The organism is Streptomyces sp. NPDC043870 (assembly GCF_056435785.1).
In genome coordinates this window covers 271,775-316,790 of record NZ_JBWKDT010000003.1, presented here as the reverse complement: position 1 = coordinate 316,790, position 45,016 = coordinate 271,775, and the positions used below count along the sequence as shown (strand labels likewise).

The following is a 45,016-nucleotide window of genomic DNA, read 5'->3' as shown; positions in this document are numbered from 1 at the left end:
GGGTCCGGAGCCGGGCCCGGCGTCGTCCCGCGCTGTGCCGGGGGCCGGGACAGGGCCGTACCCACCCGACGCGTCCGGCGTTCGAGGACCGGGTCCGGAGCCGGGCCCGGCGTCGTCCCGCGCTGTGCCGGGGGCCGGGACAGGGCCGTACCCACCCGACGCGTCCGGCGTTCGAGGACCGGGTCCGAGCCGGGCCCGGCGCCGTCCCGGGTGTCAGGCGCCGCGCTTGGACCTCGCCTTGAAGGCCGCCTTGCGCGCGTCCTTCGCCATCTTCTTGTCGCGGTGGAGCCGGCCCATCGCCTCCAGAACGTCCGCCGTGGCCGGGTGGTCGACCCGCCACGCCGCGTCGAAGAATCCGCTGTGGCGCCCGACGAGGCCCTCGACCAGGTCCTGGAGCTCCTCCACATCTCCGTCCGCGTCCAGCTGCGCCGCGATCGTGTCGATGGCGAGCCAGAAGATCATGGACTCGGGCGGCGCCGGCACATCCGCGCTGCCCCGCTCGGCGAGCCAGACACGGGCGAGCCCGCCCAGCTCCGGGTCGTCGAGGACCTCACGGACGGCCGGTTCGGCGTCCGCGCCGACCAGCGCCAGGGCCTGCTGGCAGTGCAGCCGTCGCAGGGGCGCGCCGGCGTCCTCCCCGCGCGCGGCGGTGAGGAGGTCGCGGGCCGCCCCGACAGGGGTGCGCAGGGCGAGCCACCGCACCGTCTCCGCCCGCGCCGACATCTCGGGGTAGTACGCGACCCCGTCGAGCAGCGCGACCGCGTCCTTGTCCGCGAGGTCTCCTACGGCCGGCGCCAACACGCCCGCCTCCAGCATCCGGGCCCTGACCCCGTACAGCCCGAGCGGAGTGAGCTTCACCATCCCGTAGCGGGTGACGTCGTCCTCCTCCCCGGCGGACACGGACGGGGCGGACTCCGCGCCTTCCTCGACCATCAGGGCCTCGTCGACCGGCCGGTACTCGACGAGACCGATCGGCTCCAGCAGCCGGAACTGGTCGTCCAGCCGCATCATCGCGTCGGACACCTGCTCAAGGATGTCGTCGGTGGGCTCCCTCATGTCGTCGGGCACGATCATCGACGCGGCCAGGGCGGGCAACGGCACCGCCCCTTCCCCCGCCCCGCCCTCCGCGACGGTGAGCAGGTAGAGGTTGCCGAGGACGCCCTCGAGGAACTCGCTCTCCGCCTCGGGGTCCCAGTCCAGCGCCTCGAAGTCGATATCGCCGTCCTCGCCGATGACGTCGGTCAGATCGTCCAGCAACGGCGCGATCGCGTCGGCGAACACGGCGTCGAAGGCGTCCTGCCAGAGCGTGAGCACGTCCTGCGGGCTGCCCCCCGTGATCAGGGTGAGGTTGCCGCCCGTGGCGACCGTGCCGTGCTCGGCCCGCTCGTCCTCCGGGTCGACGACCTCGACGAGTCCCGTGTCCACGGCAATCCGCCATGCCTCGCTGGCGTCCGCGGCCCCGTCCTCGTCCGCCGTGAGCCCCAATGCCGCGGCGGCCGCGGGCAGTTGCTCCTCGATGAGTTCTCCACCCGCCCCGACCCTGGTCTCAGGTCCGGCCCAGCGCGCGATCCGTACCGCCCTCGCCAGCAGCGGCGCGCCGAGCGCGTCCCGCGCAAGCTCCGCGTCCGAGTGCAGCCTCACCGGCGGCATGGTGGGGCGTGCGGCGGGGCGGTCTCCTGGCATCTGGCGGCTCTCCTCGACTGTGCGCGTACTGGTCTGTGTGGCTCGGTTCGCCTTCGGGGCGCTCCGGCCCCGTCGACGGTCGATCGTGCTCGGTCCCTCGCTCCTCGAGCCCTCCGGCCGCGCGGCGGTAGCCGCACATCGATCGCGGCCTCCCTTCCGGCAGCGGCGCGCTCCTTCGGCTCCTCGCGCTCGGGGCGGCCCCCAGCGTAGACGCATTTCACCCGATGCCATCCGGTTCATGTACTCGTCAACCGCCGTACACCCGGCGCCTCTTGACAAGTGGCGTGCTCTGCCAAGAGATTGACGCGCGTAGATCTTATAAGCCACCCCCAACCCTCACTCGGAGTTTCCGTCATGCCTTCCATACCGAGACCTGCCGCCGTCGCGGCCGTCGTGGCCACCGCTCTGGCCGCCGGCCTGCTCGCCGGCTCCTCCTCGGCCGCGGCCGACGCCGACACCACGGCCGGCGTGCGCGTTCACGACATCCAGGGCACCACCCGTACCTCCCCCCTCGTGGGGCAGCAGGTCAAGGACGTCGAGGGCATCGTCATCGGCGTGCGTACGTACGGCTCCTCCCGCGGTTTCTGGATCCAGGACCCGCAGGCGGACAACGACCCGGCCACCAGCGAGGGCCTCTTCGTCTTCACCGGCGCCGCGCCGACCGTCGCCGTCGGCGACGCCGTGAAGGTCTCCGGCACGGTCGGCGAGTACGTCCCCGGCGGCCTGAACTCCGGCAACCAGTCACTCACCCAGATCTCCAAGCCCACCGTCACGGTGGTCTCGTCCGGCAACGCGCTGCCCGCGCCGGTCACCATCTCCGCCCGGTCGGTGCCCTCGGCGTACGCGCCCGAGGGCGACCCGGCCGCCGCGAACAGCATCAACGCTCTGCCGCTGAAGCCCGGTTCGTACGCGCTGGACTACTACGAGTCGCTGGAAGGCACCAACGTTCAGATCGGCACCTCGCGTGTCGTCGGCGCCACCGACCCGTACCACGAGCTGTGGGTCACGGTGAAGCCGAGGGAGAACGCGACCCGGCGCGGCGGTACGCTCTACGGCTCGTACGCCTCCCAGAACACGGGCCGGCTGCAGATCCAGTCGCTGATCCCGCTCGCCCAGCAGCCCTTCCCGAAGGCGAACGTCGGCGATGTGCTGACCGGCACGACCGAAGGCCCGCTGGACTTCAACCAGTTCGGCGGCTACACGATCACGGCACGCACCCTCGGCACGGTCACCGACGGCGAGCTGGAGCGCGAGAGCACCCGTGCGCAGCGCCGCGGCGAGCTGGCCGTCGCCACGTACAACGTGGAGAACCTGGACCCGTCCGACCCGCAGGAGAAGTTCGACGCGCTGGCGAAGGCCGTCGTCGACAACCTCGCCTCGCCCGACATCGTCGCCCTGGAGGAGATCCAGGACAACACCGGCGCCAAGAACGACGGTACGGTCGCCGCCGACCAGACGATCAAGAAGTTCACGGACGCGATCGCCGCCGCCGGCGGCCCGGCGTACGAGTTCCGGACGGTCGACCCGGAGAACAACAGGGACGGCGGCGAGCCCGGCGGCAACATCCGCCAGGTGTTCCTCTTCAACCCGGAGAGGGTCTCCTTCACCGACCGTGCGGGCGGCGACGCGACGACCGCGACCGGTGTCGTACGGGAGAAGGGCCACGCCGCCCTGACCCTGTCCCCCGGCCGGATCGACCCGGCGAACGCCGCCTGGGAGAGCAGCCGCAAGCCGCTCGCGGGCGAGTTCGTCTTCCGTGGCCGTACGGTCTTCGTCATCGCCAACCACTTCGGTTCGAAGGGCGGCGACGAGGGCCTGACCTCGCACCACCAGCCGCCGGTCCGCTCCTCCGAGGCCAAGCGCCTCCAGCAGGCGCAGGCCGTGAACGCCTTCGTCAAGGACATTCTGAAGGCGCAGCGGAGCGCCGATGTCGTCGTCCTCGGCGACATCAACGACTTCGAGTTCTCGGCGACGACGAAGGCTCTGACGGACGGCGGCGCACTGTACCCGGCGGTCAAGTCCCTGCCGCGCAGTGAGCGTTACTCGTACGTCTTCCAGGGCAACAGCCAGGTGCTGGACCAGATCCTGACCAGTCCGTCGATCGGCGACTTCAGCTACGACAGCGTGCACATCAACGCGGAGTTCGCGGACCAGGACAGCGACCACGACCCGCAGGTGCTGCGTTTCCGCCCGTAGTCCCGTCCCGTCCCGTTCCGGACCGCTACACGCCCGTGCTCAGGCTGAGCGCGGGCGTGTAGCGCGTCACCCTGCTGCCCACGAGGCCCGGGTAGCGCTGGACGCGCGTCCACAGCTCCGTGCTCGAACCGACGCCGTCGCCGGGGGCTTCGAGCGCCTCCCGGTGGGCCTGCTCGCTCTCCCACTCGGCGTAGTTGAGGACACGGGTGCCGTCCGTGCTGAGGTGGAAGTGGGCGGAGATGCCGCCGGGGTGCGTGTGCGGGTCGCTGTCGAGTGCGGCGAACACCGCGTCGACCCAGTGCCGTTGCCGCGCAGGGTCGGGCCCGTCGAAGTCGGCCTCGACGATGACGACGCAGCCCGGCGCCGAGGTGTCGCCGGCTGCGCGCCCGCCGCTGCGGTAGGGCACGTACGAGCGGAGTCCGAGCCGCTCGATGCCGGGTACGGCGGCGTCGATCTCGTCGTTCCGCTCGTCCCGGAAGGTGCGGCGGAAGTCCTGGTAGGCGTCCTCGCCGGTCCACTGCGAGTAGTGGAGCAGCGTGGTGCCGCCATGGGACGTGAACACGCTGTACGAGAGCAGGCCCACGTCGGGCCAGTCGCGGCGTTGCCAGGCGCGTGCGATCGCCTCGACGGCGGCCTGCTGCCGTTCGGGCGTACCGACGTGCCAGCTGCTGACCTTGACGATGCCGACGCCGGGCCGGGCCGGGTCGGGGCGGACGGACAGTTGCACGGTCATCGGGATCCTCCTGTGAGCGATCATTCGGTCCTTCGATGACCATGCTCGAACTTCAACCTTGGTTGAAGTCAACCGTCTGCCGTCGCCCGTTCAGCCGGACGCACCGACCTCGTTGTCGGGGGCGCCGTCGCCGACGGGCGGGAGGTCACCCCGCTCGACCGGCGGCGCATCGGGCGCCTCCTCGGGGAGGATCCGGTCCAGCTCACGGTCGTCCGCGCGATGGGCGGACCCGGCCGCGGCGCGCAGGGTCGCACGGTCCACGGAGCGGTCGGCGGCGACCCGGACGACATGACCGTCCTCGGCGCGGGCGTACTCGTGGCGGCCGCCGGCCGTGCGGTACCAGGTCGCGTCGCCGTCCGCCTCACAGGTGACCGGAGCATCGCCTGCTGAATCGACGTGCGTGGAGCGGCAGTCGGCCTCGGTGAGGCTGCCGCGGTCGACGACCAGACGGACCTGGCCGCCACCCGGGGCCTGAACGTAGGTGCTCTGGAAACCGTCGTCACCGGACGGGCCGAGGGACTGCTTCGCCAGCTCGAAGCCGGGTATGTCGGTGACGTAGATCAGCTCCATGGCGGACTCCAGACTCCGGGCCCGGGCCTCCAGCGCGGCGCGGTCGGGGGCGGGCCCGTCGCCGGGCCGGTCGGAGGCCCGCTCCGTACCGCAGGCGGCGAGGACGAGAAGCAGCGGGAGCACGGCGAGACGCACAGTACGGATCATGCGCCCCATCCTGCCTCAACGACGAACACCCGTACGGTCGTTCGCGATGCGCGAGAGGTGGCCACTCCTCGCCACTCTTCAGTGCTGCTTCCCCTTCATCCCAAGGAGAACTAAGTGGACCTTCACGGTCGAGGCGGCAGACACTTCGGACATGACGACACCACCCTCACACCCACGCCCGCAGCCCTTCGGCCGCGCGCTCTGCGCGATGATCACGCCCTTCACCGCCGCGGGAGAACTGGACCTGGACGGCGCACGGAAGCTCGCCGCGCACCTGGTGGCCGAGGGCTGCGACGGTCTCGTGCTGAACGGCACCACCGGCGAGTCCCCCACCACCACCGACGCCGAGAAGACCGCGCTCGTACGGGCCGTGCGCGAGGCCGTCGGTGACCGGGTGAGCATCGTCGCGGGCGTCGGCAGCGCGAGCACCCGGCACACGGTGGAGCTCGCCCGGTCCACCGAGGCGGCGGGCGCCGACGGCCTGCTCGTCGTCACGCCGTACTACAGCCGCCCGCCACAGGATGCCGTCGAGGCGCATTTCCGGCAGGTCGCCGACGCGACCGGAGTCCCCCTGATGCTGTACGACATCCCCGGCCGTACCGGCACCCGCATCGAGCCGGAGACGATGCTGCGCCTCGCCGGCCATCCCCGGATCGTGGCCGTGAAGGACTGCGCGAACGACCTGCTCGGCAGTGCCAAGGTGATCGCCCGGACCTCGCTGGCCTACTACGCGGGCTCCGAGGAGCTGAATCTGCCGCTGTACGCGCTGGGCGGCGCGGGCTTCGTGAGCACGGTCGCGAATGCCGCCCCGGGCCCGCTGCGAGCGGTGCTCGACGCCTACGACGCGAGCAGGACGGCGGAGGCCGCCGGGCTCAACCAGCGCACGCTCCCGCTCGTCGAGCTGATGATGGCGTCGGGGCTGCCGGGCACCGTGACCGCGAAGGCGCTGCTCGACCGGCTCGGCCTGCCGGCCGGGCCGGTCCGGGAACCGCTGCAGCCCGCCGGCCGTGGGACGGCCGACGGGCTGCTGGCCGCGTACGAGGAGCTGGCTCGGTCCTTCCCCGCTCAGCCGGGCAGGTGAGACATGTCGAGGACCTTGGCATGCTCCAGGACGTCCTCGAGCGGATCATCGATCTGACCGGTCGAGATCAGTGCCACGGAAGGCGCGTTGTGCGAGTCGGTGTGCGTCTCGTCGGCGTACGCGACGCCCGACGGCTGCGCCACCACCAGCAGCAGCGTCGACGTTCCGAGTGCGACCCGCCTGATCTTCATGTCGGTTCCTCGCCTTGACTGTTCGTGTGGCTCTGTGTTCACCCGTTTATCCGTCCAGCGGGATCAAAGGTTGCGCAGAGTCATGCGAACGCGTCAGTTGTGGCTGTGAAGCACCTCGTTGAGACCGCCCCAGACCGCGTTGTTCGGGCGGGCCTCGACGGTGCCGGTCACCGAGTTGCGGCGGAAGAGGATGTTCGACGCGCCGGAGAGCTCACGGGCCTTGACGATCTGGCCGTCGGGCATCGTGATGCGCGTACCGGCGGTGATGTAGAGACCCGCCTCGACGACGCATTCGTCGCCGAGCCCGATCCCGACGCCCGCCTCGGCGCCGATCAGGCAGCGCTCGCCGATGGAGATGATGACGTTGCCGCCGCCGGAGAGGGTGCCCATGGTGGAGGCGCCGCCGCCGATGTCGGAACCGTCGCCGACGACGACACCCGCGGAGATCCGGCCCTCGACCATGGAGGTCCCGAGGGTGCCGGCGTTGAAGTTGACGAAGCCCTCGTGCATGACCGTGGTGCCTTCGGCCAGGTGCGCGCCGAGCCGTACGCGGTCGGCGTCGGCGATCCGGACACCCTTGGGGGCGACGTAGTCCGTCATCCGCGGGAACTTGTCGATGGACGTCACCTGGAGGTGCAGACCCTCGGCGCGGGCGTTGAGCCGCACCTTCTCGACGTCGTCCACGGCGACCGGACCGAGCGAGGTCCAGGCGACGTTGGAGAGCAGCCCGAAGAGCCCTTCCAGGTTCTGTCCGTGCGGGCGGACGAGGCGGTGGGAGAGCAGGTGGAGCCGCAGGTAGGCGTCGTGCGCGTCGAGCGGCTTGTCGTCGAGGGAGGCGATGACCGTACGGACGGCGACGATCTCGACCCCACGGCGGGCGTCCACGCCGACGGCCTTGGCGGCCCCCTCGCCGAGGGCGTTCACCGCCTGGTCGGGCGTGAGCCGCTCGGTGCCGGCCGGACCGGGCTCGGCGGTGAGCTCGGGGGCGGGGAACCAGGTGTCGAGAACGCTGCCGTCGCCGGCGATGGTGGCAAGGCCGGCGGCGACGGCGCCGGTGGCGCGAGGTGCAGTGGTGCTGTCGGGCGAGTCAGTCATATGGAGAACCTAACCGGCCGGGGCGGGCCGGGGCGAACCGGTCTCAGGTGCCGGTCGCCGCGCCGACGGCCCGTCCCCGGTGCGGGCCGTCGGCGCGCCTGTCAGATCAGGGCCGCAGACTGTGATTGTCGACGACGGCGGTCCTGACCAGGGCGCTGACGCGGACCAGAGTGTCCCGCGTGGTGATCTTGCCGTCGAGCTTGCCGCCGGCGAGGTACAGGGTGCGCTGACCCCGGTACTCGTACGTCTCGGGATCGAGCAGCAGTTCCTCCTGCAGGTTGTAGCTCTGGGCGAGGTTGGAGTCCGCCCAGTGGACGGCCGTGACTGGCCGGCCCAGGGCATCCGTGACGGGCTGCTCACGGATCTCCACATGGGGAATGGTGCCGAGCGCCCGGAACAGCGAGGCGCGAACCTTCGGCGGGATGTGGTCGACGTCCGAGAAGACGAGCATGATCCGCTGGTAGTTGGCCCTGTCGGCCCCTCCTTGCAGTCGGTCCTCGACGGGGATCACATTCCGCAGGGCGTGGAACAGCTTCTGCGGATCGTCGGGGAGTCGGGCGACCTTGGCCCGCAGACTCTTCGGAGTCCCCCAGTTCGCCTTCCCCATCACGGGATCGATCTTCCTGTCGGACAGCGTCCGGCGCTGCTTGCCACTGCCGTACTGCGTCCAGGTCTCGGTTTCGTGCGTCCAGTCCCCGAGTGGCCGTCCGTCCCTCGATTTCTCGGTGGTCGGGTTGAGATCGTTGACGAAGTTGAGCGTTGCCTGCCGCTCCACGGTCTTGCGGTAGATCCACTGGCCGTCCCGCGGCTCGGCAGCCATGCCCTGCTCTCCCCGGGGCCGAAGCGAATCCGCCTCCTGCCCGAGTTGGGTCGTCAGCACCGCCGCCGCCGTCACCGCCACCGCCGCGCCCACCGCCGCGAGCCTCCAGCCGGGACGCCTCCGCCGTGGGCCGGCGATCTCGTCCAGCAGGCGCTGTCGCGCCGGGGTGAGCCGGGCGTGGTCGGGCACGGGGGCATCGGCGCGGAGGTCCCGTACCGCCGTCATCTCATCCATGGCCGGTCACCTCGTGAAGATCGTGTACGAGCGTGGGGTCCGCGCCGCCGAGCGCCTCCCGTACCTTGCGGCGGGCCCGGCTGAGCCGGGAGCGGACCGTGCCCACCGGGATGGACAGCGCGTCGGCGACTTCCTGGTAGCTGAGGTCGGCCCAGGCGACCAGCAGCAGGACGTGCCGGTCACCGGAGGACAGCGCGGCGAGCGCGGCGGCCAGCGGGCCCGTCGTGGCCTGGGCCGACACCCTGGCGTCCGCGCGGTCGGACCAGGACTCGGCGACCGGGTCGTGGCCGGTCCGGGCCAGCGCCGTCAGGGCCCGGACCTCGGTGCGGCGCTGTTTGCCGATGAGGTTCGCGGCGATGCCGTAGAGCCAGGGCCGGGCGCTCGGCCGCGTGAGGTCGTAGCGCGCACGCGTGCGGAACGCGGCGAGGAAGGTGTCGGCGGTGATGTCGTCGGCCGCGCCGTCGCCGAGCCGCCGTGCGGCGTAGCGGTGGATGTCGGCGGCGTGCCGGTGATAGAGCTCGGCGAAGAGCTCGGGCCGTTCCAGGGACCGGGCGATCACCGAAGCGTCCTCGCCGGGTCCGTCGGGTGGGCCGTTCACGCGGTCTCCGTATCTGCTGTCGGTCGGGTACACCCCCTGTTACCCGCAGCCCGCGATCCGGTTCACGGCACGCGCGGCCCCCTCCCCTGCGCGAGGACGCGGGAGAGCATCTCGCGTGCGTACTCCTCGTCGTACGGCGTGTCCGTCAGCAGCACCTGGAGGCAGATCCCGTCCGTCAGGGCCACCAGCGCCCGTGCCGTCACCGGATCCGTGCGGCGGGCGAGGACTTCGGTGACACCGTCGGTCCACTCGGCCGCGACGGGGCGCAGCGCGGGGCGGCGCAGGGCGGCGAGGTAGAGCTCGTACTCCAGCTCCACGCCGGTCCGTTCGCCGCCGAGCCACTCCCCCACGAGCCGGGCGAGCTCCCCGGCGAGATCCCGCCCGGGATCGGCCAGGGCACCGGTTTCCCGCAGGATCGCGCCGAATCCCTCGTTCGCCTGCCGCAGTGCGGCGACCAACAGCTCGTCCAGCGAGGCGAAGTGATACGTCGTCGAGCCGAGCGGCACATCGGCCTCGGCCGCGACCGTACGGTGGCTCAGGCCCTCGATACCGGCGCGCGCGACGACGCGGATCGCGGCATCGATGATGCGCTGACGCCGCTCGGGGTCGTACCGGCGTCCCATCAGTGCGCACCCCCGAGATTGAGCACGACGACTCCCGCGACGACCAGCGCGATACCGGCGAGCTTCACCGGGCTCGTGGACTCGTTCAGGAAGACCATGCCGATCGCGGCGACGGCCGCGGTCCCGATCCCGGCCCATATCGCGTACGCGGTGCCGACCGACATGGTCTTGAGCGTCTGGGCCAGCAGCGTGAAGGCGAGCAGATAGCCGACGACGGTGAACAGCGAGGGCCAGAGCCGGGTGAAGCCTTCGCTGTACTTCATCGCCGTGGTGCCGGCGACTTCGGCCGCGATGGCGGCGGCCAGCAGTCCGTATCCCATGTGTACGAGCGTACACAACGATGGGTACGCACGTACATAGCGCTGGCATGCCCAGGCCAGCTACCGTGTCGGGGATCAGGTGGGGACGAGACGCGTGGGGGCAAGGCACATGTCGGACAACATGGGGTGGGGAAGTCAGCCGGGCCAGAGCCCGTACGACGGCGCGGCGGGCGCCCCGTACGGAGGAGCGCCCGGCGGACCGGGGCCGTACGGCGGCGGGCCCGGCGGCCCCTACGGCGGGGCTCCGGGATGGGGCGGCTGGGCGCCGCCCCCGCCGCCGAAGCCCGGAGTGGTCCCGCTACGGCCGCTCGGCCTCGGCGACATCCTGGGCGGCGTCTTCGCGACGATCGGTGGCTACTGGAAGCAGCTCGTCGGCATCGCGGTGACCGTGTACGCCGGCGCGGCGCTGATCGTCGGGCTCGCGCTCGCCCTCGCGTACAGCGCGGTCAGCGACCAGCTGAACCACTTCATCAACCTTCCTGAAGGGCAGGAGCCGACCTGGGAGGAAGGCCGTCCGCTGCTCATCGCCTTCCTGTGCGTCTGGGCGCTCGGCGTGCTGGTGCTGATCCTGGCGACGGCGATGGCGCAGGCGACCGTCCCGGCGATTCTCCAGGAAGCCGTGCTGGGCCGCCCGACCACCTTCGGCGCGGTCTGGCGCCGTGCCTGGGCGCGGGTTCCGGCGGTGCTCGGGACGGTGTTCCTCACCGGCCTGATCATGCTGGTCCCCCTCGGTCTGTTCATGGCGGCCTTCGTCGGCCTGATGATCGGGCTCCTCGTCGCGGGCACCGGGCCGCTCATCGTCCCGTTCCTCGCCTTCCTCGGCGCCCTGGCCGTCTCCCCGCTGGCCGTCTGGCTCTGGGTGAAGTTCACCTTCGCTCCGGCCGTCGCGGTCTTCGAGGGGCAGGGCCCGGTCCAGGCGATGCGCCGCTCCTGGGCACTGGTCACCGGCGGCTGGTGGCGGATCTTCGGCATCTCGCTGCTGGCTTATCTGATGGCCCTGGTCGCGGGCCTGGTGATCCAGCAGCTGGTCGAGATGGTGGCTACGGTGCCCGGCATCGTCAGCATGGGCGCCGGCAACGATCCGACCGTGTCCAGCGTCCTCGTCGGGATCGCCGGTTACCTCGCGTTCGCCCTGGTGGCCCAGTTGGTCAGCCAGATCATCTCGTCGACGTTCCCGCAGCTGGCGAACGGCCTGCTCTACGTCGACCAGCGCATCCGCAAGGAGAACCTGGCCCCGGCCCTCGCCGAGGCCGCGGGTATGCCGGGCCCGCAGCCGCCGGCCCCGCCCGTCAGTCCGTGAGCGACCGGGCCCGCCGCCGGGCCCCGAGCACGAGAAACGCGCGAGAAACGGCCATGCCCGCCGGTGTGCCTGGCGGGCATGGCCGTTTCGCGCGTTGCGACGCGGGACTCAGACGTTGAAGCCGAGCGCCCTCAGCTGCTCGCGTCCGTCGTCCGTGATCTTGTCCGGACCCCACGGCGGCATCCAGACCCAGTTGATCTTCAGCTCGCTGACGATCCCGTCGGTCGCCGCCTTCGCCTGGTCCTCGATCACATCGGTCAGCGGGCAGGCCGCGGACGTCAGCGTCATGTCCAGGGTCGCGATGTTCGAGTCGTCGATATGGATGCCGTAGATCAGGCCGAGGTTGACCACGTCGATGCCCAGCTCGGGGTCGACGACGTCGTACAGGGCCTCACGGACCTCCTCCTCGGAGGCCTTCGTGCTCGTCGGCGTCGCGGCCTCGGACGAGAAGGTCTCCTCGTCCGGCCAGTCCTTCTCCGCCGTGGTCTCCGGGTTCTCAGTCATGCGGTCTTCCCTTCGGACAGCGCCTGGGCCGTCGCGTCCTTCCATGCCATCCAGCTCAGGAGAGCGCACTTCACGCGCGCCGGGTACTTCGAGACACCGGCGAACGCCACCGCGTCCTCCAGCACCTCCTCCATCGCGTCGTCCGGCTCGATCTGTCCCCTGGACTGCATCAGCTCGAGGAACGTCGCCTGGATCTTCTGCGCCTCGGCGAGCTCCTTGCCGACGAGCAGCTCGTTCAGCACTGAGGCGGAGGCCTGGCTGATGGAGCAGCCCTGGCCCTCGTACGAGACGTCCTCGATGAGCGTGCCGTCGTACTTCACGCGCAGAGTGATCTCGTCGCCGCAGGTGGGGTTGACGTGGTGCACCTCGGCGTCACCGTCCCGCAAGCCCCGCCCGTGCGGGTGCTTGTAGTGGTCCAGGATGACGTCCTGGTACATCGAATCAAGCTTCACAGAGCGTCCCTCAGTCCTCATCCGAAGAAGTTGCGGACGTGCTCCAGGCCCTCGACCAGAGCGTCCACTTCGGCCGGCGTGGAGTACAGATAGAACGACGCCCGCGTGGTCGCAGGAATTCCGTACCGCAGGCAGACCGGCCGTGCGCAGTGGTGCCCGACCCGGACGGCGATGCCCTGCTCGTCGAGGACCTGGCCCACGTCGTGCGGGTGGATGTCGCCGAGGACGAAGGAGATCGCCGCGCCGCGGTCCTCGGCCGTGACCGGGCCGATGATCCGCAGGTCCGGGACTTCCTGAAGGCGCCGTACCGCGTACTCGGTGATCGCGTGCTCATGCTGCGCGATCTTGTCCATGCCGATCGAGGTGAGGTAGTCCACCGCCGCGCCGAGGCCGACGGCCTGGGCGATCGGGGGCGTACCGGCCTCGAACTTGTGCGGCGCCGGAGCGTACGTCGACGAGTGCATCGAGACGGTTTCGATCATCTCGCCGCCGCCCAGGAACGGCGGGAGGTCCTCCAGCAGCTCCTGACGGCCCCAGAGCACGCCGATACCCGTCGGACCGCACATCTTGTGGCCGGTGAAGGCCACGAAGTCGGCGCCGAGGGCCTGCACGTCCAGCGGCATGTGCGGAGCGGCCTGCGAGGCGTCGATGAGGACGAGCGCGCCGACGTCCTGCGCCCTGCGGACGATCTTGTCGACCGGGTTGACCGTGCCCAGGATGTTGGAGACCAGCGTGAAGGAGACGATCTTCGTCTTCTCGGTGATGATCTCGTCGATGTTGGAAAGGTCGAGACGGCCGTCGTCGGTGAGGCCGAACCACTTCAGCTTCGCGCCGGTGCGCTGCGACAGCAGCTGCCACGGAACGATGTTGGAGTGGTGCTCCATCTCCGTGATGACGATCTCGGTCTCGCGGTCCACGCGGTAGGGCTCGTCGGCCCAGCCCAGCATGTTCGCCACGAGGTTCAGCGACTCCGACGCGTTCTTGGTGAAGATCACCTCGTCGCGGCTCGGTGCGTTGATGAAGGCGGCGACCTTGTCGCGGGCGCCTTCGTACTCCGCCGTGGCCTCCTCGGCGAGGACGTGCACGCCACGGTGGACGTTGGCGTTGTACCGCTCGTAGTAGGCGTTGAGCACGTCGAGCACCTGGCGCGGCTTCTGCGAAGTCGCCGCGTTGTCCAGGTACACGAGCTTCTTACCGTCGTGGACCAGGCGGTCCAGGATCGGGAAGTCCTTGCGGATCGCCTCGGTGTCGAGGAGGCCCGGCAGCTGTGTCACGCGGATACGCCACCCTTCGTGTATGCCTCGTAGCCCTCGGCCTCGAGCTTGTCGGCGAGCTCGGCGCCGCCGGACTCGGCAATGCGGCCGTTCGCGAACACGTGAACGAAGTCGGGCTTGATGTAGCGCAGGATGCGCGTGTAGTGCGTGATCAGCAGGGTGCCGACCTCGCCGGTCTCGCGGACGCGGTTGACGCCCTCGGAGACGGTGCGCAGGGCGTCGACGTCGAGGCCGGAGTCGGTCTCGTCGAGGATCGCGATCTTCGGCTTGAGGAGCTCCAGCTGAAGGATCTCGTGGCGCTTCTTCTCACCGCCGGAGAAGCCCTCGTTGACGTTGCGCTCGGCGAAGGCGGGGTCCATCTGGAGGTGCTCCATCGCCTCCTTGACCTCCTTCACCCAGGTGCGCAGCTTGGGGGCCTCGCCGCGGATGGCGGTGGCGGAGGTGCGCAGGAAGTTGGAGACCGAGACACCCGGGACCTCGACCGGGTACTGCATGGCGAGGAAGACGCCGGCGCGGGCGCGCTCGTCGACGGACATCTCCAGGACGTCCTCGCCGTCCAGGGTCACGGTGCCACTGGTGATCGTGTACTTGGGGTGGCCCGCGAGGGAGTAGGCGAGGGTCGACTTGCCGGAGCCGTTGGGGCCCATGATGGCGTGGGTCTCGCCCTGCTTCACGGTCAGGTCGACGCCCTTGAGGATCTCGCGGGGGCCGTTCTCGGCCTCGACGGAGACGTGCAGGTCGCGGATTTCAAGCGTTGCCATGGGTGACTCAGGACTCCTGGGTGACGGAGACGAGCACATCGTCCCCTTCGATCTTTACGGGGTACACGGGGACGGGGCGCGTCGCGGGAAGGCCGGACGGCTTACCGGTGCGGAGGTCGAAGCTGGAGCCGTGCAGCCAGCACTCGATCTGACAGTCCTCCACCTCGCCCTCGGAGAGGGAGACGTTCGCGTGCGAGCAGATGTCGTAGATCGCGAACACCTCGCCCTCGGTCCGGACGACGGAGACCGGCGTGCCGTCGAGTTCCACCCGCTTCGGGGTGTCCTCCTCCAGCTCGCTCAGCCCACAGGCTCGGACGAAGGCCATCAGACTGCTGCCTCCAGCTCGGCCTCGATCTTGGCGATGAGGCGCTCCTCGACGTCGGGCAGACCGATCTGCTGGACCAGTCCGGCGAAGAAGCCACGGACGACGAGGCGGCGCGCCTCGGCCTCCGGGATACCACGGGCCATCAGGTAGAACAGCTGCTCGTCGTCGAAGCGGCCGGTGGCGGAGGCGTGGCCGGCACCGGCGATCTCGCCGGTCTCGATCTCCAGGTTCGGCACGGAGTCGACCCGCGCGCCGTCGGTCAGAACCAGGTTGCGGTTCATCTCGTACGTGTCGGTGCCCTCGGCGCTGGCCTCGATGAGGACGTCGCCGATCCAGACGGCGTGCGCCTCCTGGCCCTGCAGCGCGCCCTTGTAGGCAACGTTGGACTTGCAGTGCGGGCTGTTGTGGGTGACCAGGAGACGGTGCTCCTGGTGCTGGCCGGCGTCGGTGAAGTACAGACCGAGCAGCTCGGCCTCGCCGCCGGTGCCCGCGTACGAGACGCGCGGGTGGAGGCGTACCAGGTCGCCGCCGAAGGTGACCACGATGGACTTGAACGAGGCGTCCCGCCCGATCAGCGCGTTGTGCTGGGCGACGTGGACCGCCTTGTCGTCCCAGTCCTGGACGGAGACGACGGTCAGCTTGGCGCCGTCACCGAGGACGTAGTCGACGTTGGCGGCGAGGGCCGCTTCACCGGTGTGGTCGATGACGACGACGGCCTCGGCGAAGGCTCCGAGCTCGATGTGCTGGTGGCCGAAGGCGGTTCCGCCCTCGCCGTGCACGGCGATCCGGATCGGCTCGGTGAGCACGGCCTCCTTGGGGACCGTGACGACCGAGGCCTTCTCGAAGGAGGAGTACGCCTGGGCGGCGATCCGGTCCACGGGGGTGCCGGCCTTGCCGAGCCGCGCGTCGTCGCGTCCGACCGTCTCCACCGTGACGCCCTCGGGGGCGCTGACCTCGACGGTCACGCCGCCGGCGGTGGCGACCGCGGTGCCGTCGTGCAGCCCGGCGAGGCGGTCCAGTGGAGTGAACCGCCACTCCTCCTCCCGCCCGTGCGGGACGGGGAAGTCCGCCACGTCGTAGGACGGGGGCGCGCTCATGCGCGTGGCGACGGTGGACTCGGCGGCCACCGCGATCGAGCCGGCGGTGGTGGAGCCCGCCGGGATGTTCTGAGCGTCAGCCATGGCTGTCGTAGTGCTCGCTTTCTCGGATAAGACGGTGCTGATGGGAGGGGACGGTGGCGCTAGCCGACCGCGCCTTCCATCTGGAGCTCGATCAGCCGGTTGAGCTCGAGGGCGTACTCCATGGGCAGCTCCTTCGCGATCGGCTCGACGAAGCCGCGCACGATCATCGCCATCGCCTCGAACTCGGAGAGACCGCGGCTCATCAGGTAGAAGAGCTGGTCCTCGGAGACCTTGGAGACGGTGGCCTCGTGGCCCATGGACACGTCGTCCTCGCGGACGTCCACGTAGGGGTAGGTGTCGGAGCGGGAGACGGTGTCGACGAGCAGGGCGTCACAGAGCACGTTCGACTTCGATCCGGCCGCGCCCTCGCCGATCTCGACGAGACCGCGGTAGGAGGTACGGCCGCCGCCGCGCGCCACCGACTTGGAGACGATGTTGGACGAGGTGTTCGGCGCCATGTGGACCATCTTGGAGCCGGCGTCCTGGTGCTGCCCCTCGCCCGCGAAGGCGATGGAGAGGGTCTCGCCCTTGGCGTGCTCGCCCATCAGGTAGACGGCCGGGTACTTCATCGTGACCTTGGAGCCGATGTTGCCGTCGATCCACTCCATGGTCGCGCCCTCGTACGCCACGGCGCGCTTGGTGACCAGGTTGTAGACGTTGTTCGACCAGTTCTGGATGGTCGTGTAGCGGCAGCGGGCGCCCTTCTTGACGATGATCTCGACCACGGCGCTGTGCAGGGAGTCCGAGGAGTAGATCGGGGCGGTGCAGCCCTCGACGTAGTGGACGTACGCGTCCTCGTCGACGATGATCAGCGTCCGCTCGAACTGGCCCATGTTCTCGGTGTTGATCCGGAAGTAGGCCTGGAGCGGGATCTCGACGTGCACGCCCTTCGGGACGTAGATGAAGGATCCGCCGGACCACACCGCGGTGTTCAGCGAGGCGAACTTGTTGTCGCCCACCGGGATGACGGTGCCGAAGTACTCCTTGAAGAGCTCCGGGTGCTCCTTCAGAGCGGTGTCGGTGTCCAGGAAGATGACGCCCTGCTCCTCCAGGTCCTCACGGATCTGGTGGTAGACGACCTCGGACTCGTACTGGGCCGCGACACCGGCGACGAGGCGCTGCTTCTCCGCCTCGGGGATGCCGAGCTTGTCGTACGTGTTCTTGATGTCCTCCGGGAGGTCCTCCCAGGACTCCGCCTGCTTCTCCGTGGACCGCACGAAGTACTTGATGTTGTCGAAGTCGATGCCGGAGAGGTCGGAGCCCCAGGTCGGCATGGGCTTCTTGTCGAAGAGGCGCAGGCCCTTGAGACGCAGCTTCAGCATCCACTCCGGCTCGTTCTTCTTCGCCGAAATGTCACGGACGACGTCCTCGGAGAGACCGCGCTTGGCGGCCGCGCCTGCGGCGTCGGAGTCGGCCCAGCCGTATTCGTACTTGCCCAGGCCTTCGAGCTCAGGGTGGGCAGTCTCCGTGGGGAGAGTCATGCGGGGTTCCTCCCGGCCGTGCTTGCAGATGCTTGCGAACTGGTCTGTTCGGTCTTGTCGGTCTTGCTGGTCTCGCCGGCCCCGTCGTCGGGCCTGTGGCCGGCCTTCGGGATGAAGGTCGTGCACACTCCGTCGCCGTGGGCGATGGTGGCCAGACGCTGCACATGGGTGCCGAGCAGGCGGGAGAAGACCTCGGTCTCCGCCTCGCACAGCTGCGGATACCGCTCGGCGGCGTGGGCGACGGGGCAGTGGTGCTGGCACAGCTGCTCGCCCACCGGTGCGTTACGCGCCGTAGCAGCGTACCCGTCGGCAGTCAACGCCTTGGCGAGAGCCTCCGTGCGCTCCTCCGGGTCCGCGGCCTCCATGGCCGCGCGGTACGCCTCGGCCTGGCTCTCCATCCGGTCCCGGGCGAACGCGGCGACGGCGGCTTCTCCGGCAGCACCGCCGCCGGCGGCCCGCTCGATCCAGTGCAGCGCGTCGACGGCGAGCTTGTCGTACGACTGCTCGAAAGCGTCCCGGCCGCAGTCGGTGAGAGCGAACACCTTGGCGGGTCGGCCGCGGGTCCGCGCTCCGTAGACCCGCTTCTCGCGGGCGGCGACGACATCGTCGGAGACGAGTGCGTCGAGGTGGCGGCGAACAGCGGCCTGGGTGAGCCCGAGGCGCCCTGCGAGGTCGGCGACGGTGGACGGCCCGTGGTCCAGGATGGACCGCGCGACCCGGTTGCGCGTGGACCGCTCACCGGTCGCGAGTTCCTCCTGAGGAGCCTCACCGACGTTTTTCACAACGCCATTGTTGCGTAATTCCCGAGAGACTGACAAGCCGCGTCCCGACCGGTGGACGGTGCTGTGCGTCACTTAGGAAAACCTAACCTGACCTGCGAGAATGATCATTCGTCGGATCAGTTCCGGAGTTGTCGGGGCCGGTGCCGCGCGAAGCCTCCCGCGCTGGTGAGAGGCCTTTGTGCTGCCGGGACACCCCCACCGCGGACTCTCGCCTGGCCGGGTGGGCACGCACTAGAGCAGACCCTGCGGCACCTCGCCCTGGGGGGTGAGCTTGTCGACCACCTGCGGAAGAACTTCGGCGAGCTTGTCGGCGGCCTGCTCGGGGGAGACGCCCGCCTGCTGGGCCACTCGGTCGAGGACCTGGTACGGCACGGCCTGGGCGATCTCGGCCCCGCTGACGGGCTGGTTCGCACCCTGATCGATCCAGGACCGCACCTTCGCGGCCAGACCGCCCTCGTTGAGTTCGTTCACCAGCCCCTGCAGCTGGTTGCCGCCGCCCTGACCGCTGTCACCGACCTCGCTGAAGAGCGAGGCGAGCAGCTTGCCCGCCCCGGCCGATTCGTCGCCGAGCAGTCCGCCGAGCAGACGTTCCAGGTCGTTGGCCGCCATGCCTGTCGCCTTTCCGGAGAGCGTTTCCTGCTAGGCCTACCCCTGGCGCACCGGTCCGGGCCGTCGGGGGGCACCGGTTCACCCGCACGTGACTCAGGTCCCGCCGCCCGGTGTACGGGTCACCGTGCGTCCTCGGGACGTCACCGCACGCGCGAGGGCCACCGCGTCGTGGACGGCCGCCCCGCCGAGGTCGTTGTTGAAATACGCGAACACGTCCGCCCGGTCGGGCCATGCGTCGGCGATGCGCCCGGCCCAGCTCGCGAGCGCCTGGCGCCCGTACCGCGGGGACGGCTCGGCCAGGCCTTCGTGGAACCGTACGTAGCCCCAGTCGGCCGTCCGCCACAGCGGTGTCACCGGCCGGGAGCCCCTGTCCGCCCAGCACAGCGCTGCGGCGCGGTTCTCCAGGACGTCCCGCACCTCGTCGGTCCACCACGAGTCGTGCCGGGGTTCGACGGCCACGCGCACCCGGCGGGGGAAGCACGCGAGCGCGGCGTCCAGCACCCCCGGGTCGACGCGGAGGGTGGGCGGCAACTGGAGCAGCACCGGTCCCAGCCGCTCCCCCAGCCCTTCGGCGTGCTCCATGAGCCGGTTCACCGGCTCCTCGGGGTCGCGCAGCCGTTTGATGTGGGTGAGGTAACGGCTGGCCTTCACCGCCATGACGAATCCCCGGGGGGTGCGCTCGTGCCAGTCGGCGAAGGTCCTGCGCTCGGGCAGCCGGTAGAAGGCGTTGTTGTTCTCGACGGTCGCGAAGTGCCGCGCGTACTCCTCCAGCCAGAGCCGCTGGGGCCGCTCCTCGGGGTAGAGAACGCCGCGCCAGTCCTTGTACTGCCAACCGGAGGTGCCGATGAGCACAGGCATGGGGTGATCATTCCCCGCGGCCGCCCGCCTTCTCCGGAAAGGGCGACCCGGACCCCCGGCCGGAGCAGCCCCGGCGGCTCCTTAGACTTCCCCCTATGCAGAACGAGTCCGTCGTCCAGGTGCGCAGCCTGGTCAAGCGGTACGGAGCCAAGACCGCCGTGGACGGGCTCGACCTCGACGTCCGCGCCGGCACGGTGACGGCCGTCCTCGGCCCCAACGGGGCCGGCAAGACCACCACGGTCGAGACGTGCGAGGGCTATCGCCGCCCCGACTCCGGCAGCGTCCGCGTCCTGGGCCTCGACCCGGTCGCCGACGCCGCGCGGCTGCGGCCCCGGATCGGCGTGATGCTGCAGTCCGGCGGGGTCTACTCCGGTGCCCGCGCCGACGAGATGCTCCGCCACATGGCGAAGCTGCACGCCCACCCCCTCGACGTGGACACCCTGATCGAGCGCCTCGGTCTCGGCTCCTGCGGGCGTACGACGTACCGGCGGCTCTCCGGCGGACAGCAGCAGCGGCTCGCGCTCGCCATGGCCGTGGTCGGCAGGCCCGAGCTGGTCTTCCTGGACGAGCCGACCGCGGGGCTCGACCCGCAGGCCCGCCGCTCCACCTGGGACCTCGTGCGCGAGCTGCGCACGGACGGTGTCACCGTCGTGCTCACCACCCACTTCATGGACGAGGCGGAGGAGCTCTCCGACGAGATCGCGATCATCGACGCGGGCCGGGTCGTCGCCCAGGGCAGTCCCGAGCAGCTCTGCCGCGGCGGTGCCGAGAACACTCTGCGCTTCACGGGCCGCCCCGGACTCGACCTCGGCTCCCTGCTGAAGGCGCTGCCGGACGGCACGGCCGCGGCGGAGCTGACGCCGGGCGCGTACCGGATCAGCGGCACGGTCGGTCCGCAGCTGCTCGCCACCGTCACCTCCTGGTGCGCACAGCACGGCGTGATGCCGGACGGCATCTCGGTGGAGCGGCACACGCTGGAGGACGTCTTCTTGGAGCTGACGGGGAAGGAGCTGCGGTCGTGACCGCTGAAGCCACCACCGACGTGACGTCGGGAACGTACGCGCCCAGGCCGGGGGCCGCCCCCGTCGGGCGGATGATCGCTGCACAGGCGGCGCTCGAGACGAAGATGCTGCTCCGCAACGGTGAGCAGCTGCTGCTGACCGTGATCATCCCCTCGCTGCTTCTCGTCCTCTTCTCGACGGTCGACGTCGTGACTGTGCCTGTTTCACCTACGGGGGGCGCGGGCGGTGCCGTGGACTTCGTGGCGCCCGGCATCCTCGCGCTGGCCGTGATGTCCACCGCGTTCACCGGGCAGGCGATCGCCACCGGCTTCGAGCGCCGGTACGGCGTGCTGAAGCGGCTCGCCGCCTCGCCGCTCCCCCGCTGGGCGCTGATGACGGCCAAGACGCTCTCCGTCCTGGTCACCGAGGTGCTGCAGATCGTCCTGCTCACGCTGATCGCCTTCGCGCTGGGCTGGTCGCCGCAGGGCGACCCCGTCTCCGTGCTCCTGCTGCTGGTCGCGGGGACGGCCGCCTTCTCCGGGCTCGGGCTGCTGATGGCCGGCACGCTGAAGGCGGAGGCGACGCTCGCCGCCGCGAATCTGGTGTTCCTGCTGCTGCTGGTGGGCGGCGGGGTGATCGTCCCGTTGGACAAGTTCCCGGACGCGGCGCAGTCGGTCCTCGGTCTGCTGCCGATCTCGGCGCTCTCGGACGGGCTGCGGGACGTGCTGCAGCACGGGGCGGGGATGCCCTGGGGGAGTCTCGGGATCCTCGCGGTGTGGGCGGCCGCCGGGCTGGGTGCGGCCGCGAAGTTCTTCCGCTGGGAGTGACCCGCGGGCTGCGGTGAACCGGCGGCCTGCCCGCACACCGCGACGTACGGGCGAGCGCACCGACGTACGGTCGAGCGCACCGTGCACGGTCCGCGAGCGGTCCACCGCGCGCCGTGCACCGTCCGCGTGCGACCGTACGTGTCCGGGGTGAGATGCGGCACGTCGCCGCCTTCGCGTCCCGGCCGAGCGACGTGATCTTCCGCCGCCGTGCCGCCACCGGCCCCGGGGCGGCGCGGTGGCTGTGAGGCCGCCCCGAACAGGGAGAACGCCGCACGGTCCGCCGTCCGGCAGGCAGGGGCTCCGCCGTACGTAGCACATGGTGGTCTGTCCGGACATGCCCACCCACGTGAATCCGTGCACAAGCGGGCACCCTACGATGGTCGCCGTGCAGACGCCCCTCGCCTACATCGCCCAGCGCTGGACCCCGTCCCCCCGGACCGTCCGGCGCGCCGCGCTCGTCGCCGTCGTGATGAGCGTGGTCATCATCGTCACCGGCGGCGCGGTCCGGCTGACCGGCTCCGGTCTCGGCTGCGACACCTGGCCCAAGTGCACGGACGACAGCCTCTTCGCGACGCCCGAGCAGGGTCTCCACGGTGCGATCGAGTTCGGCAACCGCATGCTGACGTACGTCCTGTGCGCGGCGGTCGGCTGGGCGATCATCGCGGCGCGCTCCACCAAGCCGTGGCGGCGCGGGCTCACCCGGCTCGGCTGGGCGCAGTTCTGGATCGTGATGAGCAACGCCGTCCTCGGCGGGATCACCGTGTGGGCGGGCCTCAACCCCTGGACGGTGGCCGGTCACTTCCTCGCCGCCAACGCACTGCTGACGGTGGCCACGATCACCTGGATCCGCGCCGGCGAGGGCGACAGCGAGGTGCGGCCGCGGGTTCCCCGCCCGGTGCGGAAGCTCTCGTGGGTGCTGCTGGCGGCCTCCGCGCTGCTGATCGCCGTGGGTACGGCCGTGACGGGCTCCGGCAAGCACGCGGGCGACAGCAGCGATGTGCCGCGGATGCCGTTCGACTGGGTGGACACCGCGCACCTGCACGCCGCACTGGCCTGGCTGGTGTGCGCGCTCGCCGTGGCGATGTGGCTGGTGCTGCGTGTGGTGGACGCTCCCGACGACACCCGGGCCCGTGCGCGTGACCTGCTGATCGTGGTGCTCGCGCAGGGCGGGATCGGCTACGTGCAGTTCTTCACCGACGTGCCCGAGGTGCTGGTCGGGGCCCATATGCTCGGCTCGTCGCTGATGTGGATCGCGGTGCTGAAGCTGGCCCTGTGCCTGCGGGAGCGGCCGCTCGCCGCACCGGGCAGCCCCAGGCAGTCCGGCCAGGAGCTCTCGACGGTCTCGGCGGCCTGATCCACCGGACAGGCCCGGGCCCGGGCCCCGTCCGGGCCTGGGCGGGACCGCTCTCGCCTCCCCCGTCGAGTCCCTGCACGCCTCACCCGGCGAGTCCGTAGACCCGGCGCGCGTTGCCCGCCGCGATCATCTCGGCGACCCGCTGGGCGTCCGTACGGCACCAGGCGCCGTCGGCCACCCAGCCGCTGAGCACCCTCCCCAGCGCCTCCCGGAAGATCCGGGCGCCGACCACGTGCAGCTCGGGCAGTCCGCGCGCGCCGCTGGAGAAGAGCAGCTTCCCGAACGGTGCGAGCTCGAGGATCTCCGCGAGGACGGACGCGGCCCCGGCCCCGGTGTGGGCGAGGGCGGGTCCGACATCGGCGTACACATGAGGGAACACGCTCGCCAGATGCGCGGCGTGCCGGTGGTACGGGTAGCCGTGCAGCAGGACGAGATCGGTGCCGAGGCCCGCGGTGGCCGCCGCGAAGCCGTCGAGCAGCAGCGGATCGTCGGCCCCGACATGCAGTTGCAGCGGCCGCCCCGATGCCACGGCGATCCAGAGCAGATGGCGCACGAGTACGGGGTCGGTGAGCCGGCCGCCGACCTGGCGTGCTGCCAGCCAGCGCCCCGTCGCGCCCCGCACCTCGCCCGGCCCCGGTGGCTCGGGGGCGAGGGCGAGCCCGCGCCGTACACCGGCGACGGACGTGAAGGCGACGGCCGATCCGGCGGCGCCGTGCACGGCCTCGGCGAGGTTGGCGAGAAAGCCGTCGACGGTGCCCGAGGTGTCGGCGACCTGCTCGGCGAGCAGCTCCAGCCGGATGATCTCATGGGCGTCGGCCGCGCCCGCGGCGGCGATCTCGGGGACTCCGGTGAGGTCTCCGGGCAGCCCGGTCTCCACCAGATAGGCGGAGATTCCGGTGGCCCGCAGCAGCCGCCTCCCGGATTCCAGGACGCCCAGCTCCCTGCGGCGGGCGAGATAGCGCGCGGGCGGGCAGTGCGGCTCGAGACCGAGCAGCGGTGGGCACCAGCGGCGTACGGCGAATCCGGTCTGGGTGTCGAAGAAGGTGGTCCCGGGCGCGGGCGGCCCGGCGGTCCTGCCCAGGTGGGCCTCGAAGGTGCCGAGGCCCAGCTCCGTGCGGAGGACGCCGTGGCAGTACTGATCCACCAAGGACGGCGTATCGATCATCCGGGGGCTCCCAGCGATGGACGTGCTTCCACACGTCCTAACGGGTGGGCCCCGCGTGAGGTGTTGCCCGATCGGGCGGGCCGGTCGCCTCAGCCGTTCGAGGGACCGCCGACCTGGATGCCCGCCATGCGGGTCCACTCGTACGGGCCGGTGCGGACCTTCAGTGCGAACTCGCCGTCGAACGACTCGTGCAGCGTGATCCCGGACTTCTCGGCGGCGCTGACCGCGATGGCGTGGGTGGGCGCGACGAGGTCGCCCCAGCCGCCGTCCTCACCGACGAGCACGATGCGGGTGCCCATCTGACCGATGTAGGCGAGCTGGCCCTCGGCGCCGCCGTGCGCCTTGGCGAAGGCGCCGATCTGCTTGGCGAGCTTCGCCGCCTTGCGCTCGGCGCGGGCGTCGTGCTGGTGCTTGGTCTCGTCGACCTGCTGGGTGTCTGCCATGAACAGGATGCTACTCGCGGGTAGATCGACTGGCGACAGCCGGGCCGCGTGGCCTGGGCCACGCGGTGCCGGACCGCCGGCCCGACAGGATCCGCCGGGACAGTCCCCGGGGCCTGATCCACCGGACCGGACGGGCTTCAGCGCAGGAACGGGTCCACGGCCACCGCCACGAAGAGCAGTGAGACGTACGTGATGGACCAGTGGAAGAGCCGCATCTCCTTGAGCTTGCCGCCCGTCACGCCCGCCTTCGCACGGCTCTGGAGCGCGTGCGCCTCCCAGAGCCACCAGCCGCCCGTCACCAGCGCCACCGCCGTGTAGAACCAGCCGGTGTAACCGAGCGGGGTCAGCAGCAGCGAGACGACGACCATCACCCAGCTGTAGATGACGATCTGACGGGCGACGACCCGGTTCGAGGCGATCACCGGGAGCATGGGCACGCCGACGCGCGCGTAGTCCTCCTTCACCTTCATCGACAGCGGCCAGTAGTGCGGCGGCGTCCAGAAGAAGATGACGAGGAAGAGGATGACGGCGGCCCAGGACATCGAGTTGGTGACGGCGGACCAGCCGATGAGCACCGGCATGCAGCCGGCGATCCCGCCCCACACGATGTTCTGCGCGGTGCGCCGCTTCAGCAGCATCGTGTAGACGATGACGTAGAAGAGGAGCGCGCCGAGCGCGAGGGCGGCGGAGAGCCAGTTGACGAGCAGTCCGAACCAGAGCGTCGAGACCACGGCCAGGGTGAGGCCGAAGACCAGGCCCTCACGCGGCGAGACCATGCCGGTGACCAGCGGACGCTGCGAGGTGCGGTCCATCAGGGCGTCGATGTCGCGGTCGATGTACATGTTGAGCGCGTTGGCGCCGCCCGCGGACAGGTAACCGCCGATGCACGTGGCGACGACCAGCCAGAGGTCCGGCACGCCCTGTGCCGCCAGGAACATCACGGGTACCGTGGTGATCAGCAGCAGCTCGATGATCCGCGGCTTCGTCAGCGCCACGAATGCCTTGACGCGGGCCCCGAACGGACGATGGCCCCCCGGGCTGGGAGTCAAGACGACCCCTGAGGGTCGGGACTCGACGGCCGTCACGCACACCCCTGACAGAGAATTCCCAGCAAGCCCCTGGGGTGCCTCCCATGCCCGACGGGCTACGGGGGAGTGAATCCCGGTGAAGACTTGCGCGTACCACGCCACTCTAGACGTTGCCCCCACGCCGATCTTCGCGGGGGTGGGGTCGTGTTGAGCAGTGCCGGAGCGCCGTGCGTAATCACCGTCGGGATCGCCGACAAGAGGCGAAGTCGAGCCGGTGCCCGCAGGCTGGTGGATGTGTCCGACTGAAGAGACGTGCACTCGAAAGGATGCGCGTTGCTGCGAGGGTAGGCTCGACAGCGCCCGGTACACCCCTCGTCACCGGGACCATGAACATGTGGAGAGGAGCCCTGACCCAGGGTGAGCACCAAGCCGACCACCACAGACCTCGAGTGGACCGCATTGGACCAGCGGGCCGTGGACACCGTCCGCGTCCTTGCCGCTGACGCCGTACAGAAGGTCGGCAACGGCCATCCCGGAACGGCCATGAGCCTGGCCCCCGCGGCGTACGTCCTCTTCCAGAAGCTGATGCGGCACGACCCCTCCGACGCGGACTGGACCGGCCGTGACCGGTTCGTGCTCTCGGCGGGTCACTCCAGCCTGACCCTCTACATCCAGCTCTACCTCGCCGGGTACGGCCTGGGTCTGGACGACCTCAAGGCCTTCCGTACCTGGGGCTCCAAGACCCCGGGCCACCCGGAGTACGGTCACACGGTCGGCGTCGAGACGACGACCGGACCGCTCGGCCAGGGTGTGGCCAACGCCGTGGGCATGGCCATGGCCGCCCGCTACGAGCGCGGTCTGTTCGACCCTGAGGCCGCGCCCGGCACCTCCCCGTTCGACCACACCATCTGGGCGATCGCCGGTGACGGCTGCCTCCAGGAGGGCATCTCCCACGAGGCGTCCGCGCTGGCCGGCCACCAGAAGCTCGGCAACCTGGTGCTGCTGTGGGACGACAACCACATCTCGATCGAGGGCGACACCGAGACCGCCGTCTCCGAGGACACGCTCAAGCGGTACGAGGCCTACGGCTGGCACGTCCAGCGCGTGCAGCAGCTGCCGAACGGCGACCTGGACCCGGCCGGTCTGTACGAGGCGCTCAAGGCCGCCCAGGCGGAGACCGAGCGTCCCTCCTTCATCGCCGCCCGCTCGATCATCGCCTGGCCCGCCCCGAACGCGCAGAACACCGAGGCCTCGCACGGCTCGGCGCTCGGCGACGAGGAGGTCGCGGCCACCAAGCGCGTCCTGGGCTTCGACCCGGAGAAGACCTTCGAGGTCACCGACGAGGTCCTCGCGCACACCCGCCAGGCCCTCGACCGCGGCCGTGAGGCCCGGAGCGAGTGGGACAAGAGCTTCGCCGCGTGGCGTGCCGCCGACCCGGAGCGCGCCGCCGAGTTCGACCGGATCCGCTCGACCGAGCTGCCGACCGGCTGGGAGGAGAAGCTCCCGGTGTTCGAGGCGGGCAAGGGTGTCGCCACCCGCGCCGCCTCCGGCAAGGTGCTCCAGGCGCTGGGCGCGATCATCCCCGAGCTGTGGGGCGGCTCCGCCGACCTCGCCGGTTCGAACAACACGACGATCGACAAGGCGTCGTCGTTCCTGCCGAAGGGCAACCCGCTGCCGGAGGCCGACCCGTACGGCCGGACGATCCACTTCGGTATCCGCGAGCACGCGATGGCCGCGGTGATGAACGGCATCGCGCTGCACGGCAACACCCGTATCTACGGCGGCACGTTCCTCGTGTTCTCCGACTACATGCGCAACGCGGTGCGACTGTCCGCGCTGATGCACCTGCCGGTGACGTACGTGTGGACGCACGACTCGATCGGTCTCGGCGAGGACGGCCCGACCCACCAGCCGGTGGAGCACCTGGCCTCGCTGCGCGCGATCCCGGGCCTGAACATCGTGCGCCCGGCCGACGCCAACGAGACCGCGATCGCGTGGGCGGAGATCCTCAAGCGCTACACGAAGAAGTTCGGTGTGGGCGCCCCGCACGGTCTGGCGCTGACCCGCCAGGGCGTGCCGACGTACGAGCCCAACGAGGACGCGGCCAAGGGCGGTTACGTCCTGTTCGAGGCCGATGGACCCGAGGGGCAGAACGCTGCGCCCCAGGTCGTGCTGATCGGCACCGGTTCCGAGGTGCACGTGGCCGTGGAGGCGCGCGAGCAGCTGCAGGCCGCGGGCATCCCGACGCGCGTCGTCTCGATGCCGTCCGTCGAGTGGTTCGAGGAGCAGGACCAGGCGTACAAGGACAGCGTCCTGCCGCCGTCGGTCAAGGCGCGTGTCGCGGTCGAGGCCGGTGTCGGTCTGACCTGGTACCGCTACGTCGGCGACGCCGGCCGGATCGTGTCGCTGGAGCACTTCGGCGCGTCCGCCGACGGCAAGGTGCTCTTCCGCGAGTTCGGCTTCACCGCAGAGGCCGTGGCCGCCGCCGCCCGGGAATCGATCGAAGCCGCCGCGCGCTGACGCCGGTATACGACTAGTAGGAGATGCAACTCTCATGACAGACGCACTCAAGCGCCTCTCCGACGAAGGCGTGGCGATCTGGCTCGACGACCTGTCGCGCAAGCGGATCACGTCCGGCAACCTCGCCGAGCTGATCGACCAGCAGCACGTCGTGGGCGTCACCACCAACCCGTCGATCTTCCAGAAGGCCATCTCGTCCGGCGACGGTTACGAGCAGCAGCTCGCCGATCTCGCCGCCCGCAAGGTGACCGTCGAAGAAGCCCTCCGCATGATCACGACGGCGGATGTGCGGGACGCCGCGGACGTGCTGCGTCCGGTCTTCGACACGACCGGCGGCCAGGACGGCCGGGTCTCGATCGAGGTCGATCCCCGTCTCGCGCACAACACGGCGGCGACGATCGCCGAGGCCAAGCAGCTGGCGTGGCTGGTGGACCGGCCGAACACGTTCATCAAGATCCCGGCGACCAAGGCGGGCCTGCCGGCGATCACCGAGGTCATCGGCCTCGGTATCAGCGTCAATGTCACGCTGATCTTCTCGCTGGAGCGCTACCGCGAGGTCATGGACGCCTACCTGGCCGGCCTGGAGAAGGCGAAGGCCGCCGGCCTGGACCTGTCGAAGATCCGTTCGGTGGCGTCGTTCTTCGTGTCGCGGGTCGACACCGAGATCGACAAGCGGCTGGACGCACTGGGTACGGACGAGGCGAAGGAGCTGCGTGGCAAGGCGGCGCTCGCCAACGCCCGCCTCGCCTACCAGGCGTTCGAGGAGGTCTTCGCTTCGGACCGCTGGGCCGCGCTGGACAAGGCACAGGCCAACAAGCAGCGTCCGCTGTGGGCCTCGACCGGCGTCAAGGACCCGGCGTACAAGGACACGCTGTACGTGGACGAGCTGGTCGCCCCGGGCACGGTGAACACCATGCCGGAGGCCACGCTCGATGCCACCGCCGACCACGGCCAGATCACGGGTGACACGGTGCGCGGTACGTACGAGCAGGCGCGCGCCGAGCTCGACGCGGTCGAGAAGCTCGGGATCTCCTACGACGACGTGGTGCAGCTGCTGGAAGACGAGGGCGTCGAGAAGTTCGAGGCGTCCTGGAACGACCTGCTCAAGTCGACGGAGGCGGAGCTCGAGCGCCTCGCTCCTTCGGAAGGCTGAAACACCTTGACTCCCGCACACGGAGCAAACCCGCTTCGTGACGCCGCGGACCGACGGCTCCCGCGTATCGCGGGGCCGTCGGGCCTGGTGATCTTTGGCGTCACCGGCGATTTGTCCCGCAAGAAGCTGATGCCTGCCGTCTATGACCTCGCCAACCGCGGGCTGCTGCCGCCGGGCTTCTCGCTCGTCGGCTTCGCCCGCCGCGAGTGGCAGGACGAGGACTTCGCACACGAAGTCCATGAGGCCGTCAAGCAGCACGCCCGCACCCCCTTCCGCGAGGAGGTGTGGCAGCAGCTCATCCAGGGGATGCGCTTCGTCCAGGGCGACTTCGACGACGACGACGCGTTCGAGACCCTGAAGAAGACCATGGAGGAGCTCGACCGGGCGCAGGGCACCGGCGGCAACTTCGCCTTCTATCTGTCCGTACCGCCGAAGTTCTTCCCCGTCGTCGTGCAGCAGCTGAAGAAGCACGGACTGGCGGAGCAGCGGAACGGCTCCTGGCGGCGCGCGGTCATCGAGAAGCCGTTCGGTCACGACCTGGCCTCCGCCGAGGAACTCAACCGGATCGTTCACGAGGTCTTCGCGTCCGACCAGGTCTTCCGGATCGACCACTATCTGGGCAAGGAGACCGTCCAGAACATTCTGGCGCTGCGCTTCGCCAACACCCTCTTCGAACCGATCTGGAACCGGTCGTACGTCGACCATGTCCAGATCACCATGGCCGAGGACATCGGCATCGGTGGCCGGGCCGGCTACTACGACGGCATCGGCGCCGCCCGTGACGTCATCCAGAACCACCTGCTCCAGCTGCTCGCCCTGACCGCGATGGAGGAGCCCGCCTCCTTCGACGCGGACGCGCTCGCAGCGGAGAAGACCAAGGTGCTGGGCGCGGTCAAGCTGCCCAAGGACCTGGCGTCGAGCACGGTTCGCGGGCAGTACGCCGAAGGCTGGCAGGGCGGCGAGAGGGCCGTCGGCTACCTCCAGGAAGACGGCATCGACCCCAAGTCGAAGACCGACACGTACGCGGCCATCAAGGTGGAGATCGACAACCGCCGCTGGGCGGGGGTGCCGTTCTATCTGCGTACCGGCAAGCGGCTGGGCCGCCGCGTCACCGAGATCGCGGTCGTGTTCCAGCGCGCCCCGCACTCGCCCTTCGACCACACGGCCACCGAGGAGCTGGGGCAGAACGCCCTGGTGATCCGGGTCCAGCCGGACGAGGGTGTCACGCTGCGGTTCGGCTCGAAGGTGCCGGGCACCTCGATGGAGGTCCGGGACGTCTCGATGGACTTCGCGTACGGCGAGTCCTTCACGGAGTCCAGCCCGGAGGCGTACGAGCGACTGCTCCTGGATGTACTGCTCGGTGACGCGAACCTCTTCCCGAGGGTCGAGGAGGTCGAGCTGTCCTGGAAGATCCTCGATCCGATCGAGCAGTTCTGGGACAGGCACGGCAAGCCCGCGCAGTACCCGGCCGGGACCTGGGGTCCGGTCGAGGCGGACGAAATGCTCGCACGAGACGGACGGAGCTGGCGTCGGCCATGAAGATCGACCTTACGGACACCACCTCCAGCAAGATCAACAAGGCGCTGGTGCAGGGCCGGCGGGCCGTCGGCACGCCGGCCGTCGGCATGGTCCTCACGCTCGTCATCGTCACGGACGAGGAGGGCGCGTACGACGCGCTGAAGGCGTCGAACGAGGCCTCCCGCGAGCACCCTTCGCGCAAGCTCGTCGTCATCAAGCGGGTCTCACGCTCGCCGCGCGACCGGGCGAAGGCTCGGATCGACGCCGAGGTGCGGGTCGGTGCGGACGCCGGTACCGGCGAGACGGTCGTACTCCGGCTGTACGGCGAGGTCATCGACCACGCCCAGTCCGTGGTCCTGCCGCTGCTGCTGCCGGACGCTCCGGTCGTGGTGTGGTGGCCGGTGGCCGCGCCGGTCGACCCGGCGTCCGACCCGCTGGGCGCGCTGGCGCAGCGCCGGGTGACCGACACGTACGCCTGCGAGCAGCCGATCCACGAACTGACGGCCCGCGCCGATGCCTACACCCCGGGTGACACGGATCTGTCCTGGACCAGGATCACGCCGTGGCGCTCGATGCTGGCAGCGGCCCTGGACCAGGTGACGTGCGAGGTCACGGCGGCCGAGGTGGAGGGCGAGGAGTTCAACCCGAGCTGCGAACTGCTCGGGATGTGGCTCGCGGACCGGCTGAAGGTGCCGGTCAAGCGCTTGGTGTCGCCGGGGCCGGGACTCACGGCCGTACGGCTGGCGACGACCTGCGGCCCGATCGTGCTGGACCGGGCGGACGGGTCGCTGGCGACGCTGTCCATCCAGGGCCAGCCGGACCGCGCGGTGGCGCTGAAGCGGCGTGACACGGCGGAGCTGATCGCGGAGGAGCTGCGCCGACTGGACCCGGACGACACGTACGCGTCGGCGCTGCGGTTCGGGGTCGACCGGCTGAACGACGAGTCGGCGGAGATGGCGGCGGACGTCGCCGGTGCGGCCGAGCCGACCGAGCCGGCCGAACCGGCCGAACCGGCCGAACCGAAGAAGACCGCTGCGAAGACCTCGGCCAAGGCTCCGGCGAAGAAGGCGACCGCGAAGTGAGTGCCCCTCAACTCGTCGTCCACCGTGACAAGGAGCTGATGGCCCAGGCCGCGGCGGCCCGGCTGATCACGAAGATCGTGGACGCCCAGGCCGCGCGCGGTTCCGCGTCGGTGGTCCTCACCGGCGGGCGCAACGGCAACGGTCTGCTGGCCGCGCTCGCCGCCGCGCCCGCGCGGGACGCGATCGACTGGCCGCGGCTCGATCTGTGGTGGGGTGACGAGCGGTTCCTGCCCGAGGGCGACCCGGAGCGCAATGTCACTCAGGCCCGGGCGGCTCTGCTGGACTCGGTGCCGCTGAACCCGTCCCGGGTGCACGCGATGCCCGCGTCCGACGGGCCGCACGGCAAGGACGCGGACGCGGCCGCGGCTGCGTACGCGGAGGAACTGGCCGCCGCGGCCGGTCCCGAGGACCATGGCGACGTGCCCACGTTCGACGTGCTGATGCTGGGCGTGGGGCCGGACACGCATGTCGCGTCCCTGTTCCCGGAGCTTCCGGGGGTCCGGGAGACCGAGCGCACGGTGGTCGGCGTGCACGGCGCGCCGAAGCCGCCGCCGACGCGCATCTCCCTCACACTCCCCGCGATCCGCGCGGCGCGTGAGGTGTGGCTGCTGGCGGCGGGCGAGGACAAGGCGAACGCGGCGGCGATCGCCCTGTCGGGCGCCGGGGAGATCCAGGCCCCGGCCGCGGGCGCGTACGGCAGGTCGCGGACGCTGTGGCTGCTCGACTCGGCGGCGGCGTCGCAGCTTCCGCGGAGCCTCTATCCGCCCGCGTCGCCCTGACGAGCCGTCGGCTCCGTCGTACGAAGGCCCGGTTCGCCTCCTCGGCGAACCGGGCCTTCGGTGTCGAAGGATCGTCAGCGGATCAGAGGATGACCTGGTCCGGGCGGGCCTCCAGGCGTGCGATGGCCTTGCGGGCGGCGCCGGCGAAGGCGTCGAAGACGGCATTGGTGTGGGTCGGCCGTCCGAGCCGGGTGAAGTAGCCGCTGTCGAACATGCTCTGGCGCAGCTCGGTGGTCATCTCCAGCTGGGCGCCCTTGCCGAGCAGGGTCTTGTTGCAGATGTTGGCCGGGTCCTCGCCCGCGAGAGCGGGAACCGTCGAGCCGTCGATGGTCTGGAACCCGGCGGCCTGGAACTCCTCGTGCAGATACGTCTTGAAGTGGGTGTTGAGGCCGCCGACGACGACCGCCTCGGGCACTCCCGCGGACGCACCGGCCTGCGCCGCCGTACAGCCGTGCAGGCTCAGAACATTGAGGCTGCCCGCGGCCATGGACAGGGCGGACCGGTCGTCGTTGTTCGTCGAGGTGACGTGCAGCTCGCTGTTGTTGGACGCGCGCACACCCTCGAACATCCAGTAGTCGTGGACCGGACCGCCCGCCGGCTGCACGGCGAGCGTGGCCGGGTGGTAGCCCGCTATCGCCAGGCACAGCTCGGACGTACCCCCCTCGATGCCGCCGCCGTGGAGGGCCATGATCGTGGTGCGGTTGAACGGGTATCTCAGGCTGTCGCTGTTGTCGAACAGCTCATGGCGCTTGTAGCGCCTGGCGAAGTCCGTGCCCTCCTTGCCGGCGAGCTTCGTGTAGAGGTCGGTGTTCGACGCGTAGAGGTCGGCGGCGTACGCGGGGGCGGCGGCAAAGGTGTTGAGCACGGAGGCGCTGAGTGCGGCGCCGGCGAGGCCGGCCAGTACGGTGCGGCGGTTGGCATACGTCATGCATGTCATGATCGCGGTGAGACGAGGCACCGACTCCCGTTCCGGAAGTGGGCTGCCTCACACCGTGCGTTCCGGTCGCTCCAGGAACGGCTCCAGCAGGCCCGGGACCGCGCGGGAGGCGAAGTCGAGGACCTCGTGCTCGTCGGCGTCGTACGCCGAGTACGCCCCGTCGCCCGCCGCCGTGGTCGCGGTCAGGGTGAGAAGTCCGGCACGGCGCTGGAACCAGGACTGTTTGAGCGTCCAGCCGATGACTGCGCCGCGTTGCAGCGCGACCGTCCCGCGCCGGACGGTCCCGGAGCGGGCGAGCAGGTAGTCGCCGTCGACGGCGTGGCCCAGGCTGCGGTACGCGTCCAGTGCGAGGAGCACCGCGAGCGGCAGGAACACCACCGCGCATGCGGCCGCGACGTACCACAGCACGTCCGTGAGCAGCAGGCCCAGGAGCGTGAGCACGAGGAGCGGGACGAGTGCGGCGGCGAGCGCCCAGCGCAGCCGGCGGGCGCGTGCCGCGCGCGGATGGGCGGTGAGCGCGACGCTCGTCGGCGGGCCGGACTCGCGCAGCACCAGCGCCGTCACATCGTCGGCGACGGAGCGGGGCGCGGGCGGCAGAAGCGTCTTGTGGCCGGTGTGCTGGTCGTCCTGCTCCTGGACGAGTCCCGTCGCGACCGCGTCCACCCGTGCCGCGCCGAACATCCGTACACCGAGGGGCTCGACGAGTTCCACTCCGCGCAGCCGTCGCTCCTCGACGGAGAGTGAGCGGGCGGTGAACAGTCCGCGGCGGACCCGCAGGGTGCCGCCCGGCTCCCGCTCCAGCCGGTAGTTGAACCACATCTCGACCCAGAGGCCGAGCGCGCCGACGACTCCTGCGACCAGGGCCCCGAGGGCCAGCGCGACGACGATCCAGACGACCGGGGTGCCCCGGAACTGCTCGCCGATCCAGTCGATGACCTCGCTCTGCAGGCCGAACCATTCGCTGACCTGCATCACCGCACCGGCGGCCGCTCCGCCGAGCAACGGGGCGACGAACGACACCGGTGCGTACCGGATCCAGCGGGGATCTAGGGTGGCCAGCTCGCCCTCCCGGTGGGTGCCGGGGGTGGCGACAGCGGCGCGGGCCAGCAGCTCACGGCGCAGCCGTTCGCCCTCCGGCCTGGTGACGGGGTCGAGTTCCAGCGTGGACTCCCCACCGCCGGTGTGCTCGCCGGTGCCGATCCGTACTTTGACGAGACCGAGCAGTCGCTGCAGCGGATTGGCCGTCAGATCGACGCTGCGGATGCGTTCGCGGGCCAGCGAGCGGCGCTTTGTCAGCAGCAGACCGGTGTGGAGTTCGGCGCGCTCGGGCCCGATGCGGTACCGCGTGCGCCGCCACCGTACGTAGTCCGCGGCCGAGCCTCCCGCGACGAGGACGGCGGCGCCTGCCAGCACCCAGCCGAGGGCCTGCCACCACGGCATGCCGCCCGCGAGGCCGAACAGGACCGGCAGCCCGGCGCCGCCCGCGACTCCGGTCAGGACCACGGCCGTGACGAGGACGGTACGCCGGTCGAGCCGCAGCCAGCCGTCGCTCATGTGGCATCCCCGGGCGTGGCCTGGGTGATCCGGGTCAGCTGCTCGGCCAGCTCCGCCGCCAGCTCGTGGTCCAGCCCCTCGATCCTGATCGCGCCCTTGGCGGAGGCGGTGGTGACGGTGACCGTGGCGAGCCGGAAGGCCTGCTCCAAGGGGCCTCGCACGGTGTCAACGGTCTGGATCCGGGACATGGGGGCGATCCGCCACTCCTGCCAGAGGGCGCCGGTCCGGACGTACACCGCGTCGTCCGTGACCTCCCAGCGGTGCACCCGGTACCACCAGGAGGGGAAGAAGACCGTGCCTGCCAGCCCGAGGACCGCCACGACGCCGGCTGCCGCCGACAGCCAGGTCCTGGCGGGCGCGATGAACGCCCCCAGCAGACCGAGTACCGTCACCGGTACGACGGTCGTCAGCAGGCACTGCACCCGCCACCAGCCGACGGCCCGTTCGTTCAGGGTGTTGTTCGGCGGCCGCAGCCGCACGGTCTCCTCCCCCGTCATCGGATCAGCGGCCGCGCAATGAGCGGTACGTGGCCACCAGCGCGGCGGTCGAGCTGTCGAGGTCCTCGCCGCCGCGTCCCTCGGTGAGGACGGGCTCGATCCGCTTGGCCAGGACCTTGCCGAGCTCGACGCCCCACTGGTCGAAGGAGTCGATGTTCCAGACGGCTCCCTGGACGAACACCTTGTGTTCGTAGAGTGCGATGAGCTGGCCGAGGACGGACGGGGTCAGCTCGTTCGCCAGGATCGTGGTCGTCGGGTGGTTGCCGGCGAACGTCTTGTGCGGCACCAGTTCCTCCGCGACGCCCTCCGCCCGCACCTCGTCGGGGGTCTTGCCGAAGGCCAGCGCCTGCGTCTGGGCGAAGAAGTTGGCCATCAGCAGGTCGTGCTGGGCGACCAGTCCCGGCAGCAGGTCCGGGACGGGCTGCGCGAAGCCGATGAAGTCGGCCGGGATGAGCTTCGTCCCCTGGTGGATCAACTGGTAGTACGCGTGCTGCCCGTTGGTGCCGGGCGTGCCCCAGACGACGGGTCCGGTCTGCCAGTCGACACGGTTGCCGTCACGGTCGACGGACTTGCCGTTGGACTCCATGTCCAGCTGCTGCAGGTACGCGGTGAACTTGCTCAGGTAGTGCGAGTACGGCAGCACCGCGTGCGACTGGGCGTCGAAGAACCCTCCGTACCAGACGCCCAGCAGGCCGAGCAGCAGTGGCGCGTTCTCCTCCGGCGGTGCGGTGCGGAAGTGCTCGTCGACGAGGTGGAATCCGTCGAGCATCTCGCGGAAGCGGTCCGGGCCGATGGCGATCATCAGCGAGAGCCCGATGGCCGAGTCGTACGAGTAGCGCCCGCCTACCCAGTCCCAGAACTCGAACATGTTCGCCGTGTCGATGCCGAACTCGTCGACCTTCTCGGCGTTCGTCGACAGGGCCACGAAGTGCTTGGCGACGGCGTCCTGGCCGGCCTTCAGCTCGGTGAGCAGCCAGTCGCGGGCGGACGTCGCGTTGGTGATGGTCTCGATCGTGGTGAACGTCTTGGACGCGATGATGAACAGCGTCTCGGCGGCGTCGAGGTCGCGCACCGCCTCGTGCAGATCGGCCCCGTCCACGTTCGAGACGAAACGGAACGTCAGATCCCGTGCGGTGTAGGAGCGCAGCACCTCGTATGCCATCGCCGGGCCGAGGTCGGAGCCGCCGATGCCGATGTTGACGACGTTCTTGATGGGCTTTCCGGTGTGGCCGGTCCAGCTGCCCGAGCGGATCCGCTCGGAGAACGCGCTCATCTTGTCGAGCACGGCGTGCACCCCGGGCACCACGTCCTCGCCGTCGACCTCGATGACGGCGTCACGGGGCGCGCGCAGCGCCGTGTGCAGCACGGCCCGCTGCTCGGTGATGTTGATCTTCTCGCCGCGGAACATGGCGTCCCGCAGCCCCGCGACATCGGTGGCCGCGGCCAGCTCGCGCAGCAGCGCCAGCGTCTCGTCGGTCACCAGGTGCTTGGAGTAGTCGAGGTGGAGGTCGCCGACCTGGAGGGTGTACCGGCTGCCCCGGCCGGCGTCGGCGGCGAACAGTTCCCGCAGATGTGTGTCGGCCAGCTGCTCACGATGCTTGCCGAGGGCGGCCCACTCGGGCGTCCGGTTGAGCCGGGTACGGCTTTCTGCGTTCATTCTGGACATCAGCCCACTTCTTCTCGTACCTGCCTGCGTGCCCCGCTGCAGCACCAACCTAATTGATCTGAGGGGCCGGGGACGCGACGGCGAGGCTGAACAGGCCGGCGGCCGGCGGCGCAGGGGGGGTTCAGTCCCCGCGCCGCCGCCGACGCACCACCGAGCAGCGCCCCGAGCGGCGCTCCGGCCGTCGCGAGCTGGGCGCGTCCTGGCCGCGCTGCGCCAACGCATCGGGCCCGGCCCACGCGGGAATCGGCCGATTCCTGCGTGGGCCGGGCCCGATGTCGGCTGCTGAGCGTCAGCCGCTCAGATCTCGCCCCGGAGCTTGGCGAGCGCCTCGGCGAGGATCGCCTCCCCGTCCGCGTCGCTGCGCCGCTCGCGTACGTACGCCAGATGCGTCTTGTACGGCTCGGTGCGCGGCGGGTCCGGCGGATTCTCCCGGTCCTGACCGGCCGGGAACCCGCACCGCGGGCAGTCCCAGTGCTCCGGAACCTGTGCGTCACTGGCGAAGCTCGGCTGCGTCTCGTGCCCGTTCGAGCACCAGAAGGAGATGCGGAGACGCGGTGCGGACTCGCCCCGCTCGGCCTCCCCCATCGGCCCCGCTCCGACCCGGCTTCCCCGGATCGCGTTGCCACTTGCCACGGTCGTAACTCCCTGCGTGATGGTGCTCGAAGATGCCCCAGTCTACGTAAGGCCCAACGCGCGTCCAGTGATTGGAGTTACACCCCCGCCCCTGGGACGCCTTCGGTGGGTCAGCTTCCCAGCTTCATCAGCAGACCAAGTACGACAATGCACGCGAACCACAGCAGACCGATCACGACGGTGATGCGGTCGAGGTTGCGCTCGGCGACCGAGGAGCCGCCGACGGACGACTGCATGCCGCCACCGAACATGTCGGAGAGGCCGCCGCCCTTCCCCTTGTGCATCAGCACCAGCAGCATCAGCAGCAGGCTGAAGACGATCAGGGCGATCGAGAACCCCATAATCACGGCTGGACCAACTTCCTCGGACGGGATGAGACTGAACAACTGATCAAACTGAACAACTGCTCAAGGAGACGGGGGCCGGGCCCGAAAGCCTCGGCCCCCGCAAGGGTACGACGGATCGTCCCTACGGCCTACTCACTGGTCGCGGAACCGGACGATCTTGACGAACTCGTCCGAGTCCAGCGCGGCCCCGCCGACCAGCGCGCCGTCCACATCGGGCTGCGCCATGATCGCCGCGACGTTCCCGGCCTTCACCGAGCCGCCGTACTGGATCCGCACCTTGTCGGCCAGTTCCTGCGAGTACAGCTCGGCAAGCCTGCCGCGGATCGCCCCGCAGACCTCCTGGGCGTCCTCGGGGGTGGCGACCTCACCCGTACCGATGGCCCAGACCGGCTCGTACGCGATCACGATCGACTCGGCCTGGTCGGCCGGGATGTCCTTCAGACCGCCGTCGATCTGGTTCAGCGTGTACTGGACCTGCTGGCCGGCCTTGCGGACGTCCAGGCCCTCACCGACGCAGAGGATCGGGGTCAGGCCGTGCTTGTAGGCGGCCTTCACCTTGGTGTTGCACAGCTCGTCGGACTCGCCGTGGTACTGGCGTCGCTCGGAGTGACCGATCGCGACGTAGGTGCACTTCAGCTTGGCGAGCATGGGGCCCGAGATCTCACCGGTGTACGCACCGGAGTCGTGCGCCGAGATGTCCTGGGCGCCGTACTTGATCTTGAGCTTGTCCCCGTCCACGAGGGTCTGCACCGAGCGCAGGTCGGTGAACGGGGGCAGGACGGCGACCTCGACGGCGTCGTAGTCCTTGTCCGCCAGGGCGAACGCGAGCTTCTGGACGTGGGCGATGGCCTCGAGGTGGTTGAGGTTCATCTTCCAGTTGCCCGCCATGAGCGGGGTACGCGTGCTCATGCCCCTCCTTCATTGTTCGCTTCTCCGCCCGCGCGGCGCAGAAGTGCGGGAATCGTACTTGTCTGCGGCCCGGCGGCCGCCCGTGCGTCGCTCACGAAGGTCAGTCCTCCAGTGCGGCGAGGCCGGGAAGCGTCTTGCCCTCGAGGTACTCGAGGCTCGCGCCGCCGCCGGTCGAAATGTGGCCGAATGCGTTCTCGTCGAAACCGAGCGTGCGGACGGCGGCGGCCGAGTCGCCACCGCCGACGACGGTGAAGGCCGAGCTGTCGACGAGCGCCTGGGCGATCGCGCGGGTGCCGCCCGCGTAGTCGGGGTGCTCGAAGACGCCCAGCGGGCCGTTCCAGAAGACGGTCTCGGCGTCGGCGATCTTGGACGCGTACAGCTCGCGGGTCTTCGGGCCGATGTCCAGGCCCTCCTTGTCGGAGGGGATCTTGTCGGCGTCGACCACGGTGAACTCGGCCGGGGCCTTCGTCTTCAGGTCGGGGAACTGGGCCGAGGCCAGGATGTCGACCGGCAGCACGAGCTCGACGCCGTGCTTCTCGGCGCGCTCCATGTACTCGGTCACCGTCGGGATCTGGTCCTCCTGGAGGAGGGAGATGCCGACCTCGTAGCCCTTGGCCTTGAGGAAGGTGTACGCCATGCCGCCGCCGATCAGGAGGCGGTCGGCCTTGCCGAGCAGCTCGTCGATGACGGCGAGCTTGTCGGAGACCTTGGCGCCGCCGAGGACGACGACGTACGGCCGCTTGACGTCCTCGGTGAGCTTCTTCAGTACGCCGACCTCGGTGGCGATGAGGTAGCCGGCGGCGTGCGGCAGCCGGGCCGGGAGGTCGTACACCGAGGCGTGCTTGCGGTGGACGGCTCCGAAGCCGTCGCCGACGTACACATCGGCGAGGGCGGCGAGCTGGTCGGCGAAGGCGCCGCGCTCGGCGTCGTCCTTGGACGTCTCACCGGCGTTGAAACGGAGGTTCTCGATCACGGCGACCCGGCCGTCGGCGAGACCGTCGACGGTGGCGCGGGCCGACTCACCGACCGTGTCGGTCGCGAACGCGACATCGGCACCGAGCAGTTCGCCGAGGCGCGCCGCGGCCGGCGCGAGCGAGAACGCCGGGTCCGGGGCGCCCTTCGGGCGGCCCAGGTGCGAGGCGACGACGACCCGGGCACCCGCGTCGGCGAGGGCCTTCACGGTGGGCAGCACGGCCCGGATACGGCCGTCGTCGGTGATGCTGTTGCCGTAGAGCGGCACGTTGAGGTCGGCGCGGACGAAGACCCGCTTGCCGGTGACGCCTTCGGCGAGAAGTTCGTCGATCGTCTTCATGGGTGATGGCTCCTAGGGGAGATCGAGGACAAGCGACAGGGCTCGTACAGCGCTTCCTTGCGCTGCCCGAGCCCTGTGGCTCACATCGAGGTGCTACTGCCGGCCGCTGATCAGAGCTGGTTGCCGACGAAGACGGTCAGGTCCACCAGACGGTTGGAGTAGCCCCACTCGTTGTCGTACCAGCCGACGACCTTGACCTGCTTGCCCTGGACCATGGTCAGGGAGGAGTCGAAGGTGCAGGAGGCCGGCCAGTTCACGATGTCCGAGGAGACGATCGGGTCCTCCGTGTACTCCAGGATGCCCTGGAGCTGGCCCTCGGCGGCCTTCTGGAAGGCGGTGTTGATCTCGTCCTTGGTGACCTCGCGGTCGAGCTCCAGGACCAGGTCGGTGACGGAGCCGGTCGGGACCGGGACGCGCATGGCAATGCCGTCCAGCTTGCCCTTGAGCTGCGGGAGGACCAGCGCGGTGGCCTTGGCGGCACCGGTCGAGGTCGGGATGATGTTCTCCGCGGCGGCGCGGGCGCGGCGCAGGTCGGAGTGCGGGAAGTCCAGGATGCGCTGGTCGTTGGTGTACGCGTGGACCGTGGTCATCATGCCCTTGACGATCCCGAAGTTCTCGTCCAGGACCTTGGCCATCGGCGCCACACAGTTGGTGGTGCAGGAGGCGTTGGAGATGACGTGGTGTTTGGCCGGCTCGTACTTGTCCTGGTTGACACCCATCACGATGGTGATGTCCTCTTCCTTGGCCGGAGCCGAGATGAGGACCTTCTTGGCGCCGCCGGCGATGTGCTTCTCGGCGTCGGCCTTCTTCGTGAAGATGCCGGTCGACTCGATGACGATGTCGACGCCCAGCTCGCCCCACGGGATGTCGGCGGGGTTGCGCTCGGAGAGCACCTTGATGGTGTGGCCGTCGACCGTGATGGTGTCGGCGGTGTGGCTGACGTCCGCCTTGAGGCGGCCCAGGATGGTGTCGTACTTCAGCAGGTGAGCAGTGGTCGCGGTGTCACCCAGGTCGTTGACAGCCACGATCTCGATGTCAGCACCCTGCTCCAGCAGCGCGCGGAAGTAGTTACGACCGATGCGGCCAAAGCCGTTGATGCCTACGCGGATCGTCACGAAACCGATCTCCTCGTTGGTACGCCGGGTTTCGACGCCGGCGAGCTGTATGGGATGTCCCCGACCGCTTACGACCCTACCTCCCCGGGGCAGCCGGAGTGACATCGAGCACGCCCGCACATTCCGGTGCGCGCCGATGGCCCGTACCTACCGACAAGTACGGGCCATCGGGGCTCGATGCGACTACACAGGGTCAACGCCGCAGCGCACTGAGCGCCTTTCCGATGATCTGCTTGCGCTCGGCCGCGCTCGCCACATGCTCCAGGCCGAAGCCGAGGAGCACGGTGTCATGGGTGGCGACGGCCGCGTAGGAGTGGAAGAGCGCCGGTGAGCGAGCCCAGTCCGAGCCGTTGCCCGGGCTGCCTGCCGGCGGTCCGGTCACGGTCCACGGGCCGAGGGCGGTCTCGAAGCCTTCCGCGCCCTGCGGGGTACCGCCGATGACGAGGCTCGTGCCGTCGGCGAAGACACCGAGGCCGCCGGTGCCCGGGTCGGAGATGTAGGAGATGGACAGCTCGACCTGCTTGCCCGCGTAGGCACTCAGGTCGACGGAGACCGGCTGCCAGCCGTTGGAGCTGCCGGTGAACCGGTTCCAGCCGCCGGTCGTGCCGGTCGGCGCGCAGCTGTCGGCTCCGACGGTGAGGTAGTGGGCCAGGAAGGGATGGCCGCCGACGTAGAAGCCCGCGTCGCACTCCGCGGGCGTCTCGGTGGTCGTGCCGCCGTTGGCGTCGGGCAGGGTCGTCCAGTCGTCCTGGCCGACGGTGTGGGCTTCGACGACCACGTTGTCGTAGTCCTGCTCGGTGTCGTAGCTGAGCTGGAAACGGAGGCTGGGCGCGGCCGACGCCGCCGTGCCGGTCAGGTCGACCGTCCGGCTGAGCCGCATCCAGGAGTCGTCGGAGTGCCGGGCCGCGGCGAAGGAGCTGCCCTCGTACGGCTCGAACGGGGTGCGTACCCCGGGGTAGTCGCCCGCGGCCGAGCTGCGGAACTGCGGGAACTGATCGGGCTTCAGGGTGTCGGAGGTGACGGTGTACGCGCCCGCCGCGTTCAGCGGGTTGGCCGTGGCGTCGCCGAGGACCGCCTTCGTCCCCGCGAAGGATCCCGTTCCGGCGAATCCGGGCGGGGACTTCAGTCCGGCGCGGCGGTACGCGCCGAGGTAGTACTGGGCGAAGTCGTCCGATTCGGCGCGGCCGATGTTGATGTTCCCGCCGTTCTCCTCACCGGCGTTGACGAGCTTGCCGCCCTCGTTGACGAAGTCGCGGACGGCGAACATCACCGGGCCGGAGGGTTTGCCGGCGCCCGTGTACCAGACGACGGTCCTGAAGTGGGACAGGACGCCGAGGGCGTGCGGCGTGCCCTGGGTGGCGACGTCCCAGACGGCGGCCTTGCGGCCGTTGTCGGCGAGCGCCTTGGTGTAGGCGGCGATGTGCTGGGCGGGGGTGCCGGGTACGCCTTCCTCGGCGAGCACGAGGGTGTCGGCGCGGGGCCGTTCGGCGACGGTGTACGTGAACGGGGTGCTGGAGACCCGCTTGCCGTCCCGGGTACGGCCGGTGAACCAGACCTCGACCTTGTCACCGGCCTCGGCGCCTTCCACTTCGGCGCGGTACTGGTCGAAGCGGATGTTGTCCTCGCCGCCGTAGACGTCGCCGCCCTGCCAGGCCGTGAGGTCCTCGTCGTGCGTACGGCCGCCGTTGATGCGGTAGTTGAGCTCCTTGTCGCGCAGCGACCTGCGGGCGGTGACGGAGACTTCCTGGTCGCCGCGCGCGTACGAGACCGAGAACGGGTCCGGGGTGAAGTCCGGGGCCTCGATGCCGACCGGGGAGGACGGCCGGTCGGGGTGGGCGGCGGTCTCGGCGACGGCGAGAGCGAACGGGATGTTCTTGGCGAACTCCTGCTGGATCAGCTTCTCGTCGTCGGGGAAGGTGAAGACGGACGCGCAGTCGCCCGGCTCCCAGGGGTCGTTCGGGTCCACCCGGGACGCGGTCGCGCACGTCGACATCTCAGGGGTGAACATCATCATGCCGTTGACGTTGGCCGCGTGGCCGTCGGCCTCACCGTTGGTGGTGTACAGCTCGGAGGAAAGCTGGGGGCGGTAGCCGGGTACGGCGGACTTCTGGGGCGTACCCGCAAGGGACTTGTAGAGGACGTCGTCCGGGGTCGGGGAGGCGACCTGCCAGCCGACGCCGTAGAGCAGCAGCTGGGCGGCGGAGTGGTAGTTGATGCCGTACTCGAAGCCGATGCGCTTCTGGAAGGCGTCGAGGGCCCTGGTCTCGGGCTCGGAGCCGGGGCCCGTGCCGCGGAAGGTCTCGTCGGCGGGGTCGGGGGACGAACCCTCGTTGTCGTAGCCCCACTTGTAGGAGAAGTTGCGGTTGAGGTCGACGCCGTCGCCGGGGGTGATCTTGCCGTCACGGTTGTTGTCGCGGAGGTTCTTGCGCCACTGGCGGTTGTCGGGCGACGCGTGCGTGTAGTCGTAGCCGTCGGGGTTGGCGGAGAGCACGAACCACAGCTCGGTGGTGTCCACGATCCTGGTGATGCGCGGGTCCTTGCCGTAGTTCGCGAGGTAGTGGTGGAGCAGCCGCCGGGTCATCTCGGGGGTGATCCACTCACGGGCGTGCTGGTTGGAGAGGTAGAGAGTGGCCGGCTTGGCGCCGTCGCGGTACTTCTTGGCGCCCTTGGTGACCTTGAGGGCGAGGATGTCCTGGCCGTTCAGACTCTTGCCGATGCTGACGGCCTTGGTGATCGAGGGGTTGGCACCGGCGGCGGCGAGGATCTCCTCCTTGAGCCCGCCCTTGCCGCCGTAGGGGCGGAAGACACCGTCGCCCGCGGCGGCGAGGCGCTTCTCGGCCGCGGCGGCAACGGTGTGCTCGGTGATGCCGACGCCCTTCCCGCGCAGCTCGCCGGCCTGTTCGTCGGTGAGGTACATCTCGATGGTGGCGGTGCCCTGGTCCGGCACCTGTTCCGTCAGTTCATGACCGTCGGCACCGGCCGCGAGGAGCAGCGGAACCTGTGCCTTGGTGACCTTCGCATGCCATACGGAGAGTCCGTCGTCCTCTCCGCCCTGGTCGGCCCGGGCGAGTGGCGCGGCCGCCAGTCCGGCGATCAGGAGTGAGGTCGCGGCAAGGATCGATCTTGCTCTTCGTCTCATTGGCCCCCCTTGCTTTCGTCTGTCGCGAAAGAAACAGATGCCAGGCTCATGACAGTTCATGATCATGTCAAGATGGCGCGAGGGGCGAGTGTCGTCAGGTACGGGCCGGGGATACGGAAACGGGGGGGGGGGGGGGGGGCCGGGGGGGGGGGGGGGGGGGGGGGGGGGGGGTTTCGGCCCCCCCACCCCCGCCTACCTTTTTCCTTTCGTTTTGCTCCC

At 70.2% G+C, this 45,016-nt stretch carries 43 protein-coding genes; 11 read left to right on the top strand and 32 right to left on the bottom strand.

Features of this window, described 5'->3' with window-relative positions:
• Positions 1–213: 213 nt before the first annotated feature.
• Positions 214–1,683 carry a hypothetical protein gene (locus AC0699_RS05955; RefSeq protein WP_478656149.1) on the bottom strand — a complete coding sequence of 490 codons (1,470 nt, stop codon included), beginning with the start codon at positions 1,681–1,683 and terminating at the stop codon, positions 214–216.
• 354 nt (positions 1,684–2,037) lie between these two features.
• Between AC0699_RS05955 and AC0699_RS05950 the strand changes: the two genes are divergently transcribed.
• Positions 2,038–3,879, top strand: a complete 1,842-nt coding sequence (locus tag AC0699_RS05950) for an endonuclease/exonuclease/phosphatase family protein (RefSeq protein WP_478656146.1) — start codon at positions 2,038–2,040, stop codon at positions 3,877–3,879.
• A 25-nt stretch (positions 3,880–3,904) separates the two neighbouring features.
• Here AC0699_RS05950 and AC0699_RS05945 read toward each other — a convergent pair whose 3' ends face one another.
• Both AC0699_RS05945 and AC0699_RS05940 read right to left on the bottom strand, forming a co-directional pair.
• On the bottom strand, positions 3,905–4,612 hold the full coding sequence (locus AC0699_RS05945) for an antibiotic biosynthesis monooxygenase (protein WP_478656144.1): 708 nt from the start codon (positions 4,610–4,612) through the stop codon (positions 3,905–3,907).
• A gap of 90 nt (positions 4,613–4,702) precedes the next feature.
• Positions 4,703–5,329, bottom strand: a complete 627-nt coding sequence (locus AC0699_RS05940; protein ID WP_478656142.1) for a hypothetical protein — start codon at positions 5,327–5,329, stop codon at positions 4,703–4,705.
• 151 nt (positions 5,330–5,480) lie between these two features.
• On the opposite strand from AC0699_RS05940, the gene dapA reads away from it, so the two are divergent.
• Positions 5,481–6,410, top strand: a complete 930-nt coding sequence (gene dapA, locus AC0699_RS05935) for a 4-hydroxy-tetrahydrodipicolinate synthase (RefSeq protein WP_478656140.1) — start codon at positions 5,481–5,483, stop codon at positions 6,408–6,410.
• Here the strand turns inward: dapA and AC0699_RS05930 are convergent.
• From AC0699_RS05930 to AC0699_RS05905, 6 genes are all read right to left on the bottom strand, one after another.
• On the bottom strand, positions 6,395–6,601 hold the full coding sequence (locus tag AC0699_RS05930) for a hypothetical protein (protein WP_478656138.1): 207 nt from the start codon (positions 6,599–6,601) through the stop codon (positions 6,395–6,397). The two genes, dapA and AC0699_RS05930, sit on opposite strands and share 16 nt — an antisense overlap.
• Before the next feature lie 93 nt (positions 6,602–6,694).
• Complete coding sequence (gene dapD / locus AC0699_RS05925; RefSeq protein WP_478656135.1) at positions 6,695–7,696, bottom strand: 2,3,4,5-tetrahydropyridine-2,6-dicarboxylate N-succinyltransferase; 1,002 nt, start codon at positions 7,694–7,696, stop codon at positions 6,695–6,697.
• Between the two features lie 106 nt (positions 7,697–7,802).
• Positions 7,803–8,750, bottom strand: coding sequence for a hypothetical protein (locus AC0699_RS05920; RefSeq protein ID WP_478656132.1), 948 nt, complete (start codon positions 8,748–8,750; stop codon positions 7,803–7,805).
• Positions 8,743–9,348 carry an RNA polymerase sigma factor gene (locus AC0699_RS05915; RefSeq protein ID WP_478656130.1) on the bottom strand — a complete coding sequence of 202 codons (606 nt, stop codon included), beginning with the start codon at positions 9,346–9,348 and terminating at the stop codon, positions 8,743–8,745. The genes AC0699_RS05920 and AC0699_RS05915 overlap by 8 nt, the downstream gene beginning before the upstream one ends.
• Positions 9,349–9,410: 62 nt before the next feature.
• Positions 9,411–9,971, bottom strand: coding sequence for a TetR/AcrR family transcriptional regulator (locus AC0699_RS05910; RefSeq protein WP_478656127.1), 561 nt, complete (start codon positions 9,969–9,971; stop codon positions 9,411–9,413).
• Positions 9,971–10,291, bottom strand: a complete 321-nt coding sequence (locus AC0699_RS05905) for a DMT family transporter (RefSeq protein ID WP_478656125.1) — start codon at positions 10,289–10,291, stop codon at positions 9,971–9,973. Before AC0699_RS05905 ends, AC0699_RS05910 begins: the two co-directional genes overlap by 1 nt.
• A 109-nt stretch (positions 10,292–10,400) precedes the next feature.
• Here AC0699_RS05905 and AC0699_RS05900 point away from each other — a divergent pair, with 109 nt between their 5' ends.
• A complete protein-coding gene (locus tag AC0699_RS05900) occupies positions 10,401–11,591 on the top strand; it encodes a DUF7847 domain-containing protein (RefSeq protein WP_478656123.1) in 1,191 nt (396 codons plus the stop codon).
• A gap of 108 nt (positions 11,592–11,699) precedes the next feature.
• Here the strand turns inward: AC0699_RS05900 and AC0699_RS05895 are convergent, their stop codons facing one another.
• From AC0699_RS05895 to AC0699_RS05850, 10 genes are all read right to left on the bottom strand, one after another.
• Positions 11,700–12,095 carry a metal-sulfur cluster assembly factor gene (locus AC0699_RS05895; protein WP_478656121.1) on the bottom strand — a complete coding sequence of 132 codons (396 nt, stop codon included), beginning with the start codon at positions 12,093–12,095 and terminating at the stop codon, positions 11,700–11,702.
• Positions 12,092–12,547, bottom strand: a complete 456-nt coding sequence (sufU, locus tag AC0699_RS05890; RefSeq protein ID WP_478656119.1) for a Fe-S cluster assembly sulfur transfer protein SufU — start codon at positions 12,545–12,547, stop codon at positions 12,092–12,094. The genes AC0699_RS05895 and sufU overlap by 4 nt, the downstream gene beginning before the upstream one ends.
• 17 nt (positions 12,548–12,564) lie before the next feature.
• Entirely contained in the window at positions 12,565–13,821 is a 1,257-nt protein-coding gene (locus AC0699_RS05885) for a cysteine desulfurase (protein WP_478656117.1), read from the bottom strand.
• Positions 13,818–14,582: a Fe-S cluster assembly ATPase SufC gene (sufC, locus tag AC0699_RS05880; protein ID WP_478656115.1), complete on the bottom strand. Its 765-nt coding sequence runs from the start codon at positions 14,580–14,582 to the stop codon at positions 13,818–13,820. The genes AC0699_RS05885 and sufC overlap by 4 nt, the downstream gene beginning before the upstream one ends.
• Before the next feature lie 7 nt (positions 14,583–14,589).
• Complete coding sequence (locus AC0699_RS05875) at positions 14,590–14,907, bottom strand: non-heme iron oxygenase ferredoxin subunit (protein ID WP_478656112.1); 318 nt, start codon at positions 14,905–14,907, stop codon at positions 14,590–14,592.
• On the bottom strand, positions 14,907–16,088 hold the full coding sequence (gene sufD / locus AC0699_RS05870; protein WP_478656110.1) for a Fe-S cluster assembly protein SufD: 1,182 nt from the start codon (positions 16,086–16,088) through the stop codon (positions 14,907–14,909). Before sufD ends, AC0699_RS05875 begins: the two co-directional genes overlap by 1 nt.
• A gap of 59 nt (positions 16,089–16,147) precedes the next feature.
• Complete coding sequence (gene sufB / locus AC0699_RS05865) at positions 16,148–17,569, bottom strand: Fe-S cluster assembly protein SufB (RefSeq protein WP_469770221.1); 1,422 nt, start codon at positions 17,567–17,569, stop codon at positions 16,148–16,150.
• Positions 17,566–18,351 (bottom strand): helix-turn-helix transcriptional regulator, encoded by a 786-nt coding sequence (locus AC0699_RS05860; protein ID WP_478656107.1) that lies wholly within the window; start codon positions 18,349–18,351, stop codon positions 17,566–17,568. The genes sufB and AC0699_RS05860 overlap by 4 nt, the downstream gene beginning before the upstream one ends.
• Positions 18,352–18,582: 231 nt before the next feature.
• Complete coding sequence (locus AC0699_RS05855) at positions 18,583–18,960, bottom strand: YidB family protein (protein WP_478656104.1); 378 nt, start codon at positions 18,958–18,960, stop codon at positions 18,583–18,585.
• 93 nt (positions 18,961–19,053) lie between these two features.
• Complete coding sequence (locus tag AC0699_RS05850; protein WP_478656103.1) at positions 19,054–19,818, bottom strand: DUF72 domain-containing protein; 765 nt, start codon at positions 19,816–19,818, stop codon at positions 19,054–19,056.
• A 95-nt stretch (positions 19,819–19,913) separates the two neighbouring features.
• On the opposite strand from AC0699_RS05850, the gene AC0699_RS05845 reads away from it, so the two are divergent.
• The 3 genes from AC0699_RS05845 (at position 19,914) to AC0699_RS05835 (ending at position 23,000) form a co-directional block, all read left to right on the top strand.
• A complete protein-coding gene (locus tag AC0699_RS05845; protein WP_478656100.1) occupies positions 19,914–20,840 on the top strand; it encodes an ABC transporter ATP-binding protein in 927 nt (308 codons plus the stop codon).
• A 71-nt stretch (positions 20,841–20,911) separates the two neighbouring features.
• Complete coding sequence (locus AC0699_RS05840) at positions 20,912–21,646, top strand: ABC transporter permease (protein WP_478656390.1); 735 nt, start codon at positions 20,912–20,914, stop codon at positions 21,644–21,646.
• Between the two features lie 376 nt (positions 21,647–22,022).
• Positions 22,023–23,000 carry a COX15/CtaA family protein gene (locus AC0699_RS05835; protein ID WP_478656097.1) on the top strand — a complete coding sequence of 326 codons (978 nt, stop codon included), beginning with the start codon at positions 22,023–22,025 and terminating at the stop codon, positions 22,998–23,000.
• Positions 23,001–23,082: 82 nt separating this feature from the next.
• Here AC0699_RS05835 and AC0699_RS05830 read toward each other — a convergent pair whose 3' ends face one another.
• The 3 genes from AC0699_RS05830 to AC0699_RS05820 all read right to left on the bottom strand — a co-directional run bounded on the left by AC0699_RS05830 (position 23,083) and on the right by AC0699_RS05820 (position 25,693).
• A complete protein-coding gene (locus AC0699_RS05830; protein ID WP_478656095.1) occupies positions 23,083–24,165 on the bottom strand; it encodes an amidohydrolase family protein in 1,083 nt (360 codons plus the stop codon).
• Between the two features lie 89 nt (positions 24,166–24,254).
• Positions 24,255–24,608 (bottom strand): hypothetical protein, encoded by a 354-nt coding sequence (locus tag AC0699_RS05825; RefSeq protein ID WP_478656093.1) that lies wholly within the window; start codon positions 24,606–24,608, stop codon positions 24,255–24,257.
• 137 nt (positions 24,609–24,745) lie between these two features.
• The gene (locus AC0699_RS05820) at positions 24,746–25,693 is read right to left on the bottom strand and encodes a heme o synthase (protein WP_453661721.1); all 948 of its coding nucleotides are present in this window, start codon (positions 25,691–25,693) and stop codon (positions 24,746–24,748) included.
• A 360-nt stretch (positions 25,694–26,053) separates the two neighbouring features.
• Between AC0699_RS05820 and tkt the strand changes: the two genes are divergently transcribed.
• Genes tkt through pgl form a run of 5 tightly spaced genes read left to right on the top strand, consistent with a single transcriptional unit; the run spans position 26,054 to position 32,688 of the window.
• A complete protein-coding gene (tkt, locus tag AC0699_RS05815; protein ID WP_478656091.1) occupies positions 26,054–28,156 on the top strand; it encodes a transketolase in 2,103 nt (700 codons plus the stop codon).
• A 34-nt stretch (positions 28,157–28,190) separates the two neighbouring features.
• A complete protein-coding gene (gene tal, locus AC0699_RS05810) occupies positions 28,191–29,309 on the top strand; it encodes a transaldolase (RefSeq protein WP_478656088.1) in 1,119 nt (372 codons plus the stop codon).
• 6 nt (positions 29,310–29,315) lie between these two features.
• Positions 29,316–30,848 carry a glucose-6-phosphate dehydrogenase gene (zwf, locus tag AC0699_RS05805; protein WP_478656085.1) on the top strand — a complete coding sequence of 511 codons (1,533 nt, stop codon included), beginning with the start codon at positions 29,316–29,318 and terminating at the stop codon, positions 30,846–30,848.
• Positions 30,845–31,909, top strand: a complete 1,065-nt coding sequence (opcA, locus tag AC0699_RS05800; protein ID WP_478656082.1) for a glucose-6-phosphate dehydrogenase assembly protein OpcA — start codon at positions 30,845–30,847, stop codon at positions 31,907–31,909. Before zwf ends, opcA begins: the two co-directional genes overlap by 4 nt.
• The gene (gene pgl / locus AC0699_RS05795; protein ID WP_469770234.1) at positions 31,906–32,688 is read left to right on the top strand and encodes a 6-phosphogluconolactonase; all 783 of its coding nucleotides are present in this window, start codon (positions 31,906–31,908) and stop codon (positions 32,686–32,688) included. The genes opcA and pgl overlap by 4 nt, the downstream gene beginning before the upstream one ends.
• 82 nt (positions 32,689–32,770) lie before the next feature.
• On the opposite strand, the gene AC0699_RS05790 is transcribed toward pgl, so the two are convergent.
• The 10 genes from AC0699_RS05790 to AC0699_RS05745 all read right to left on the bottom strand — a co-directional run bounded on the left by AC0699_RS05790 (position 32,771) and on the right by AC0699_RS05745 (position 44,797).
• Positions 32,771–33,616 carry a poly-gamma-glutamate hydrolase family protein gene (locus tag AC0699_RS05790; protein ID WP_478656080.1) on the bottom strand — a complete coding sequence of 282 codons (846 nt, stop codon included), beginning with the start codon at positions 33,614–33,616 and terminating at the stop codon, positions 32,771–32,773.
• A 57-nt stretch (positions 33,617–33,673) separates the two neighbouring features.
• The gene (locus AC0699_RS05785; RefSeq protein ID WP_478656078.1) at positions 33,674–35,179 is read right to left on the bottom strand and encodes a PH domain-containing protein; all 1,506 of its coding nucleotides are present in this window, start codon (positions 35,177–35,179) and stop codon (positions 33,674–33,676) included.
• A complete protein-coding gene (locus tag AC0699_RS05780) occupies positions 35,176–35,676 on the bottom strand; it encodes a PH domain-containing protein (RefSeq protein WP_478656076.1) in 501 nt (166 codons plus the stop codon). The genes AC0699_RS05785 and AC0699_RS05780 overlap by 4 nt, the downstream gene beginning before the upstream one ends.
• Before the next feature lie 4 nt (positions 35,677–35,680).
• Positions 35,681–37,333, bottom strand: coding sequence for a glucose-6-phosphate isomerase (gene pgi / locus AC0699_RS05775; RefSeq protein ID WP_478656388.1), 1,653 nt, complete (start codon positions 37,331–37,333; stop codon positions 35,681–35,683).
• 306 nt (positions 37,334–37,639) lie between these two features.
• Positions 37,640–37,975: an RNA polymerase-binding protein RbpA gene (locus AC0699_RS05770; RefSeq protein WP_453669133.1), complete on the bottom strand. Its 336-nt coding sequence runs from the start codon at positions 37,973–37,975 to the stop codon at positions 37,640–37,642.
• 110 nt (positions 37,976–38,085) lie between these two features.
• Positions 38,086–38,322 (bottom strand): preprotein translocase subunit SecG, encoded by a 237-nt coding sequence (gene secG / locus AC0699_RS05765; RefSeq protein WP_469770238.1) that lies wholly within the window; start codon positions 38,320–38,322, stop codon positions 38,086–38,088.
• 132 nt (positions 38,323–38,454) lie between these two features.
• Entirely contained in the window at positions 38,455–39,231 is a 777-nt protein-coding gene (gene tpiA / locus AC0699_RS05760; RefSeq protein ID WP_478656072.1) for a triose-phosphate isomerase, read from the bottom strand.
• Positions 39,232–39,331: 100 nt separating this feature from the next.
• The gene (locus AC0699_RS05755) at positions 39,332–40,543 is read right to left on the bottom strand and encodes a phosphoglycerate kinase (RefSeq protein WP_478656070.1); all 1,212 of its coding nucleotides are present in this window, start codon (positions 40,541–40,543) and stop codon (positions 39,332–39,334) included.
• Between the two features lie 110 nt (positions 40,544–40,653).
• Positions 40,654–41,658 carry a type I glyceraldehyde-3-phosphate dehydrogenase gene (gap, locus tag AC0699_RS05750; protein WP_478656067.1) on the bottom strand — a complete coding sequence of 335 codons (1,005 nt, stop codon included), beginning with the start codon at positions 41,656–41,658 and terminating at the stop codon, positions 40,654–40,656.
• Positions 41,659–41,851: 193 nt separating this feature from the next.
• A complete protein-coding gene (locus AC0699_RS05745) occupies positions 41,852–44,797 on the bottom strand; it encodes a M14 family metallopeptidase (protein ID WP_478656065.1) in 2,946 nt (981 codons plus the stop codon).
• Positions 44,798–45,016: the final 219 nt, after the last annotated feature.

What these genes read in the sequence shown, in the direction of transcription:
- AC0699_RS05825 (WP_478656093.1), bottom strand. Translation starts at nt 24,608, where the DNA reads ATGGCAGACACCCAGCAGGTCGACGAGACCAAGCACCAGCACGACGCC.
- tal (WP_478656088.1), top strand. Translation starts at nt 28,191, where the DNA reads ATGACAGACGCACTCAAGCGCCTCTCCGACGAAGGCGTGGCGATCTGG.
- AC0699_RS05780 (WP_478656076.1), bottom strand. Translation starts at nt 35,676, where the DNA reads ATGACGGGGGAGGAGACCGTGCGGCTGCGGCCGCCGAACAACACCCTG.
- AC0699_RS05840 (WP_478656390.1), top strand. Translation starts at nt 20,912, where the DNA reads ATGATCGCTGCACAGGCGGCGCTCGAGACGAAGATGCTGCTCCGCAAC.
- dapA (WP_478656140.1), top strand. Translation starts at nt 5,481, where the DNA reads ATGACGACACCACCCTCACACCCACGCCCGCAGCCCTTCGGCCGCGCG.
- AC0699_RS05830 (WP_478656095.1), bottom strand. Translation starts at nt 24,165, where the DNA reads ATGATCGATACGCCGTCCTTGGTGGATCAGTACTGCCACGGCGTCCTC.
- AC0699_RS05930 (WP_478656138.1), bottom strand. Translation starts at nt 6,601, where the DNA reads ATGAAGATCAGGCGGGTCGCACTCGGAACGTCGACGCTGCTGCTGGTG.
- AC0699_RS05900 (WP_478656123.1), top strand. Translation starts at nt 10,401, where the DNA reads ATGTCGGACAACATGGGGTGGGGAAGTCAGCCGGGCCAGAGCCCGTAC.
- AC0699_RS05955 (WP_478656149.1), bottom strand. Translation starts at nt 1,683, where the DNA reads ATGCCAGGAGACCGCCCCGCCGCACGCCCCACCATGCCGCCGGTGAGG.
- AC0699_RS05875 (WP_478656112.1), bottom strand. Translation starts at nt 14,907, where the DNA reads ATGGCCTTCGTCCGAGCCTGTGGGCTGAGCGAGCTGGAGGAGGACACC.
- AC0699_RS05835 (WP_478656097.1), top strand. Translation starts at nt 22,023, where the DNA reads ATGGTCGCCGTGCAGACGCCCCTCGCCTACATCGCCCAGCGCTGGACC.
- AC0699_RS05895 (WP_478656121.1), bottom strand. Translation starts at nt 12,095, where the DNA reads ATGACTGAGAACCCGGAGACCACGGCGGAGAAGGACTGGCCGGACGAG.
- dapD (WP_478656135.1), bottom strand. Translation starts at nt 7,696, where the DNA reads ATGACTGACTCGCCCGACAGCACCACTGCACCTCGCGCCACCGGCGCC.
- sufB (WP_469770221.1), bottom strand. Translation starts at nt 17,569, where the DNA reads ATGACTCTCCCCACGGAGACTGCCCACCCTGAGCTCGAAGGCCTGGGC.
- AC0699_RS05790 (WP_478656080.1), bottom strand. Translation starts at nt 33,616, where the DNA reads ATGACGTATGCCAACCGCCGCACCGTACTGGCCGGCCTCGCCGGCGCC.
- AC0699_RS05945 (WP_478656144.1), bottom strand. Translation starts at nt 4,612, where the DNA reads ATGACCGTGCAACTGTCCGTCCGCCCCGACCCGGCCCGGCCCGGCGTC.
- AC0699_RS05910 (WP_478656127.1), bottom strand. Translation starts at nt 9,971, where the DNA reads ATGGGACGCCGGTACGACCCCGAGCGGCGTCAGCGCATCATCGATGCC.
- tpiA (WP_478656072.1), bottom strand. Translation starts at nt 39,231, where the DNA reads ATGAGCACGCGTACCCCGCTCATGGCGGGCAACTGGAAGATGAACCTC.
- AC0699_RS05905 (WP_478656125.1), bottom strand. Translation starts at nt 10,291, where the DNA reads ATGGGATACGGACTGCTGGCCGCCGCCATCGCGGCCGAAGTCGCCGGC.
- AC0699_RS05950 (WP_478656146.1), top strand. Translation starts at nt 2,038, where the DNA reads ATGCCTTCCATACCGAGACCTGCCGCCGTCGCGGCCGTCGTGGCCACC.
- AC0699_RS05755 (WP_478656070.1), bottom strand. Translation starts at nt 40,543, where the DNA reads ATGAAGACGATCGACGAACTTCTCGCCGAAGGCGTCACCGGCAAGCGG.
- pgi (WP_478656388.1), bottom strand. Translation starts at nt 37,333, where the DNA reads ATGAACGCAGAAAGCCGTACCCGGCTCAACCGGACGCCCGAGTGGGCC.
- AC0699_RS05745 (WP_478656065.1), bottom strand. Translation starts at nt 44,797, where the DNA reads ATGAGACGAAGAGCAAGATCGATCCTTGCCGCGACCTCACTCCTGATC.
- AC0699_RS05785 (WP_478656078.1), bottom strand. Translation starts at nt 35,179, where the DNA reads ATGAGCGACGGCTGGCTGCGGCTCGACCGGCGTACCGTCCTCGTCACG.
- AC0699_RS05845 (WP_478656100.1), top strand. Translation starts at nt 19,914, where the DNA reads ATGCAGAACGAGTCCGTCGTCCAGGTGCGCAGCCTGGTCAAGCGGTAC.
- sufD (WP_478656110.1), bottom strand. Translation starts at nt 16,088, where the DNA reads ATGGCTGACGCTCAGAACATCCCGGCGGGCTCCACCACCGCCGGCTCG.
- AC0699_RS05940 (WP_478656142.1), bottom strand. Translation starts at nt 5,329, where the DNA reads ATGATCCGTACTGTGCGTCTCGCCGTGCTCCCGCTGCTTCTCGTCCTC.
- opcA (WP_478656082.1), top strand. Translation starts at nt 30,845, where the DNA reads ATGAAGATCGACCTTACGGACACCACCTCCAGCAAGATCAACAAGGCG.
- sufC (WP_478656115.1), bottom strand. Translation starts at nt 14,582, where the DNA reads ATGGCAACGCTTGAAATCCGCGACCTGCACGTCTCCGTCGAGGCCGAG.
- AC0699_RS05855 (WP_478656104.1), bottom strand. Translation starts at nt 18,960, where the DNA reads ATGGCGGCCAACGACCTGGAACGTCTGCTCGGCGGACTGCTCGGCGAC.
- AC0699_RS05920 (WP_478656132.1), bottom strand. Translation starts at nt 8,750, where the DNA reads ATGGATGAGATGACGGCGGTACGGGACCTCCGCGCCGATGCCCCCGTG.
- AC0699_RS05850 (WP_478656103.1), bottom strand. Translation starts at nt 19,818, where the DNA reads ATGCCTGTGCTCATCGGCACCTCCGGTTGGCAGTACAAGGACTGGCGC.